Raw genomic sequence first — 57,671 nt, forward strand, 5'->3', positions numbered from 1 at the left:
TCATCCGCGGCGGCGGCCATGAACTGGATGTGCGCGTCACCGTCGCGCCCATCGATGAATTTCCTACAGGGAACGATGCATGAGCTATTTCTTCGACGCGATCAACCGCCAACTGCGCGCCCCGAAACGCCAGCGCGTGCGGCATGCGCGCGCGAAGGCCTTTCAATGCGTATGCGGCCAGCCCATTTTTTTCAGCAACACCGAATGTCTGAATTGCCATCGGCAACTGGGCTTTGACCCCAAGCGCGGCCACGTGCTGGCTCTGGACGAGGGCGCCACGTCCGGCACGTTTCGAGAATCGGGCAGGGCGCGCGGCAAAACCTACAAACGCTGCGCCAACTTCAGCTCGCCAGCCTTGTGCAACTGGCTGCTGCCCGCAAATTCGCCCGATGCGCTATGCCTTGCGTGCAACCTGAACCGCACCATTCCCGACCTGTCCGTGCCCGAGAACGGCCCGCTGTGGTTCAAGGTGGAAGTGGCCAAGCGCCAGATGGTGGCGCAATTGATGACGCTCGGCCTGCCTATCCGGCGTTCCGTCGAACCCGACGACGGCGGCCTGGCCTTCGACCTGCTCGCGCCCACCGCCGACGGCGCACCGCTGTTGACCGGCCACGCGCAGGGCCTCATCACCATCAACATTCTTGAAGCCGACGACGCCTACCGGGTCAAAGTGCGCGAAGACATGCGCGAACCCTACCGCACGCTGGTCGGCCATTTCCGCCACGAAATCGGCCACTACTACTGGGACCAGCTGATCGCAGGCGGCCCCTGGCTGGAATCCTTCCGCCAGGTTTTCGGCGATGAACAAGCCGACTACGCCGAAGCCCTGAAACGCAACTACGAACAAGGCCCGCCCGCCGACTGGGCGCTGCACTTCATCAGCACCTATGCGTCGTGCCACCCCTGGGAAGACTGGGCCGAAACCTGGGCGCACTACCTGCACATGATGGACACCCTGGACACCGCCATCAGCTTCGGCGTCACCCGCACAGCGGTAGAACAAGCCTACGAACCGTTCACCACCGCCGCCCTCTACGACCCGCAAGACCCCGAAGGGCAAGCCTTCCTGGATCTCGTCAACGCCTGGGTGGCGCTGACGGGGGTGCTGAACGAGCTGTCACGCAGCATGGGCCAACGGGACTTTTACCCGTTTGTGCTGCCGGCGGAAGTGGTGGGGAAATTGCAGTTCGTGCATCGGGTGGTGAAGGGGGCGTCGGTGGGGGCTTGAGTGTAGAAAAAAAACCGGCAAAATTACCGGAAATTTGCTTTCTTTAGAAAGTACATTCGTTTCTATTATTTCGTTTATTATCAACGTCTTGAGTTTTAAGATGGCCGGAAAGAAAACCGGCAAATAAACCGGAAACACGTGTACGACTCGCCCCATCAATTTCTTCCTCTTCAGCCCGCAGATTCGTTGCTCGCGCCATTGCGCGAGCGGGCCTCTGCCGTCGTTAACGACGCTGCCGGATTGGCCACGCAGGCCCATCCGGCTACCAAGCTTGCGCTACGCGAATTGCTGCGCAGCATGAACTCGTACTACAGCAATCGGATCGAAGGGCAGAGCACCACGCCCCGGAACATCCAGGCCGCGTTGCATCAGGAATTTTCGGATCGCCCGGAAATCGCCCAGCTTCAACGCATCGCGGTGGCGCATATCGAAGCCGAAAAAGTCGTGTCACGGCAGGCTGACTCCACGTCTGCGCTTAGCGCGGACTTCGCCAAGATGGCGCATGGCGCGTTGTACCGCCATCTTGCGCCCGCCGATCGCATGACAAGCGATGGGTTGGTGGTAGAGCCGTCGGCCTTGCGTGAAATCAACGTTACGGTTGGCCGCCACAATCCTCCTGCGTGGCAGTCGCTGCCGCGCTTCATGGATGCGTTTACCCAGCATTACGACCGCCAGCGTCCGGCCGACCTGCAAATCATTGCCATTGCTTGTGCACATCATCGCCTTGCCTGGATGCACCCCTTCGCCGATGGCAACGGGCGAGCCGCCCGCTTGCAAACCCACGCCGCGATGCTGCCAGTAACGCGCGGGTTGTGGTCAGTGAACCGGGGATTTGCCCGAGGCGTGCAGGATTACTACGGCTATCTGGCCGCGGCCGATGCGCCACGCCAGGGGGATTTGGACGGGCGCGGCAACCTGACCGAGCGCGGCTTGGTTCAATGGGTGGATTATTTCCTGCGGGTGTGCGAGGACCAGGTGAGCTACATGGCGCAGATGCTGATGCTCGACTCCATGAAGGCGAAGATCAATGCTGTCGTGCAGATTGAATCGGCCCACGGGCGTCTGCGGCCAGAAGCCGCGCTTCCCCTCTATCACCTGTTTGCGGCGGGCCCCGTCACGCGCGGTGAGTTCATTCAGATGACGGGACTGGGCGAACGCACGGGGCGATCGTTACTGGCGGCGGCATTGAAAAGTGGATTGGCGGCATCCGATAGCCCGCGCGGCCCTGTGCGCTTTGCATTCCCCCTGGATGCATTGCCTGTGCTGTTGCCGTCGCTGTACGGGGGGGTGGACGATGTGGGCTGATAGAGGGCGAGGTTGACCTCTATTCAAGATGGATCGGCCGGTGCGCTGTGTGCGCCGCTTAGGCAAAGCCAAGGGCGTGCACCTTGTTGTAGCGCGGCCCAGTGCATGTCGGGCAGCGCATTCACCACTTGACGCGGCCAGTGGGGTTGATCGGACGTGGTGTCCATCATGCCGCTCCCGTATGACTTGGAGCGTTGAGCGTAGCGTCGACTATCCGCAGGATGGGGAGGGGCAGGACGTCAGGTGCTGAAGGCATGGCGTGCTCTTGGGGGGACGGCCCTTGGTGGCCGTCCGTGGCATCAATTGGCGATGACCACTTTTAAAAGCAACTGCCAGAGCTAGTAAATGAGAACAGTCTGATAAGCGTGTGAGATAGTTCGCAAACGTCCGTTGCTTACCGTGTGGAGCGCTGTGGGTGGACTTAGTTGCCCACCATCCGCATCCCCCCGCAATACGGCTCCGCCGCCGTCATTTCCCCCAGCACATCCCGCAGCATTCCCTGCACGATCTTCACCGCCTGCGTCGTCGGGCGGCTGGCTGCCGTGGCGAGCATCAGGCGGGTGGACAGGCCGGGGTGCGTGATGCGGCGGATGACGAGCGTGCCGGCTGCGACTTCGCGGGCCACGGCGGGCAGGCCTAGTACGGTGTGGGCCATGCCGGCGGCGACGATGTCTTTCATCAGCTCCAGCGCGTCCATTTCAAATGCGATGTTCAGCGGCATGTCCGACTGCGTGGCGGCGTGTTCCAGCGTGCGGCGCAGGCCGTGGTTGCGGGTGGGCAGCACCAGCGGCAGGTCGCGCAGCTGATCGAAGCCGATGGAAGTCATGGCGCGGGCGGCGGGCGACAGGTTTTGCGGGGGCGACACCAGCGCCAGGTCCAGCTCGGCCAGCGGGTCGACCGCGATGTGTTGCGAGCGCCGCGCGTCGTGCAGCACGGCGATGTCGACGCGGGCGTTCGTCAGCCATTCCAGCACATAGCCGCTGTAACCCGTAATGATGTTGAGCTGGATGCGCGGGTGCTGCTTCCACACTTCCGCCACCAGCCGCGCGCCAACCATGTGCGACAACGTGGGCGTGAGGCCGAGCGTGACCTGGCCGGATGGCGACTTCTGGTCGTTGTGGAATTCGGTGACGACGTGATCCATCTGCCGCAGCAGCGGGCGCAGGCGCTCCAGCAGTTTTTCGCCATCGGGCGTGAGCGACACGCCGCGCCCATTGCGATAGAGCAGCGCGCAGCCGCATTCGTCTTCCAGCTTTCTGACCTGCCGGCCCAGCGCCGATTGGGCGATGCCCAGCACGGAGGCGGCCTTGGAAAAACTGCCCTGATCGGCAACGTGGATCAGGTTTTCGATCTTGCGTAAGTCCATCCCGGGTCCGTGGCGGGCAGGGGCGCCGCTGTCTGTCGTTTGCGTTTCTTGTATATCTGATTGCCAGAGTATGCCTAGTTGGCCCCGCGTTGCCAATCTAGAATTTCCGCTGAGCCCACCCTTATCCGCGATCCCTCCATGACCCTTTCCGCCCAGCCGAACACGTCCGCCCACGCCTTGCTGAAGGTGTTTTGCGCCAACGGCATCGACCGCGTTTTCCTGGTGCCGGGGGAAAGTTATCTGGGCGTGCTGGATGCGTTGTACGACTATCCGCAGATTGATGTCGTGACGTGCCGCCATGAAAGCGGCGCCGCGTTCATGGCGGGCGCCGATGCGCGGCTGACGGGGCGGCCCGGCGTGGTGATGGTGTCGCGCGGGCCAGGGGCGACGAATGCGTCCATTGGCGTGCATGCCGCGCAGCAGGATGCGGTGCCGATGATTCTGTTGATCGGGCAGGTGCCAAAGAAGGACGTGCGCAAAGAGGCCTTTCAGGAGATCGACTACCAGAAGATGTTTGGGTCGATGGCCAAGTGGGTGGTTGAAGTTTCCACGCCCGAGGAACTGGCGGCGGCGGCGTTCAAGGCGATACGCGTGGCCACGTCTGGCACGCCGGGGCCGGTGGTGATGGTGGTGCCGGAAGACGTACAGCAGGCGGCGGTGCCGCAGCCCGGCTGGGTTGCCGCGCCGGAGAGTCCCGCGCAGCCCGCGCCCGCCACATTGGCGCGCGTGCAGGCGCTGCTGGCGCAAGCGCGGCGGCCGCTGATCATTGCGGGCGGCGCGTTCAACCGTCCGGATGGGCGCGACGCGCTGCGGCGCTTGGCCGAACGGCACACCATTCCGGTTGCGGTGTCGTTTCGCCAGCACGACGTCTTTCCGAATACGCACGCCTTGTACGCTGGGGATCTGGACTTGGCCACGTCCACCGCGCAAATCGACGTCTTCAATTCCAGCGACCTGATTTTGGCGCTGGGCACGCGGCTGGGCGACATCACCACGCAGGGCTATGCGTTTCCCGCTTATCCGAAGCCATCGCAGGCGTTGGTGCATTGTTATGACGATCCGCACATCGTGAACCAGCACTTTGCCGCCGATGTCGGTTTGGTGGCGGACCCGGTGGCCACGGCGCATGCGCTGGCGCAGTTGCCGACGACGGCGCACGAACACGGCAGCGCCCGTGACGATTGGGCGGCGTCGCTGCGCAGCATTCAGCAGCGCACGGCCGCGTGGCCGAACCCGCAGGTGGAAGACGGCGTGCCGTTTGTGCAGGTGGTGCGCGCGTTGACGGAGCAGGCGCCCAATGATGTGGCGATCTGCCTGGACGCAGGGACGTTTGCCGCGCCGGTGTACCGGCATTTTCCGTTCGTGTATCCGCAACGGCTGATGGCGTCGCAGTCGGGGGCGATGGGCTACGGCACGCCCGCCGCCATCGCCACGCAGCTGCGCCACCCCGACCGCAAGGTGGTGTGCCTGGTGGGCGACGGGGGCTTCATGATGACGGGTAACGAGATGGCGGCCGCCGCCGAGCGCGGGCTGCCCATTTTGTTCATCGTGTCGAACAACAATTGCTACGGCTCGATCCGGCTGCATCAGGCGCGCACGTACCCGGGCCGCTACGTGGGCACGAACCTGTCCAGCCCGGATTTTGCGATGATGGCGCGCGCGTTCGGCATGGCAACTGAAACCGTGACGCGGACCGATCAGGTCAGCGCGGCCATTGCGCGGGGCTTGGCGGCTGCCGGCCCGTACTTTCTGGAAGTGCGCACCAGCTTGGCGGCGATACTGCCCAAGGGCGTGAGCCATGAGGCTGGCACGGGCTTGGCGCCGCGCGCGGACCCGGCCTAGGTCCGCCGCAAGCGTTATGGCCCAACCGCATCACAGCTTGTAGCCCGGGTCCTTGCGGTCCATCAGCCGCAGCATCGCCGGCCATTCCAGTTCACCGAACGGGCGGCGGGTGGTGGGCTGGTACAGATGCCACGTTTTTTCGATGACGTCCGGCGGGGGCAGGCAGAGTTCGCGGTTGGCGCTTAGCGCGTCGACTTGCGCCTTGCAGGCCATCTCCAGCCAGTACAGCGTATTGAACGCCTGCGCAATGGTCGGCCCCACGGCGAGCAGGCCGTGGTTGCGCAGAATCATCGCTTCGGATGCGCCCAGGTCCGCCACCAGGCGGCCGCGTTCGTCCAGGTCGATGGCCACACTTTCGTAGTCGTGATACGGAATTTTCGCGAAGCGCATGGCCGTTTGCGTCAGCGGCAGCAGGCCGCACTGAAGCGCGGAGACGGCCATGCCCGCGCGCGTATGCGTGTGGATGACGCAGCCCACGTCGTGGCGTGCGCCATGCACCGCGCTATGAATCACATAGCCCGCCGCGTTGATGCCGTAGCCCGTGGGCGACTCACTCAGCAGCTTGCCCGCAAGGTCGATCTTGACCAGATTGGAGGCGGTGATTTCGTCGTACATCATGCCGTAGGGGTTGATCAGCAGGTGATCATCCGTATCTGGGATGCGCGCGGTGATGTGGTTGTAGATCAGGTCGCTCATGCCAAAGTGCGACACCAATCGGTAGCAGGCGGCCAGTTGGACGCGGGTGTCCCATTCTTGCGGGCTCATGTCGGGGCTAGCGTGCATCGTTGCCGGTTCCTGTTCAGTCAGTGGCTTTGACATTGAATTCGCGGACCACGTTGCCCCACGATTCGTATTCGTTTTTCATCATGACGCCGAAGTCGGCGGGCGTGGCCGTGGTGCGCACCTGCGCGCCCAGGTCGGCAAGCTTGTCGCGGACCGCGGCGTCGGCCAGCACCGTATTCATCTCGCGCGACAGCCGCGTCTGGATGGCGGGCGGGATGCCGGCCGGGGCAATCAGGCCCAGCCACGCGCCCATGTCGAAACCGGGGTAGCCCTGTTCGGCCACGGTCGGCACGTCGGGCAGCATGGCGACGCGCTCTGGCGTGCTGACGGCCAGCGCCTTCAGGCGTCCCGACTTCACCATCGCTAGCGACGACACCATCGTGTCGAAGGTGGCGGTGGTGCGCCCGCCCACGATGTCGGTCTGCGCCTGGCTGCTGCCCTTGTACGGCACGTGCACCATCGTGGCGCCCGCTTTGGACAGCAGCACCGACGTCACCAGATGGCTGGTGGTGCCGATGCCCGTGGTGGCGTAGGTGAGCTGATCGGGCTTGGCCTTTGCCGCCGCCAGGAATTCCTTCAGGTTGTGGGCGGGGTTGTCGGGGTTGACGACAAACAGGTACGGCAGCCACGTGATCAGCCCGATGGGCGCAAAGTCCGTGCGCGCGTCGTAGTTCAGGTTGCGGTAGACGTGGGGGTTGATGGCTTGCGGCGCAGACGCGCCGATCATCAGCGTGTAGCCATCGGGCTTGGCGCGCGCGCCCAGACCCGCCGCGATGGAGCCGCCCGCGCCGGGCTTGTTTTCCACGATGAACTGCTGGCCCATGCGCTGCGCCAAGCGCTCGGCCAGCATACGGGCCACGGTGTCGGTTGCGGTGCCGGGCGGAAAGCCCACCAGGATGGTGACGGGCTTGGTGGGGTAGGGCGAGTCCTGGGCCTGCGGTTGCGCTGCGGTTTGAGCTTGCACTGCGCCCGTCAAGGCGGCCGCAAGTGGCGCGGCCAGCAGCAGCGCCAGTATGGGATTGCGCATCGTTTGTCTCCGATCATTGTTCTGATGGCGGGACAGCGCTGGCGCCGGCCCGCATCGGAGCGGGCGCCTCTTGGTGACGTCATGTTGCTTGCTGCGCCGCCTGCCCCGATGCCGTTTACGGTGGCACAAGGGCAGGCGGGCTTCAATGGCCTGGACGGCCAAGCAGATCACGCGAAATGGCAAGGCGGGCCGGAATGCTCCAGGCCCGCCTTGCGTCGCGCCCTGACGCGATTACACGGTCAGGCTGATCCAGGTCGTCTTCAAGTCCGAGTACTTGTCCAGCGCATGCAGCGACTTGTCGCGGCCCGAGCCCGACTGCTTCACGCCGCCAAACGGCACGGTGATATCGCCATCGGCATAGCAATTCACCCACACCAGCCCCGCGCGCAGCCGGCGCGACAGGCGATGCGCGCGCGACAGGTTGGCCGTCCACAGCCCTGCGCCCAGGCCGTACACCGAATCATTGGCCAGTTCGATGGCTTCGTCTTCGGTGGTGAAGCGTTGCGCGGCCAGCACCGGGCCGAAGATTTCTTCGCGCACCAGCGCGGAGTCTTGGCTGGCGCAGTCGAAGATGGTGGGCTCGATGTAATAGCCGCCCGTGGCGCTGCGGGCCTGCTTGCCGCCCAGGCGCAACGTTGCGCCGTCGGCTTGGCCGGCCGCGATGCGGGCCAGCACGCCCTGCATCTGGCGTTCGTCAACCATCGCGCCCATGGCGGTGGCTGGGTCCAGCGGGTCGCCGGGTTGCAGCGTGGCGGCAAAGGTGGCGACCTTGTCCATGAACGCGTCGTAGATGCCGGCCTGCACGTACAGGCGCGAGCCGGCAATGCAGACTTCGCCCTGGTTCGAGAAGATGGCCAAGGCGGCTGCCTGGGCGGCGCGGTCCAGGTCAGGGCAGTCGTCGAACACGATGTGGGGCGACTTGCCGCCGCATTCCAGCCAGACGCGTTTCAGGTTCGATTCGCCGGAATACGTCATGAAGCGCTTGCCCGTGGCGGTGGAGCCGGTGAAGGCGACGCAGTCCACGTCCGGATGCAGGCCCAGGGCCTGGCCGGCAACCGCGCCCAAGCCCGGCACCACGTTGAACACGCCCGCAGGAATGCCGGCTTCGGTGGCCAGTGCGGCCAGTCGGATGGCGGACAGCGACGCTTGTTCGGCCGGCTTCAAGATAACGCTATTGCCCGCGGCCAGCGCGGGCGCCACTTTCCAGGCCGCCATCATCAGCGGGTAGTTCCACGGCACCACGGCGGCCACCACGCCCAACGGTTCGCGGGTGATCGTGGCCAGCGCATCGGGGCCGGTCGGCGCGATTTCGTCGTAGATCTTGTCGATGGCTTCGGCGTACCAGGCGTAGCAACGGGCGGTTTCCGGCACGTCAAAAGCCAGCGCGTCGCGTATGGGCTTGCCCATGTCCAGCGTTTCCAGCAGCGCCAGTTCCTCGGTGTGCTGGTCGATCAGGGCGGCCAGACGCAGCAGCCGCGCCTTGCGTTCGCGCGGGGCCAGTTGGCTCCAGACGCCGGCTTCAAACGCACGGCGGGCGGCGGCCACGGCGCGGTTCACATCGGCCTGCCCGCAAGCGGCCACGTCGGCGAGCTTGCGGCCGTCGATGGGGCTGGACGCGGGGAAGGTGGCGCCATCGGCGGCGTGGCAATAGGCGCCGTCGATATAGGCCTGGCCGTTGAAGGCCAGGGCGGCGGCACGGGCGTGCCAGTAGGCGGAATCGTGTTGGCTCATGCGGAGGCTCCCGAGTGGTTGGCGCGCGCGACCATGGCGTCCAGCAGCACGTTGCAGCCAGCTTCCAGGTCCGCAGGTTTGGCGTCTTCGATTTCGTTGTGGCTCACGCCGTCTTTGCACGGCACGAAGATCATGGCGGTGGGCGTGACGCTGGCCATGTAGACGGCATCGTGGCCGGCTCCTGTGACGATGTCCATCGCGGCAAGTCCGCGGCGGGTGGCGCCGTCGCGCACCTTGCCGACCAGGTCCGTATCAAACGGCGTGGGCGGAAAGTACTGCACCTGCTTCACGTCCACCGTCACGCCGTGGCGTTCGGCCACATCGGTGCAGGCCGCCAGCCAGCGCGCGTCCATCTGCGTGAGCGTGGCCTCGTCTTCATGGCGCAGGTCCACGGTAAAGCGCACCTGGCCCGGGATGACGTTGCGCGAGCCGGGGTGGGCGTGGATTTCGCCCACCGTGCCGCGGCCATGCGGCTGGTTGTCGTTGGCGATGCCTATCACCGATTGCAGCAGAAAGGTGGTGGCGTACAGCGCGTCGCGGCGGATGGGCATGGGCGTGGGGCCGGCATGCATTTCCATGCCGGTGACCACCACGTCATACCAGCGCACGCCCAACGACCCCGTCACCACGCCGACCACTTTGTCTTCGTGCTCAAGAATGGGGCCTTGCTCGATGTGGGCTTCGAAATACGCGCCCACCGGGCGGCCGCCGACCGGGTCCGCGCCGGCGTAGCCAATGGCGGCCAGCTCGTCGGCCACTGATTTGCCATCGTGGTCGCGCGCGTTCAGCGCCACTTCCAGCGGGAACTTGCCGGCGAACACGCCGGAACCCATCATCACCGGCAGAAAGCGCGAGCCTTCCTCGTTCGTCCAGATGGCGACTTCCAGCGGCGCCTCGGTGACGATGCCGTGATCGTTCAGGCTGCGCATGACTTCCAGGCCCGCCAGCACGCCATAGCAGCCGTCGAACTTGCCGCCGGTGGGCTGGGTGTCGATATGGCTGCCCGTCATGACGGGCGGCAGGTCATTGTTGCGGCCGGCGCGGCGGGCGAAGATGTTGCCCACCTGATCGACCCGCAGCGTCATGCCGGCGTCGCGCATCCAGCCGGTGACCAGATCCCGGCCCTGGCCGTCCAGCGCGGTGAGCGCCAGCCGGCAGTTGCCGCCCTTGGGCGTGGCGCCGATTTGCGCCAGATCCATCAGCGACTGCCACAGCCGCTGTCCGTTGATAGAAATCGTCGTTGTCATGGCATGGGGTCCTGTCAGTGGCCGGGTTTGTCATTGCGGGCGATGCGCGCCTGGGCGGCTTCGCGGATGCCCATCAGGGTTTCGCCCGGCGCAATGCCGTTGGCGTCGTAGCGGATTTCCAGCAGCGCGGGCAGGCTCTTTTCCTGCGCATAGGCCAGCGCGCGTTCGAATGCGGGGCCGAAATCCTCGGTGGTTTCCACGGCTTCGCCATAGCCGCCGTAGCCGCGGATGATCTGCGTGAAGTCGGGGTTCTCGAAACCCAGCGCGATCGTGCGCGCGGGGAATTCGCGTTCCTGGTGCGCGCGGATGGTGCCCCAGATGCCGTTGTTGAACACCAGCACCACCACGCCCAGCTTGTACTGCAAGGCCACACCAAGCTCTTGCATGTTCATCTGGAAGCAGCCGTCGCCTGCGTAGCAAACGACGGTGCGGGCGCGGTCTTCCAGCTTGGCGGAAATGGCGGCGGGCAGGCCGTAGCCCATCGAGCCTACCGTGGGCGTCAGGCTCGTGCCGGGGCCGGTGTAGCGGCGGTAGCGGTGCGGGTACAGCGCGTAGTTGCCCGCGCCCACGGTGATGCAGGCGTCCGCAGGCACGTGCGCGTCGACATAGGCGGCGGCCGCGTCCAGGCTCATGGGGCCGGGCGAGGGCAGCGGCGTCAGGCTGTCGGCCAATTCCTGATGGGCGGCGCGAACGGCCGCGGCTCGCGGCGTGGCGTGGCCGGGCGTCAGGTCCGCGACGCTGGCGGCGAAGCTGGCCACGTCGGCCACGATGGCCTGCGTGGGCGAGAACACGCGGCCCAGCTCGGCGGCGTCCGGGTAGACGTGAATCAGCTTCTGGCGCGGCAGCGGGCTTTCAATGACGGTATAGCCTTCGGTCGTGGCTTCGCCCAGACGCGTGCCTACGGCCAGGACGAGATCGGCGTCGCGCAGGCGTTGGCGCAAGGCGGGCGTCATGGCCCAGCCGACGTGGCCCGCGGCGTTGGGATGGCGCTGGTCGAAGCATTCCAGCCGGCGCCAGGCGGTGCCGACGGGCAGCTCGAAGCGTTCAGCAAAACCGGCGATCTGGTCGATGGCGGTTTGATGCCAGCCATTGCCGCCCAGCAGCAGGAAGGGGCGTTCGGCGGCGTTCAGCAACTGCGTCATGCGCGCCAAGTCGGCCGCGCCGGGGTGGCTGTGCACGCGCGGGTAACGCGGCAGGTCCGCCACGCGGGCGGTGCCCCACAGCGTGTCTTCCGGCAGCGCCAGCACCACGGGGCCGGGCCGGCCGCTGGTGGCTACCGCAAAGGCGCGCGAAATGAATTCGGGGATGCGGTCGGTGCGGTCGATCTGCGCTACCCACTTGGCCATCTGGCCGAACATGCGGCGGTAATCGATTTCCTGGAAGGCTTCGCGCTCGATGAAGTCGTTGCCGACCTGGCCCACGAACAGGATCATCGGCGTGGAGTCCTGGTAGGCGGTGTGCACGCCGATGCTGGCGTTGGTGGCGCCGGGGCCACGCGTCACGAAGCAGATGCCGGGTTCCCCCGTCAGCTTGCCATATGCCTCGGCCATATAGGCCGCGCCGCTTTCCTGGCGGCAGACGATGGGTTCGATGGCGTCGGTGTGCTCGTTTAACGCATCGATGCAGGGCAGATAGCTTTCACCGGGAATCATGAACACGCGGCGCGCGCCATGGATGCGCAACTGCTGCATCAGGATCTGACCGCCATTGCGTTCGGGAATTGCGGCTGACGTCATGCGGAGTCTCCTTGTTGCGGGACGGCCTGCGCGCGGCGCTCGGCGGCCCATCGTTCGAATTGGTCGTGGCGCGCCAGCAAGCGGCGCGCGGTGTTGTAAGTGGGGGGATCGATGCGTTCGGCGTCGTGGCGGCCGGCGCGCTGGGCTTCAAAGCGGGCCACGCGGTCGCGCGCGGCGTCGATGTCCGCGGCCGATGGCGTGAACACCGCGTGAATCAGCGGCACCTGCTCGGCCACGGTGGCGCACTTGGATTTCAAGCCCAGGCGGCGCGCCCAGCGCAAGTCCGTTTCCAGCGCGGGCAGGTCACGGTAGTTGAACGGGCAGTCGATGGGCACGCAGCCGGCGGCAGTGCAGTCCACCAGGAAGCGGGCGCGCACGGCGTGCAGTTCGATGCCGTCCTTGCCGCGCTCGGCGCCCAGGCTGGCCGTCAGGTCTTCGGCGGCCAGCAGGCAGGCGGACACGCGCGGGCTGGCGGTCAGGATGTCATAGGCGCGCACCAGCCCCAGCGCCGATTCCAGCGTAGGCACAATTTCGGTGCTGCCGGCGGGCAGGCCAAGCTCGGCTTCAAGCGCGCTGATGGCCGCGTCCAGCGCGACGATTTGCGCGGCGCTTTCGGCGTGCGGCAGGAATACCGCATCCGGCGCGCCGGGCATCACGCCGCGCAGGTCAGCCAGGCCATCGTCTTCCAGCTTGTTGATGCGCACGGCGGCCACCACGCCTTGGGCGCGGCAGGTGGCGAACAGCGCGGCAATGCGCGGGCGGGCGGCCGGCCGTTCGACCGGCGCGGTGAACTCTTCCAGGTCGGCCACCAGCGCGTCCGTGCCGCTGGCCAGGCCCGCGGCCTGCGCGGCCGCGTCCATGCCGGGTACGAACATCCAGCTGCGGCGCAGCGCGGGGGGACGGCGTAGCGTTGAAGTGTGGGTCATTGCACATGCCTCGGCAGGAACAGCACCAGTTCAGGAACAAAGGTCAGCAGCAACATCACGGCGGTCATGGCCAGCATCATCCACGACAGCGGGCGCAGCGTCTGCATCATGTTGATGCCGCCAATCTTGCAAGCGGCCATCAGGTCCACCCCGACCGGCGGCGTGTTGGCGCCGATGGCCATGTTGATGGACAGCAGAATGCCGAAATGCACCGGGTCGATGTTGTAGTGTGCCAGCACCGGCATCACGACGGGGGCCACGATGATGATGACGGGAATCGCTTCCATGAACGTGCCCAGCAGCAGCAACACCACCGTCAGCACCAGCAGCACGGCCGTCTTGCTGTCGGTCCATTCCACCAGCAGCGTGGATAGCGCCTGCGGCACCTGTTCGGCCACTAGCACCCAGGCGAACAGGCCCGACGCGCCAATGATCAGCAGGATGGACGCGCTGCTTTCGCCGGTGGACTTCAGGTTGTCCCACAACGACTTCAGGCTTAGCGTGCGATACCAGAAAAAGCCGATCAGCAAGGCGTAGACGATGGCGCTGGAGGCGGCTTCGGTAGCGGTGAAGATGCCAAAGCGGATACCGCCGATGATCAGCACGGGCACCATCAGCGCGGGCAGCGCGTCGATGGCGGCGGCGCGCAGTTCGCCCCAGGAAAAGGGCTGGCCGCCCGCCCAGTTGTGCTTGCGCGACTGCCAGATGGCCACGCCGATCAAGGACAGGCCCAGCAAAATGCCGGGAATGATGCCGGCCACGAACAGCTTGCCCACCGACGTATCGGTGATGGTGCCGTAGACGATCAGCACGATGCTGGGCGGAATGATGGTGGACGTGGCGCCCGCGCTGCCGACCAGCGCGCACGAAAAGCCCTTGTCGTAACCGCTGCGCGCCATGGCGGGCAACAGCAGGCTGCCGATGGCGACCACGTCCGCCACGCCCGAGCCCGACAGCGCGCCGAACATCAGGCAGGCCAGCACGGCCACCACGGCCAGGCCGCCCTTGATGTCGCCCACGATGGCGGCGCACAGTCGCACGATACGCTGCGTCAGGCCCGCGCCGTTCATCAATTGCGCGGCCAGGATGAAGAGCGGAATGGCCAGCAGCGTGAAGCTGTCCAGCCCCACCACGTACTGCTGCGCCGCCACCATCATTGGCGCGGAGTCATAAACCGCCAGATACGCCAGGCACGCCAGCACCAGGCCAAAGGCGATAGGCATGTCGATCAGCACCGTGACCGTGAACACGCCCATCAGAAAGAGAGCACCCGAAGACATCTTGTTAATCCTTTGCCGCGGCGGGGGCGGGTGAGAACAGCTGCGCCACATGCACGACGATGGTGATCGCGCATGCAAACGGCAGCGCCAGATAGACCGTGCCGGCGGACACGTCCAAGGCGGGCAGCGTCTGGTCCATGGTCAGGTCGGCCAGTTGCCAGCCCGCATAGCCCAATGCCGCCAGGCCGACGATGATCAACGCCTGGTTCACGCGTTCAACCGCGTTCAGCACGCGCGGGCTGCGCACGAAGAAGGGCAAGAGGCCGGCCATCAGGTGAGAGCGGTCTTGGCTGCACGCCACGCCGCCGATGAAGGCCGACCACACCAGCACCAGCCGCGGCAATTCCTCGGCCCAATGCGGCGTGGTGTGCGTGACGAAGCGGGCGAACACCACGTAAGAAATCAGGATCGCCAGCAAGGCCACCGCCACGGCGGCGAAGGCCTTGCTGATGCCCGACAGAATGGCGGACAGTCGGTTAAGCATTACTGAGCCTCGCGGTACTTCTGCACAATCGCCATCAGCTCGGGGCCGTAGGTGACCGAATAGGTCTTCCACACCGGCTGCACGGCGGCGGCAAACGCGGCCTTGTCGACCTCGTTGACCTGCATGCCTTTCTCTTTCAGCTGGGCCACGAATTGCTGGTCGCCATCGGTGATCATCTTGCGCTGGGCGTCGCGCCACTTGTCGGCGGCGGCTTGCACCACCTTCTTGTCGTCGGCCGAAATGCGGTTCCAGACCGGCTTGGAGATGATCAGGTTGGCGGGACCCCAGACGTGGCCGGTAAGCGACAGATACTTCTGCACTTCAAAGAACGACGACGTGTAGATGATGGACAGCGGGTTCTCTTGCGCATCGAACACCTTCTGTTGCAGCGCCGAGTACAGCTCGCCAAAGGCCAGCGGGGCGGGGTTGGCGCCCAGCGCGGTGAAGGTATCCAGGCGCATCTTGTCCGGCGTGACGCGGGTCTTCAGCCCGGCCAGGTCGGCGGGCTTGGCGATGGCGCCCCGGTTGTTGGTCACGTGGCGGAAACCGTTTTCCCACCACGAGATGATGGTCAGGTTCTTCTTGTCGGCCAGTTTGGCCAGGGCTTCGCCCAGCTCGCCGTCATAGGCCTTGTAGGCCTGTGCGGACGACGACCACGTGTACGGCAGTTCCACCACGCCGAACTTGGGTTCAATGGGCTGCAACGAGCCCGAGCCGATGATGGCTGCACCCTGGCTGCCAATCTGCAAGCCTTCGAGCATGGTCTTTTCATTGCCCAGCTGGCCGCTGGGGAACAGCACGAAGTTGACGCGGCCGGCGGTTTTCTCTTTGACCTCGGCGGCGAAGCCTTCGGCGGCCTTGTTCCAGCTATGGCTGGGCGCCAGCACGTGGCCCAGCTTGATGTCCAGGGCATGGGCCGACAGCGGCGCAAGGCCAGCCATCGCAACAAGGGCGCCACCGATCAGGGCGCGGAGGGTTTTAGGAGCGTGGGTCATGGGGTAACTCCAGATGCGAAAAAAGGGAAAGGTGGAAGAGCGGTAATTGGCGGGGTGCGGCCCCGCTCAGTAGGATTGCGCCCGCATGGATGCGGGGTGGCCGGGTAGCGCGATGCGCGTGCCGGTATCGGTCAGGCCGTTGTCTCCCACGGCCAGCACCTGCATGGTTGCGTCCAGGAAATTGCCCACGTACAGATAGCGGCTGTCGGGGCTGAACGCGATGCCTTCGGGCAAGGCGCCTACGTCGATCGCGCCCGCACGCGTCACGCGCTTGCCGTCGATGCGCAGCAGCACAATCTGGCCGTGGGGGTGATGGAACCATTCGGATGACGGGTTGTTCGAGCCTTGCACGATGGCCACCGCGGCGTGGCGGCCGTCGGGGCTGATGGCGATGCCTTCGGGGCCGTCTTCCACCATCACGCGGTCGATCACGCGCGGCGGCGTGGCTTGCAGGTCCACCACGCTGATCGAATCCGCGTGGCCATCGGACGCCGTCGGGCTGCCCATGTCCACCACCAGCGCCAGCGCGCCGTCGGGCGACACCACCAGGTTGAAGGGCACCAGGCCAGTCGTCAGGTCTTCGGCGGGGTCATGCGTGACGCGCGGCGTGGGGCCGCTTTCATCGATGTGCAGCACGGCGAGCCGATGCGTGTCGGTTTTGACGGCAAAGGCGCGGCGGCCATCCGCCGCGAACGAGACGGCGACCAGCGCGGTGCCCAGGTCGACTTCACCGCAGACCTCCACGCGGCCATGGCGGATCGTCAGCACCGACACCGACTTGCCCGCCTTGTTCGCCACCAGCGCCAGCGTGCCGGCACGGTTGATCGACAGGCCCGACGGCTGCAAGCCCACTTGCAGCGTTTGCACGATGGCGGGCGGCGTGGCGGTCAGGTCCACCACGTAGAGATCGCGGCCGGGCGTGGGCTGCCAGCCTGCGCCGTCAGCGCGCGCGGGCCACGCCATGGAATCGGCGACGAGCGCCAGCCGTTGGTCCGGCGTCACCGCCAGATTCACGGGCGGGCCAAACAGCGAGTTGGGCAGCGGGATGGTCGCGACCAAGGCGGGGGCGGCCGGGTTGGCGGCGGCGTCGAACAGGCTGAGCGTGTCGTGGCCGGGCGGCAGAAAACGGATGCGGCCGTCGTCCCAGGTGACTTTCTCGTCGTTGCCGACCAGCAGGTAGTGCGGCGACGCCGTCCCGGCCGTCGTTGTTGCCGTGGTTGCTGTGGTTGCCGGTGGTGTTGTGTTCGGCGTCATGCGGCCAGCTCCTGCGCTTGCGGCACGGCCAGCGTCGCGCCGATCAGTTGCCGGGTGTACGGGTGGACGGGCGAAAAATACACCTGGTCCGCCGTGCCGCGCTCGACGATGCGGCCGCCTTGCAGCACCACGATGTCGTCGGCAATGTGCTGCACCACCGCCAGGTTATGGCTGATGAACAGATAGCCCAGGCCGCGATCGCGTTGCAGTTCCATCAGCAGGTTCAGAATCTGCGCTTGCACGGACACGTCCAGCGCGGAGGTCGGTTCGTCGCAGATCAGCAGTTGCGGTTCCAGCATCAGCGCGCGCGCAATCGCCACGCGCTGGCGCTGCCCGCCCGACAGTTCGCGCGGATAGCGGGTGGCGAAGGCAGGCACCAGACCCACGGCGTCCATCATGCGGCGCACGGCCGCGGCCTGCGACGCGGCGTTGCCCATGCCATGCACGCGCAGCGGCGCGGTCAGGATTTCGTTGATGGTGCGGCGCGGGTTCAGCGACGAGTACGGGTCCTGAAACACCATCTGGATGCGGCGGGCGCGGGCGCGCGCCGGCATGGCGGCAAGCGGCTGGCCGTCCAGCAGCGCTTCGCCTTGCGTGGGCGCGAGCAGCCCAAGCATCAGCTTGGCGATGGTGGATTTGCCGCTGCCGGATTCGCCGACGAGACCAATGGTCTGGCCCGCAGGCACATGCAGGTCGATGTCGTGCAGGATGCGCGGGGCCGCGCGGCGCGAGAACAAACTGGCGCGGCCATATTGAAAAGACAGCGCGTTCAGCCGGATGCTGGCGGATAAGGTCGGGGCGTTCATGCCGGGGCTCCAAGGCGCAGCGCGCCGGGTTTCACGCACAGGCAGCGGTGTTCGCCCTGCACGCGCGCCGGGAACGGCTGCGCGCAGCGGGCTTCGGCCACCGGACAGCGTTCGCGGAACGCGCAGCCGCGGATGGCGGTGTCCAGCGACGGCACGGCCCCGGCGATGGTGGGCAGCTCGGTGCGCGGCGCGGTGCGGCCGGGTTGGGGAATGCAGTTCAGCAGCATGGCGGTGTACGGGTGGCGGGGGTGGGCCAGCACCTCGGCCACGCTGCCGCCTTCGACGATGTCGCCCGCGTACATGACGATGACGTGGTCGGCGATGCGCGCCACCAGCCCCATGTCGTGCGAAATGAACACCATGCCCAGCCCGAACTCCGCCTGAATGTCGCGCAGCAGGTCCAGCAGTTCGGCCTGCACGGTGACGTCCAGGGCGGTGGTGGGTTCGTCGGCAATCAGCAGTTCGGGGCCGCACATCAGCGCCATGGCGATCATCACGCGCTGGCGCAGCCCGCCCGACAATTCGAACGGGTACTGGCGCATGCGTTCGGCAGGGTTCGTGATGCCGACGCGGCGCAGCAGGTATTCGGCGCGCTCGGCGGCGGCGCGGCGGCTTACGCGCTTGTGGCGGCGCATCACGTCGATCAGCTGCGTGCCAATCTGAAAGACGGGGTTCAAGGACGTCATCGGGTCCTGGAAGATCATGGCGATACGGGCGCCGCGCAGCTCGGCCAGTTGGCGCGGGGTCAGCGCGGCCAGGTCCTGCCCGGCGAACTCCAGCCGCGTCATGCGGCGGCGCGCGGCGGCGGGCAGCAGGTCAAGCAGCGCCAGCGCCGTCAGCGACTTTCCGCAACCCGATTCGCCCACGATGCACAGCGTCTTGCCGCGTTCCAGGCTGAAGTCCACCGCGCGCACCACATGCTTGGTGTGCGTGGCGGTGTGGATGTCGATGTGCAGGTTTTCAACGCGCAACAGGGGGTGGGTGATGGCTGTGGTGATGGGAGTCATGGCGTCAGCCCTTTTTCATCTGGATGGCGCGCAGCGTTTCGCCCGCCCGGTTCACACACAGCACCAGCACGAACAGCACGATGCTGGGGATGACGACCAGCGACGGCTGGAACAGCATGTTTTCCTTGCCTTCGGCAATCATCAGGCCCAGTGACGGCATTGGCGCCGGCACGCCCAGGCCCAGGAACGACAGCGAGGCTTCCAGCGTGATGGCCATGGCGGCATCCACTGTGCCGATGATGAGCAGGTTGCCCACCAGGTTCGGCAGAATGTCGCGCCAGATGATTTGCAGATGCGTGCAGCCTTGCAGCCGCGACGCCGTGACGAATTCCGCGTTGCGCAGACCCGCCGCCATGGTGCGCGCGACTAGCGCGTAGCGTTCCCACAGCAGCAGGCCCAGCACCAGCACCACCACCGTCAGCGACGCGCCCACCACCGACACCACGGCCAGCGCCACCAGAATGATCGGCAGCGCCAGACGCGCGGTAATCAAGAACGACACGGCGCGGTCCACAGCGCCGCCAAAGTACCCGGCGATAACGCCCAGCGTGGTGCCGATCAGCCCGCCCATCAGGGCGACCGACAAGCCGATCAGCGCCGAGACGCGTACGCCGTACAGCGCGCGCGCCAGCACGTCGCGGCCCAGCTGGTCGGTGCCAAGCATGTGGTTCCAGTCGCCGCCTTCGGCCCACACGGGTTCTTGCAAGCGCGCGAGCAGGTCTTGCGAATACGGGTCGTGCGGAATCAGGTACGGGCCGATCAGGCCGGCCAGCACCAGCAGCGCCAGCATAATCAAACCAAAGCGGCGGCCGGCGCGCGCCAGACGGTCGCCACGCGGGGCGGCGGGGGAGGGGGAGGAGGCGGCAACGGTGCTCATGTGGCGGCTCGCACGCGGGGGTCCAGCCAACCGTTGATCAGGTCGGCAACCAGGGTGAGGACGATGTAGATCAGCGCAAAGATCAGAATCAGCGCCTGCATCGTGGGAAAGTCGCCGCGCAGGATGGACGTCCAGGCCAGCAGCCCGGCGCCATTGATGGCGAACACGGTTTCGATGACGACGGAGCCGGCCAGCAAGGTGCCCATCTGCGCCGCCGCCAGCGACACCAACGGCCGCAAGGCGTTGCGCAATGCGTACTTCAGCACCACGCTGGCGCCGCCCAGGCCCATGGCGCGGGCGGTGCGGATGTAGTCGGTGGCCAGCACGGTTTCCATTTCGGATTTCATCAGCCGCAGCATCGCGGGCATGGCGAAAAGCCCCAAGGCGACGACCGGCATCACGTAGTGCTTCCAGGTGTCAAAGCCCGAGGCGGGCAGCCACTGGTGGTTCACGCTGAACACGATGATCAAGAGAAACGCCAGACAGAACGGCGGCATGGCTTGCGCGCAGGCCGACAGCAGCATGGTGGCGCGATCCAACAGCGAGCCTTTGCGCAAGCCCGCCAGCACGCCCAGCGGAATGGCCAGCAGCAACGCAAAGGCCATCGCCGCCAGGCCCAGCTTGGCGGTGGCGGGGAAATGCTGGCCCAGCAATTCGGCCACGGGGCGGCTGAAGTACAGGCTGTCGCCAAAGTCGCCACGGACCACGCCCGTCAGCCAGCGGCCGTACTGCACCAGGATCGGGTCGTCAAAGCCGTGCTGCTGCGACAGCCGGGCGGCGTCTGCCGCGCTGCCTTCACCGGCCAGGCGCGCGGCCGGGTTGCCGGATGCGAACACCAGCGAAAAGCTGATCAACGACACGAACACCACCAGCAAGGCGGCGACCAGCAATCGGCGAAACAGGAATGTCATCATGGGTCAACCTTTGTCGGCGTGCACCGGCGCGCGCCATCCCGCCCGGGCGCTTCGCGCGCCCGGACCAGACTGGCACAGCGTCAGGTGCGTGAGCCGCCCGGATCAGTTCCAGGTGGCCTTGTAGAAGCGCGGGAATTCGTCGCCGTCCACCGAGAAGTTCAGGTCCTTGGCCTGCACGGCGTTCAGCGAGTGGTTCCACAGCGGCACCCAGTACGCTTGTTCAGCCACGATCTTCTGCGCGGCGGCGTAGTTCTTCGCGCGCAGCTCGCGGTCCACCGACGTATCGGCCGCTTCCAGCAACTTGATGACTTCGGGGTTGCGCGCCTGATCGTCCGGGCCGCCGCGGAAGAAGTTGCTGGTGGACAGCGCCGCATCCGCAATGCCGTACGAACCCCAGTTGGACGACAGCATGGCGATCTTGCCGTCGCGCCAGTTGGTCATGGCGGTGCCGTATTGCTGTTCAACCAGGTTCACTTTGATGCCGGCCTGCGCCATTTGCGCGGCGGCCGCATCCAGGATGCTGCGCGGCGGCGCCGAGATCACGAGATCCAGCGTAATGCCGTTGGGGTAGCCAGCAGAGGCCAGCAATTGCTTGGCGCGGGCGGGGTCGAACTTGTAGGTCTGCACATCGGCCGAGCAACCAAACTGGGCCGGGTTGCAGGCCGCGTTGATGACCTTGGACGCGCCGCCCACGAGCGCGCGGCGGATGGCTTCGCGGTCGATGGCGTAGTTGATGGCCTGACGCACTTCCTGCTTGGCCAGCGGCGACTTGCCGTCGTCGATGCGCGGGTTCAGCGAGATATAGCTGATGCGCATGATGCTGCTGCTTTTCACCGTGACGGACGACGTCTTCTCCATGCGCTTGGCTACGTCCGGCGGCACGCGCCAGATCCAGTCCAGGCCGCCCGAGAGCAGCTCGGCGTATTGGGTATTGGCGTCGGGCAGCACGCGCACCACCAGCTTTTGTACGGCGGGCTTGGCGCCGAAGTAGCCGTCAAAGCGTTCGTAGACGTAGCGGCTGCCGGGCTGGCTGTCGGTCAGGCGGTAGGGGCCGGTGCCAATGGGCTTGGCGCCCATATCGGACTGATTGGCTTCGTAGTACTTGCGCGGGTAGATCGGCAGGTTCTCCGACAGCATTTCCAGCGCCAGCGGGTACGGCGTCTTCATCTTGATGCGCACGGTGTCGTCGCCGGCTTTTTCCGCCTTGGCGATCCACGCCACCTGATTCTGGAAGCGGGCCTTGAAGGCGTCGGACGACACCAGATTCAAGGTGTAGAGCACGTCGTCAATGGTCAGCAGCGAGCCGTCGTGAAACTTCACATCGCGGCGGATGGGCAGTTCGATGGTGGTGTCGTCCACGAACTTGTAGCCCGTGGCGATGGCCGGGCCGAACTCGCCCGTGTCCTGATTCTTTTGCAGCAGCCCCGAGAAGACCATGCGCGCCAGCGCCAGGCCGGGCCGGTCCGATTCCTTGTAGGCGTCCAGCGTGGCGGGGGCCGCGTCGAAGGCGATGTTGAGGGAGTTGTCGGCCTTGTTGGCCTGGGCGGCATGGGCGCCTAGCGCCAATAGCGCCGCGCTCACTAGTTTCACGGTACGGGTCAGCTGCATGTTTTCACCTTGATATGTTTTAAGTATTTGGACTACGGGTAATTCAACAGACAAGCCGATCCCCTTGCCGCAAGCAGCGCTTTTCGCGCCGGCGGTGCATGCACACGGTCGGTAAGGGGAGGCGGCCCGCCGGGTTAGGGCCTGCCGGATCAGATCCGGCAGGGCTAGGCCCGGGCCTCAGGCCATCGTTGTTAGCGGGTCATCAAATCATCGAATCCCAACGTTGCCGAAGTCTTCGCGCAAGCGCGCCAGGATGCCGACCAGGTGGTCGTGCATGGCGTGGCGGGCGCGGATGGGATCGCGGTCAGCAATGGCCGCGAGGATACGTTCGTGTTCTTTCTGCGCTTCGATCCACACCTTGGTGGTCACGAAGTGTTCTTCCAGCCGGTGGAACACCGGGCTCAGCGTGCTCAGGTGCCAGATGTGCGAAATGGCCGCCGCCAGCGCCGCGTTGCCGCAAGCCGCGCCAATGGCGCTATGGAAAGCGCGGTCGTGCACGCTGGGCGATTCGGTCAGCGACATGGCGTCGTGCGCGGCGCGGATGGCGGCAATCTGTGCGGGCGACGCCTTTTGCGCGGCAAGCGCGGCGCATTCCGGTTCGATCAGCAGCCGCGTTTCCAGCAGGTCGAAGGGGCCGATGTCGGTGGCTTCGACGCTGTCGGCCGCCGCGGGCTGCGCGGCGTCCTGGTACTTGCCGTCTTCACGCGGCGGGCAGACAAAGACGCCGGTGCCTACGCGCACATCCACATAGCCTTCGATTTCCAGCGCAATCAGGGCCTCGCGCACCGACGCCCGGCTCACTTGCAGTTGCTCGGCCAGCTCGCGCTCGGCCGGCAAACGGCCGCCAGCGGGAAAGTCGCCCGCCTTGATGCGCGCGGCGATCTGGTCGGCAATCATGCGGTAAAGGCGGGTCGAGGCTACGGCCTGAAGGGAAGTCATCGTGGGAGGCGTTGAAGGATTCGGGGCCTAGAGGGTAATAGTTCCGGGGCGGGGCTGTCTTCTGCGGCGGGAGCTACGCGGTGAATTTTGTTTGGCTGCCTGATGGTCCAGTGGTCAGGCCACTGGACGAAATGTACCGGACGGAACGGGGCTTGGGAATCAGGAAGTGGCGGTTTTCGGTGGTTTTCAGGGAAAACCACTAGTCATGTTCAGCCAGCACGCGCGCGTGGTGGCGGGGCAGATCGATGCTGACCTGACGCGTTTGGCCATCGTCTTGCAGCGTGATGATGCCGTCTTCCTGTAGCACCCCATCCAGCGTCACGCGCGCCAGGCCATCGCCTTCGCCTTCACCGTCGCCTCGCTGCGCGGTCACGGTGTAGGTCGAACTGCCATGACGGTAGCGCAGCGTGAAGGTGTTCCAGTCGCTGGGCAGGCAAGGCGAGAAGCTGAGCGTGCCCTCGCGCAGCCGCATGCCCAGCACGGATTCGAGGATCAGCCGGTACATCAGCCCGGACGACCCGGTGTACCAGGTCCAGCCCCCCCGGCCCAACTGGCCGGGCGTGGTGTAAATGTCGGCCGCCATGACATAGGGTTCGACCTTGTAGCGGGCGGCAGAGGCCGGCGAGTCGGCATGGTAGACGGGGTTCAGCATGTGCAGCAGCGCCCCGATACGGGCCTCGTCGCGCAAGGTGCAGAAGGCCATCGCCGTCCAGATCGCGGCGTGCGTGTACTGCCCGCCGTTTTCGCGCACGCCCGGCACGTAGCCGCGGATATAGCCGGGGTTCATCGGGGCGGTGTCAAACGCGGGCGTCAGCAGCCGGATCAAGCCCAGCTTGTCATCCACCAGCCGGTTGGCTACCGCCTGCATGGCCGACTGCGCGCGATCGGGGGACGCCACGCCCGACAGCACCGCCCAGCTTTGCGATAGGGAATCGATCTGGCATTCCGGGTTTTGCGCCGATCCCAGCGGCGTGCCGTCGTCGAAATAGGCCCGGCGATACCACTGGCCGTCCCAGCCGGCTTGTTCCAGGTCCAGCGCCAACTGGCGCGCCACGGATTCGCAATAGGCGGCGAAGGGCAGGTCAGCGTGCGCGCGGGCCACGCGGGCAAAGCGGTTCAAGGTGTCATGCAGGAAGAATCCCAGCCAGACGCTGACGCCGCGGCCGGCATCGCCGACCTTGTCCATGCCGTCGTTCCAGTCGCACGACCCGATCAAGGGCAAACCGTGCATGCCGAACTGGCTCAAGGCGTGGTTCAACGCGCGTGTGCAATGGGCGTATAGCGTGGCGGACTCGCGCGCGGGCTTGGGGAGATCGTAGTTGGACGATTCGCCCGGGTTCAGTGCGCGGCCTTCGATAAAGCCGACGTCTTCGGCCAGCACGCTCATATCGCCCGTCACGTCGACATAGTGGCTGACGGCGAACGGCAGCCACAGGTAGTCGTCGGAGCAGCGCGTGCGCACGCCGCGATTGGAGGGCGGATGCCACCAATGCAGCACATCGCCCTGGACGAACTGGCGGGCGGCGCTGCGCAGCAGGTGTTCGCGGGTCAGCTCAGGCCGTGCGGCCGTCAGCGCCATCACGTCTTGCAATTGGTCTCGGAAGCCATACGCGCCACCCGATTGATAATGCCCGCTGCGCGCCCACACGCGGCATGCCAGGGTTTGATAGAGCAGCCAGCCGTTGGCCAGCGTGTTCAAGGCGGCGTCGGGCGTGTGGATGCGCACGACGCCCAGCGTATCGCGCCAGTACTGCCTGACGTCTTGCAGTTCGCTGGCCGCGGCGCCGGTTTCGCGATAGCGGCGCACCAGCTCGCTTGCGTGTTCCTTGCCCTGCGCCGACGCGCCCAGGTGGAACAGCACCTGTTCCTCTTCGCCGTCTTCCAGCGTAACGGGCACCTGGATGGCGGCGCAGGGGTCCAGCCCCGCGCCCGTGCGGCCGGACAAGAGGCTGCGGCGTAGCGCCTGCGGGTGGCGCAGGGTGCCGTTGCGGCCGATGAATTCCTTGCGGTCGCCGGTTACGCTGCGCGCGGTGCTGGGGGTGCCGAAGAACGCCACGTGCCGCGAGAAGTCAGTGTTGAAGCTGTTGCGGGCAAACAGCGCGCCGGTCTGGGCATCCACTTCGGTTGTGACGTGCATGGCGGATTTGGTGCGCAGGTCGCCCAGCACCCATTCCACATATCCCGTGACCGACAGGCGGCGGCGTCGCCCGGACCGGTTGCGCACGGTCAGGGTATAGAACTTCACGGGCGCCTCCAGCGCCACGTGCACGCACAGCCGGGATTCGATACCGTCTTCCACGTGTTCGAACACCGTGTAGCCGAAGCCATGGCGGGTGACATAGGCCGAAGCGCCGCCTGCGGGGTAGGGCGCGGCCGACCAGACGTGGCCGCTGATCTCGTCGCGCAAGTAAAAGGCTTCGCCGCAGGCGTCGGTGACGGCGTCGTTGCGCCACGGGGTCAGCCGGAATTCATGCGCGTTGCCGCTCCAGCTGTAGGCCTGGCCGCTTTCCGACACCACGGTGCCGAATTGGGCATTGGCGATGACATTGACCCAGGGCGCGGGCGTGCGCTGGTCGTCGGATGTGGTGATGACGTATTCCTCGCCATCGGGCGTGAAGCCGCCCAGGCCGTTGGCGTGCAGCAGGCCTTCGGGGGCGGCGGCTGGCGGCACGAAAGCGCTGGGCGGCAAGGGCGGCGACGAAACCACCAACGGCGCCACACGGCTTTCGGGCAATGCCAGGCGGTTCACCTGGTTCGACAAGGACCCTGACGCATCGCTCAGCGCCACCCGCGACACGGCCAGCAGCAGCGTCCGGTCTTCTTCCGAGATCTGGTCTCCCGGCCGTACAAAAATGCCGCCCGGCCGGTCGATGATGTGCGACTCCACGCCGGCGGAAATCAGGCCCATCATGCGGTCTTGCAGGGCTTGGCGGTAGGTGCCGGTGTCTTCGTTCCAGATCACCAGGTCCACCGCCACGCCTTTTTGCCGCCAGTAAGCGTGCGCCTGCACCAGCTGGCGCACCAGTTCAAAGTTGGCCGGGTCTTTGATGCGCAACAGCACGATGGGCAGATCGCCCGAGATCGCGTAGCCCCACAGCCCCGATTGCCCGCGGCGGTTCTTCAGCAGCGTCGCGGCGTCGGCACGCAGCGCGGGGTTTTGATAGACGATGGCGTTGGCAAGGCGGGCATACAACTGCGCATCCGCCTCGGTGGCGTTCAGCTGGCGCACGATCACCTGGGCGTGCGTCCAGGCAAGTTCAAGCGCGCGGTCGGCCAGATGGCGGTCTTGATACTTGCTGATCAAGTGGGTGCAGGCGCTGCGGCTGTCGCCCACGCCTTGCACCAAGTCGACGACGACGCTTTGTTCAGGCAGCAGCGTGATGCTGCACCGGATAGCGGACACCGGTTCCAGCACCGGCCCTTCGCTACCCGACAGCGGGCCGCCGGCGTCCATGGCCTGCGGGTTGACGGCAGAGCGGCCCCGGCCCAGGAACACCGCGCGGTCCGTTTCATAAGATGCCTCGCCCGGCTCTGCGCCATGGATCGCCAGCAGCTGGAACATCCACGGCGGGCTGTCGGCGGGGCTGCGCGCGCGCCGGGTGCTGAGAATGGCGCGCTCGGCTGGCAGGATTTCGGTTTGCACGAACAGGTTGCTGAAGGCGGGGTGCAGTTCGTCGGCCATGGCGGGGGCGATAACGATTTCGCTATAGCTGGTGATTTCGATCGTGCGCGTTTCGCGGCTGCGGTTGGTCAGGTGGCAGCGGCGCAATTCAATATCGTCTTCGGGCGAGACGACGATTTCGGTGTGCGTGTCGATCTGATGGTCGGTGCGTTTGAACTCCGCGCGGCCTTCCGAAAAAATGACTTCGTAATGATCGGGCCGTGTCAGCGTGGGCTGAAATGCCGTGGACCAGAGCTTGCCGCTGGCGGTGTCGCGCACGTAGCAAAAGGTGCCCCAGTTGTCGCAGGTGCTGTCTTCGCGCCAGCGCGTGACGGCCAGGTCTTTCCAGCGGCTGGAGCCCGCGCCGCTGTTGGTGACCATGACGTGATACCGGCCGTTGGACAGCAATTGCACTTCGGGGATGGGCGTGTCGGCGGTGTCCAGTACGCGCACCGACACCTCGTTCTGCCCGGCGGGCGTGCTGCGGATGACGGCAAGTTCCGCGCCTTTGGTGTAGGCGGCCGCCGCACGCGGCACGCGCTCTTGCAGCAGCAGCATCGTGGCCTGAAACGATGGGTCTGCTTCGAACCGCGCCTGCATCGTGCGGCCCAGCAACACGCTGGCCAGTGACAGAAAGCCCATGCCCTGGTGATGCGCCATGTAGGCATGGATGATGGTGCTGCTTTTGCCGGGCGGCTGGCGGCGCGCGGTGTAGTCGACGGCTTCGTACAGGCCATAGCGGCCAAGCAGCTGGTCTTTGGCCAATCGTTGAAGGTTGCGGCAGGCGGCGTCGGGCGCCACCATCAGCGCCAGCATCGACGCATAGGGTGCTACGACGACGTCATCGGCCAAGCCGCGTTTGAGGCCCAGGCCGGGTACGCCGAATGCCCGGTACTGATAATTCATGGCGGCGTCGAACAGGTGGTAGGCGCTTTCGGACATGCCCCACGGAATGCCGAGCTTGTCGCCGTATTCGATCTGCGCACGCACGGCCGACTGGCAGGTCTGGTCCAGCAAGGTGTGCGGGTAAGACGGCATGACAAGCCGGGGCATCAGGTATTCGAACATGGAGCCGCTCCAGGACAGCAGCACGGGGCCGCCCGGAGAATTGTTCAGTTGCCGGCCCAGCGCAAACCAGGTTTCTTGCGGCAGCTGGCCTTGGGCGATGGCGACAAAGCTGCACAGCCGCGCCTCGGAGGCGAGCAGGTCGTACAGGCCTTCGTCGCGCCGGCGTTCGGTCAGGTTGTAGCCGATGGCCAGCAGGCGGCTGCCCTTGTCGTACAGAAAGCCAAAGTCCGCCACCGCCATCTCGGCCACCGTGGCGGCCAGCCGCTCCAGCACCGCGCAACGCTCGGCGGCGCGTTCGCCCGCCATCGCCACGGCCTGTTCCGTTTCCCGCAACCAGATGCGCTCGTCATCGGACGTGTCTTCGGCTTCCAGGCGCGTTCGCAGCGCGGGCAGCAAGGTGGCGCGCTGGTCGGCGACTTGCTGCAAGGTGGGTATCGGCTGCAATGCGGGCAGGCCTTCCCACGTGACCCCGGCGGGCGCGTCCCGCCATGGCGTGAACAGCGCGAGCTCGTCGCGCGCCTCTTCGCATTGGCGCAGCAGCGCCTGACAGTGCCACAGGGCCTCGGCATGCGCCGGGCCGGCGTAACCGTCTAGCAGCGCATAGGCCAGTTCCCGCACATGCGCGATGCCATGTTTGGCTTCGGTCAATGTCTTTGAGCCGTGCAGGCCCTTCAAGACCTGATCCATCCGGTCCAACGGCGCGTGGCCGGTGGCGGCGACATGCTCACGCAGCACACCCAGCGCATCGGCCAGGCCGTCGAAAGTGCGCGGATGCAGAATGGGCGCCTGGGCCAGCGCCAGCAGCCCCGGCCGCAGCGTCAGCAGGTGACCCGACAGGTTGCCGCTGTCTACCGTCGAGATATATAGCGGGTGCAGCGGTTTGAGCGTCAGCGTGTCGTACCAGTTGTAGAAGTGGCCCAGATACCGTTCCAGCGTTCCCATGGTGCCCAGCGTCGCCTGCGTGCGTTCAAGCAGGCGGCTGGCTTGCAGGTAGCCGAAGTCGTAGGCGGACAGGTTGGCCAGCAGCGCCAAGCCCAGGTTGGTGGGCGACGTGCGGTGCGCGGTGGTGGGCGTGGGGCGGTCCTGGATGTTGTCGGGGATCAGCCAGTGGTCTTCCGCGCCGCCGTGGCCGTCAAAGAACGCCCAGGTCTTGCGCGCCAAGCGCCGCAGGAATTGTTCCTGTGCGGGCGCCAACACCACTTTCGCCACCGCAGGCGGGCGGCTCAGGCGCGCGGCGATCAGCGGCAGCAGCGCCCACAGCGCCAGCACTGGCAGCGCGGCAGGCCAGGCGGACGGATTCCAGCGCATGACGCACGCACCGATCGCCAGCGCCAGCAGCGGCGAACCCCAGACGGACAACAGCAGAGGGCCCGCCCGCGTTGTGCCTTCGCGGTTGGTGACGCTGGACGGCTTCCATTCCAGCAGGCGCCGGCCCGACACCGTAAGCCGGTACAGGGTGCGCAAAATGGCGTCCAGGCTGTACAGCGCCTCGTGCGCCAGGCAGGCCAGCGCGAAGGCCGTGCGCGCAAGCTGCTGCAAGATGGAGGGCGCCCACCCGGCCAGATGCTGCGCCAGCACCACGTCTTCTTCTTTACGCACCGCGCCCAGGGCGGACGCGAACAAGCCCGGCAGAAACAGCACCATCAGGCTGGCGGTGGTCCACAACCAGGGGTAAGGCAGCAGCGTCCAGCCCAGCGCCATCAGCAGCACCAGACAAAGCGGGACAAGGCTGCGGCGCAGGTTGTCCAGTATCTTGCAGCGCGCGAGCCACGGCAGCGGCTGGCTGACCGGTGCGCCCGGCGTGCTGGGCGGGCGGCCAAACAGCCAGCCCAGCAGTTGCCAGTCGCCGCGTATCCAGCGGTGGCGGCGGCTGACATCCGACGCGTAGCGCGCCGGGTGGCCTTCAAACAGTTGCACATCACTGAGCAAACCCGAGCGCGCGTAGCAGCCTTCAAGCAGGTCATGGCTTAGCACCCGGTTGTCGGGGAAGCGGTCTTTCAGCGCGGCTTCGAATGCGTCCACTTCATAGATGCCCTTACCGATGAAGGAGCCTTCCTTGAAGATGTCCTGATAGACGTCGGACACCGTGTTCGTGTACGGATCAATCCCGGCGTCGCCGCCATGCAGGCGTGCATACGCGGAGCCGCTCAGGTCGGCCAGGCGCACCGCCACACGCGGTTGCAGGATGCCGTAGCCGCGCGTCACCCGTTGCTGGGCCGCATCGAACCGGGGCTGATTCAGCGGGTGCGCCATCGTGCCCACCAGCTTCCACGCGCTTTCGCGGGGCAGATCGGTATCGGTGTCCAGCGTAATGACGTACCGCACGCTGGGCAGCCAGGCCAGATCGCCCACCAAGCAGGAAAACGCACCTTCGCCCTGACCGCGCAGCAACCCGTTCAAGTCGGCAAGCTTGCCGCGCTTGCGCTCACGGCCCATCCAAACCTGTTCACGCGCATTCCAGCGGCGGGGCCGATGCAGCAGATAGAACGGGCTGCGGCCCAAATGGCGGTACTTGTGGTTCAGCCCCTGGATATGCGCTTTGGCGCGTTCCAGCAGCAACGCATCGGCGGGGAGGTGTTCCGTTTGCGCGTCAGCGAAATCCGTCAGCAGGCAAAAACTGAGATTGTCTCCGGGGTTGGCCAGAAAGCGGATCTCCAGCGCTTCGCTCAGTTGTTCGCCGTCGTCCGGTTCGATCAGCATGGACGGCACCGCAATCAGGCAACGCGCATCGTTCGGGATGCGTTTGGCGTAGTCCATGCGCGGCAGCCGCAGCGGCCGCACCAGCCACGTCAGCGACCAATTGACGATGGCCACGGCCAGATGGCTTGTGGCCACCACCGACAACACGGCAAGCGCCGCCAACACCCACGGGCCGGCCCCCGCCGCGTGGGCAATGCCCACCAAGACGGCGCTGGCGGCAGCGGTAAGCAAGACGATGGCGCCCGCGTAGCCGGCCAGCGCGGTGGACGGAGACAGGCGCGCCAACTGCGCGCTCAGGCTCTGTCTGACGGATGCGCGTTGCACAAGCTCGCTCTGGCCCTGATCAATCAGGTAGAAGCCGACGTGCCCGCGGCGCGGATCGGCGTCGGGGCTGGGGTCACTGGCGGCTGCCGACGCCATCGCAATCGCCATCTCGGCGATGCCGATCTCGGTATGCGGCGAGTTCAGAGACAGGCGCTCGACGCGGTGGCGGTAGCGGTCCCGCGTGGCGAAGTCCATGTCCGCGTAGACGCCGGCGGGGTCCTGGCGCAGCGTGCGCTCGACCAGGCTCACGTCTTCGACAAACTCGTTCCAGTTTGTCGTCGATAGCGCGCGCAGGCTGCCGATGCTGTTGCTGATGGAGACCTGGTCCGCCGCCTGTTGCTGGTTTTCGGCCACCACCATGTGTTCGATGGTCAGGTTCGACTGCGCCAGGCGCTGCTCGAACCACGTCAAGGGCAGCGCCAGCGCCGGGCCGTGTCCCTGCAAGCGCCGGGCCAGTTCGGCCACGAAAGCGCCGTCGATGGGCGGATTCGAGCTCGCCATGTTGGCAATGACCAGGATCAGGCTCGTGGGGTCGTCTTCAACCGCCTTGCGCATGGCGTTGGCCCAGGTATCGGCCAGCCCGCGGTTCATGTTGGCGTAGGCCAGGCGGATAGCCACGCGGCGCAGGTTCTCGATCAGCGCCAGCCGCATCATGATGGGAATGGCCCAGAGTTCGCCCAGCTGCAAGGGCGCCACCGTCTGATACGCACTGACGAATGCGTTGATGCCCGCGGCATCGATGCGCGCATCGCTATGCGAAATCATCTCCAACGCAATGTCGTAGGCGCGCGGCAGGCCTTGCGACGGCCCCGCTGACAGCTTGGGCAGGCTGCGGCTGTAGCCCTTGGGCAGATGGCGCTTGGCCAGCCGGATCTGCTCTTCGATCAGGTAGAAGTTGTCCAGCAACCATTCGTCGGCGGGCGTGATCTGGCGGCTTTGCTGCATGGATTCCATCAGCAGCGCGCAGGCCTCGCCTAATAAGGTGTGGTTTTCGGTCAAGCGCGGCAGCAGCGGGTCATGCGCGCCGGATGCGCCCAGCACGTGAACGTGGGCCAACGCGATGCCGTGCGCTTCCATTTGCGCCGCGTTGAACAGTTCCGCGCGCAACGGCGGCTCGCTCTTGGCCGCGCTAAGCGTGGGCTTGCTGCGGGCGAACAGGTCTATCCATTCGGGGGCGGCCTCTAGCGAGGGCCAATCTATGGGTTTCATCGACGCGTGGCCATGGGTGATCCGTCAGGGCAGGGCGTCGCCCGGGCGGGCGGTGTCCCCCACATAGATTGACCATGCGCGCGCGCAAGCTCTGTGCGCTACCGCACGGACGGCGTGTGCGGCGTGTGACATAACCGAGCCAAACCCCCTGCATGGCGTGGCGCAACGTCGCGACGCTGGCGGGCAGATGGGAGGGGCGATGGGCATGGACAGACAAGCATCGGCGGGCCACGAAGACGCTGCGGCCTTGCCCGCGAGCCCGGCGTGGCAGGCGCTGGCGGCTCATGCCGACGCGATGCGCGCGACGCCATTGCGCAGCTTGTTCCACGAGGACGCGGGCCGCGGCGAACGGCTGACGTTGGAGGCGGCCGGATGGTATCTGGACTACGCCAAGCAGCGCGTCACGCCTGACACCCTGGCCTTGCTGGTGGACCTGGCCCGCGAACGCGGTGTGCAGTCGCGGGTTGACGCCATGTTCAACGGCGAGCCCATCAATATCAGTGAACGGCGGCCCGCGCTGCATACCGCGTTGCGCCTGCCGGCGGGCGCCCCTGTGCGGGTGGATGGCCAAGACGTGACGCCCGCCGTGCTGCGGGTGCGCCACCGCATGGCCGAGTGGGCCAATGCGCTGCGGGCAGGCGCCTGCCTGGGCGGCACGGGTCAACCCATCCGTAACGTTGTCAACGTGGGCATAGGCGGGTCGGCCATTGGCGTCGAGATGGCGTGCGCCGCATTGCAACACTATGCGCAGCCCGGCCTGCGTATCCGCTTCGTGTCCAACATGGACGGCGCGGATTTCCAGCAGGCCACGCACGATCTGGACGCGCGTGAAACCCTGTTCATCGTGTGTTCGAAGTCGTGGCATACCGCGGAAACGCGCTACAACGCGGCCGCCGCGCGCGCCTGGTGCCGCGCAAGCATGGAAGACGATGTCGCCGTGGCGGCCCACTTCCTGGCGGTGACCGGCAACCCGGATGCGGCCATGCAGGATGGGATGGCGCCAGACCGGGTGTTTGAGATCTGGGATTGGGTCAACGGACGCTTTTCCCTGTGCTCGGCGATGGGCCTGACGCTGATGGTGGCGATTGGGCCGGACGGCTTTGACGACATGCTGGCCGGCTGCCATCAGATGGACACCCACTTTCACCGCACGCCGCTTGCGCGGAACCTGCCCGTCATGCACGCACTGCTGAGCGTGTGGAACAACAATTTCCTGCGCGCCAGAACCGTCGCCATCTTGCCTTACGACCACTATCTGCGCCGATTTCCCGCGTACGTGCAGCAATTGATGATGGAGAGCAACGGCAAATCCGTGACCCAGGACGGGGCCGATGCGGCGGGCCATACCAGCCCGGTGTATTGGGGGGCAAGCGGCACGAACGGCCAGCATTCGTTTCACCAGCTGCTGCATCAGGGCAGCCAGTGCGTGCCGTGTGACTTCATCGGATTTCTGACGCCGCTTGAGGCCCCGCCCCGGCAGCATGACGCGTTGCTGGCCAATATGTTTGCGCAGGCGGAAGCCCTGGCTTTCGGCCAGCCGCTGGCCGAAGGCGGCAAACCGACAGCGGCGGTGGCGCACCGCCACGTGGCCGGCAACCGCCCCAGCAATACCTTTCTGGCCAAGCGCCTGACCCCGCACACGCTGGGCGCGCTGGTGGCGCTGTATGAGCACAGCGCCTACACCCAAGGCGTCATCTGGAATATTGATTCGTTCGACCAATGGGGGGTGGAGTTGGGCAAGACGCTGGCCCTGCGCATCGTTCAGGAACTGGAGGCGGGCACCACCGGCATGCAAAACCACGACAGCTCCACTCGCACGCTGATGCGGAAAACCCTGGATGCCCGTCTTGGCTAAAGGAATGGCAAGGGTTGACCGGCCCAGAGTGCGCTACCCTGGGATGACTCCGTTCGGTAGCGCACATAGCGCTTGCCGATTACCCCTGCCGAGCGGGTAAGGCCTATCGGAGCCCCTTCGGATTGCGTTCCCAGCACATCGGGGCGCTGCAATGCGGCTTGTTGCAGGGAGCCATCATGCCTGAAGCCCACCATCCCACCCAGAATCGCCTGCTGGCGGCGTTGCCGCCTGATGAAATGGAACGTCTCTTCCCGCAGCTTGAGCGTGTCGCCATGCCGCTGGGCAAGGCGTTGTACGAACCCGGCGGCCGCATGCGGCATGTCTGCTTTCCCATCGACTGCATCGTGTCGCTGTTGTGCGTGATGGAAGACGGCGCGTCCACCGAAATTGCCGTGGTCGGCAACGAAGGCATCGTCGGCATCTCGTTGTTCATGGGCGGCGAAACCACGCCCAGCCGCGCCATCGTGCAAAGCGCGGGCTCGGCTTACCAATTGAAGGGCCAGGTGCTGAAAGAGGAGTTCTACCGCGGCGGCCCCATGCAGCATCTGCTGTTGCGCTACACGCAGGCGCTGTTGACGCAGATGGCGCAAACCGCGGTGTGCAACCGGCACCACTCGCTGGACCAGCAGCTTTGCCGCTGGCTGCTGCTGAGCCTGGACCGGCTGCGTTCAAACGAAATCATCATGACGCAGGAACTGATCGCCAACATGCTGGGCGTGCGCCGCGAAGGCGTCACCGAAGCCGCCGGGCATTTGCAGGAGGCCGGCTTGATCCGCTACCGGCGAGGCCACATCGCGGTCACCGACCGGCCCGGCCTGGAGGCGCGCGTGTGCGAGTGCTATACGGTGGTCCGCCACGAATACGAACGCCTGCTTGGCCAAGCGCCGGCGTGATGCGCGGCGGGCTGTACTGGAATCCGGAACCTGGAGCCGAACGTGCCGCACCCCCATCCTATGCGCGACGATGTGTCCAACCGGCTGCTCAACGCCTTGCCGGAGGCCGAACGCGCGCCGTTGCTGGACCGCTTCGACCGCGTTGAGCTGGAATTTGGCCAATGCCTGTTGCAGCCCGGCGGACAGATGGCGGATGTGTATTTCCCCGCCGGCAGTTATATCTCGCTGATTCTGCCGCCCAAGCGCGGCGTGGCGTTGGAAGTGGGCCTCATCGGCAACGAGGGCATGTGGAGCGTAGACGTGGCCTTGGGGATCAATGTTTCGCAGCTGCGCGCGGTGGTGCAGGGCGGGGGCGCGGCGTTGCGGATGCCATCGGATCGCTTCCGGCACGAAATGGCCGCCAGCCACGCGTTGCGTGAATTGATCAACCGGTACACCGGGGTGACGTTGCAGCAGCTGGCCCAGGCCGCGGCCTGCATGCATTCCCATCTGGTCGAGGGCCGGCTGGCGCGTTGGCTGCTGATGACGCAAGACCGGGCGCATGCCGACCACTTCCACCTGACGCACGAGTATCTGGCGCACATGCTGGGCGTGCGCCGGGTGGGCGTGACGGTGGCCGCCTCGGCTTTGCAGCAGCGCAAGCTGATCGCCTATCACCGTGGAAACATCGCCATCCTGGACCGGGTGGGGCTGGAAGTGGCGGCGTGCGACTGCTATGCGGCGGACTTGCTCAGCTATGCGCTGCATCTACACTGCGCGGCGTTGCCCCGGTAGCTTCACCTCAAGCACCGACGCAAACAGCCGCTGCGTATACGGGTGTTGCGGCGCGTCGAACACCTGCGCCGTCGTGCCGGCTTCCACCACCTTGCCTTGTTGCAGCACGTACAGCCGGTCAACCATATGGCCGACCACGCCCAGGTTGTGGCTGATCAACAGCAAGGCCAGGCCCAGCTCCTGCCGCAAGTCTTGCAGCAGGTTCAGAATCTGCGCCTGCACCGATACGTCCAGCGCCGATGTGGGTTCATCGCAAATCAGCAGCGGCGGGCGCAGCGCCAGTGCGCGCGCGATGGCCACGCGTTGGCGCTGGCCGCCCGACAGCGCATGCGGATACGCCCCACGGGTGCGGGCAGGCAGGCCCACTTGATCCAGCAGCCGGGTGGTTTCGGTGGCGATGTTCACGGCATCGCCCCGGCCCGCGCGCAAACGCAAGGGCAGGGCGAGCAGGCGTTCGACCGTGTAGCTGGGGTTGAGCGACCCGTACGGGTCCTGAAACACCGGCTGCACAATGCCGGCGATCTGTTGCCGGGACAACCCGGCAATCGGCTTGCCGCCCAATTGCACGGCGCCGGCGCTGGGCGAGTCCAGCCCCAGCAACAGTTTTGCCAGCGTACTTTTTCCCGACCCGGATTCCCCCACAATGCCGACGGCTTCACCGGCATTGATGTGGACGGACACCGCATCCAGCGCGGTGTGCACGTCGGCCGGTTTCCAGAACGCGGTGCGGCGCGTGTAGCGGCGTGTCAGGGCGTCGGCCTGAACCAGAGCAACGGTAGTCATGGGCGCGCCTCAAAGGGAGCATGGCAGCGGCGCAGGCGCTGGCTGCCGTAAGCGGTCAGCAAGGGCGGCGGGCCGGCGCAGATGTCGGCGGCGTGGCGGCAGCGGGGCGCGAACACGCAGGCGTCGGGCGTTTGCGTCAGGGCCGGCACCACACCGGGAATGATGGCCAGGCGTTCGGACGAGACCCGCCGCGTCACTTGCGGAATGCTGCCCAGCAGGCCTTGCGTGTACGGATGCGCGGGGGCCGACAGCACCTGGGCCGTGGGGCCGGCTTCCACGATCTGGCCGGCATACATCACCGACACATCGTCGGTGTAATGCGACACCACGCCCAGGTCGTGCGTAATCAGCAACACGGCCAGGCCCATTTCCTGTTGCAGCGTCTTCAGCAATTCCAGAATCTGCTTCTGGATGGTGACGTCCAGCGCGGTTGTGGGTTCGTCGGCGATGATCAGTTCCGGCTCGCACATCAAGGCCATCGCGATCAGAACGCGTTGGCGCATGCCGCCAGAGAGTTCATGCGGATATTGATTCAGGCGCGCCGGGCCATTCGCAATGCCGACGCGGTCCAGCAGATGCAGCGCACGTGCCCGCGCCGCCGCCGCGCCATCCGCGCGATGGCTGCGGTACACGGTCATCAGCTGTTGGCCGATGGTGAACGTGGGGTTCAGCGCCGTCATGGGTTCCTGGAACACCATGGCGATGCGGTTCCCGCGCAACGCATTCATCTGGCGGTCGCGGGCGGTGAGCAGGTCTACGCCATCGAACGTCATGCGTTGGGCGTCGATGCGCGCGCCGCGCGGCAGCAGCCGCAGCAGGCTCAACGCCGTCAGCGATTTGCCGCAGCCGCTTTCGCCAACCAGGCCCAGCGTGGCGCCGCGCGCAATACGCAGGTCAATGCCGCGTACCGCTTGCAGCAGCCCCGCACGGGTGGGTATCGCAATGCGCAAATCCAGCACATCCAGCACGGGCGTCAGGCCGGAAGCCGCCATCATGATTCCCGCCGCGTGCGCAGGCCGTCGCCCGTCAGGTTGATGCCCAGCACCAGCAGTAATAGCGCCGCGCCCGGCAGCGCGATCAGCCAGGGGCTGAAGAACATGAATGACTTGGCTTCGGACAGCATCAGCCCCCACGATGGATAGGGGGCCGGCACGCCCAGCCCCAGAAAGGACAGCGCGGCTTCCACCAGAATGGCGTGCGCCATTTCAACGGTGGCGATCACCAGCAGCGGCCCGCGGATGTTCGGCAGAATTTCGCGCACCAGGATGTGCCAGTGCGTGCACCCCATGGCGCGCGCGGCCGTCACGTAGTCGGCGTTGCGCAATTGCATGGCGGCGCTGCGCGCCACCACCGCAAAGTGATCCCACAGCAACAGGCCCAGCACCAGAATCACGGTGGTCAGCGAATTGCCCGTCACCGACACGATGGCCAGCGCCGCCAGCACGATGGGCATGCTGATGCGCGTGTTGATGATGAAGCTGATGACGGCATCGGCCACGCCGCCCGCATAGCCTGCGATGAGTCCTAAGCTGATGCCGATGAATCCCGACACCAGCACCACGGCAAACCCAATCGCCAGCGAGATCCGGGCGCCATAGACCAGCCGCGCCAGATAATCACGGCCCAGCTGATCCGTGCCCAACCAGTGCGCGGGCAGGGTCTTGTCGTGCCAGAACGGCTGCGCCAGGCGCTGCCCAAGCGATTGCGTGAACGGATCGTTCGGCAGCAGCATCGGCCCGAACACCGCAATCAGCGCCAGCGCGGCAATGATGCTCAGGCCGCAATAAAACCCCAGGCGGCGGCGCATCATGATGCCGCCCGCTTCAGCCGCGGGTCGAGCAGGGTGTTGAGAACATCAGACAGGAAGGTCAGCACGATATAAGTCAGTGAAATCATCAGGACGACGGCCTGAATGACAGGCATGTCGGCGCGGATCATCGACTGCCACGCCAGATAACCGATGCCGTGGATGGCGAAGATGGACTCAATGACGATGGAGCCGCCCAGCATGAAACCGAACTGCACCGCGCCCAGCGACACGACGGGCAGCAGTGCGTTGCGCAGCGCGCTCTTGAACAGGATGACGCGCGTGGGCAGGCCCATGGCGCGCGCGGTGCGGATGTAGTCGGATTCCAGCGCCTGCACCATGCCGCTGCGGGTCAGGCGCGTTAACGCGGGCAGCGCATACAGGCTGAGCGCAACGGTGGGCATGACGTAATGGGCCAACGTGCCGCTGCCCGAAATCGGCAGCCAGCGCAGCTTCACGCCAAAGAAGATGATCAGCAGCAGCGCCGCCCAGAAGCTGGGCATGGCCTGCACCACGGCGGTCACGAACGACACGATGCGGTCCGTCCAGCCGCCGCGATGGGCGGCGGCCATCACGCCCGCCGGCACCGCCACCGCCAGCGCCACCAGAATGGCGGTCAGCGCCAGTAAGGCGGTGACGCCCACGCGGTCGGCCAACATGCGCGACACGGGTTCGCCCGTTAGTTGCGATGTGCCCAGGTCGCCCGCCAGCAGCCGCCCCAGATACGCGGCGTAGCGTTCGGGCAGCGGCCGGTCCAGCGCATAGCGCACACGCAGCGCTTGCAGGTCAGCTTCGGTGGCGCTGTCGCCCGCCAGCGCGAGCGCGGGGTCCACCGCCACGTTCGACAACACGAAGCACAACAGGGAAACCGTCAGCGCCACCATCAGCCCCAGGCCGGCGCGCCGCAAAAGCAAAGAGAGCATGGCGGTTTACTTGGCGGCCCAGCCCAGCTGATAAAAACGCGGGATGCCGTCGGGCGAGGGCTGGTAGCTCAGACGCTTGTCGGTGGCGTAGCCCACCACGATGGTGTGCATCGGCACAAAGTAGGCGCTTTCGGCGGCCAGCTTGATGGCGTGCGAGTATTCCGCGCGGCGCGTTTTTTCGTCGATGGCGTTGTCGGCGCGTTGAAGAATGTCGCGCAGTTCGGCGTCGTGGAAACCGTCTTGCGGGCTGAAGTTGAAGAAAGCCGACAGCGATGCCGACGTATCGAACATCGACGACGAGCCCCAGTCGCCATACCATAGGTCCAGCTTGCCTTCCCGCCACTTGCTGAAGCTGGCGCGCGATTGCAGCATTTCTAGATTCGCGTCGATACCCACCGCAGCCAGGTAGGCCTTCACGGCTTCGGCGCGCGGACGGTCACGGAATGACGACAGGCTGACCTTGAAGCCCTTGGGGTAGCCGGCCGCAGCCAGCAGCTCGCGCGCACGCGCCGGGTTGTAGTCATAGACCACGGCGGCCGCTTCGTCGCAACCGAATTGCAGTGGATGGCATAGCGTGGCCAGCTGCTTGCCTTCGCCGCCCAGCAGCGTTTCCACAATCTTCTTGCGGTCAATGGCGTGGTTGATGGCCTGGCGCACGCGCAGGTCTTTCAAGGGGCTGTTCTCGCCGCTGGCGCGGCCGCGGGCATCCAGCAGGATGGTGGCGATGGTCAGCGTGGAACCGAATTGCGCCTGGATCGTCGGCACGGCCTGCAAGGCGGGAATCTGGTCAGCGGACAGGTTCCACGTCCAGTCCACGCTGCCGCCGATGACTTCGGCGATGCGCGTGGCTTCATCGGGGATGACGCGCACCGTCACGCGGTCCAGTTTCGCCACGCCCTTGGCGCCGCCGAAATAGGCCTTGTTCTTCTCCAACACATATTCGTTGCCGCGCGCGGTGGCAAGCTTGAAGGGGCCGGTGCCTACCGGCTGCTTGCCAAACGCCTGCTGGCCGACCTTTTCGAAATAGGCCTTGGGGAAAATCGCCAGCGACCCCGATACGAATTCCAACGCCGCGGGAAAGGGCGCTTTGGACGTAATACGCACCTTGTGGTCATCCACCTTTTGCACGCTGGCGATCCAGTCCAGCCAGTTAGCCGAGCGCGCACCCGATTCCGGGCGGGCGTAGTACTGCAAGGTGAAGACCACGTCGTCCGCCGTAAAGGCGTCGCCGTTGTGGAACGTGACGCCTTGGCGCAAGTCGAATTCCCACGTCTTGTCGTCAATGCGGCGCCACGCGGTGGCCAGCGACGGCTCGTACTCGCCCGTGGCCAAATTGCGTTCGATCAGCGTGTCGTATAGCTGGCGCGATGCCACGATGCCTTCGCGCGCCGTGCTTAAGTACGCGTCGAAGCTGGGCATTTCTTCCGTCAGCGCCACGACGGCGGTGTTGTCTTGCGGGCCTGCATATGCAGGATGACCCAGGATGAACGCCGCTGCGAGCGCACCACGAACTGCCGACTTGCCAAACGAGAACATGAGAACCACTGCTTGAGGTTTTACAGGACGAGCGATGCTACAGGAGCCAACACGCGGCGCTTAGCCGCATTGGCTATGTCGATATGTCGAATCGATCGGCCAGCGGGCGGGCCTTTCTTGCCATAATCCGCGTCTTTGTTTTCGCCCGTGGCCGGGCATCGGCGCGGCGCGCGCAGCCCTGGAAGGAATCCGCATGAACGCAGTAGCAGAAGACACCTTGAACGAGGTCGTCGCCGAAGCCGGCGAGTGGCGCCGCAGATTCCACGCCGCGCCCGAGCTGCGTTATGAAGAGCACGGCACCGCCGCCTTCATCGCCGACAAACTGCACGCGTTCGGCTTTGACCGCGTGGAAACGGGCATTGGCAAGACGGGCGTGGTGGGGCTGCTGCGCGGCCGGCGCGCGGGCCCCGGCCGCAACATCGGCTTGCGCGCCGACATGGACGCCTTGCCCATCCACGAAGCCAACGACGTGGCGCACAAGTCGCGCCACGCCGGCATCATGCACGCCTGCGGCCACGACGGCCACAGCGCCACCTTGCTGGCCGCGGCGCGCTACTTGTCGGCAGACCGCGACTTCGCCGGCACGGCCGTCTTCATCTTCCAGCCCGCCGAGGAAGGCGGCGCAGGCGGCAAGGCCATGATCGACGATGGCCTTTTCACCCGCTTTGACGTGGACGAGGTGTATGGCCTGCACAACATGCCGAACCTGGCGCTGGGCAAATTTTCAACAACCGTCGGCCCGATCACCTCCGCGTCTGACCGCTTCACCATCGACATCGAAGGCCGGGGCAGCCACGCGTCGCGCCCGCAGGAAGGCGTGGACACCGTCATCGTCGGCACGCAGATCGTGAACGCCTTGCAGACGATTGTGTCGCGCAATGTGCATCCGCACGAAAGCGCGGTGGTGTCGATCACCATGTTCCATGCCGGGGAAACCGACAACGTCATTCCGCAGAAGGCGCAGCTGCGCGGCACCGTGCGCACCTTCAACCCCGTCATTCAAGACACGGTGCAAACACGCATGAAGGAAGTGATTGCAGGCATCGCCGGCACGTTCGGCGCCACGGCCAAGCTCACGTATCTGCGCGACTACCCGGTGACGTTGAACCATGCGGATCAGACGGCGCATGCGGTGCGCATCGCCCGAGACCTGGTCGGCGCCGACCGCGTGATCGACAATATGAAACCGGTGATGGGCGGCGAGGATTTCTCGTTTATGCTCCAGGAAAAGCCCGGCGCGTTCGTCTTCTTCGGCAACGGCCCGTCGTTCGGCTTGCACACGCCCAACTACGATTTCAATGATCAAGCCATCAGCCATGGTGCGGCGTTCTGGATCAGGCTGGTCCAGGATCGCGGCGCGCTCTGAGCGGGGCGCGCCATGAGCCGCACCCGTCACCCGTCCCTGGCGCACTGGGGCGCCTTCACCGCGCTCGTCGAAAACGAACGTGTGGTGGATTGCGAACCGTTCGGCCCGGACCCATCGCCTTCGCCCATGCTGGGGTCGATTGCGGAAATGCTGCATTCGCCCTTGCGTATTCAGCGGCCTTCCGTGCGCAAAGGCTGGCTGGCCGGCAACCGCGACCGCGAGGGCGATGAATACGTGGAAGTGTCGTGGGACCACGCGCTGGATCTGGTCGCCGGCGAACTGGCGCGCGTGCGCGCGCAGCATGGTCCGGCGGGCATTTTCGGCGGGTCTTATGGCTGGTCATCGGCCGGGCGCGTGCACCATGCGCGCAGCCTGATCCGCCGTTTCCTGTTCCAGGGCGGCGGATGCGTAGACCAGGTGGGCAACTACAGCTGGGGCGCGGCGCAATTCCTGTTGCCGCACGTCATCGGCACCACCAGCCCCGTCAGCGGCGACGTGACCGACTGGGAAAGCGTCTTGGCGCATACGCGCCACATCGTGGCGTTTGGCGGCATCCCGATCAAGAACAGCCAGGTCACCTCGGGCGGCGCAGGCCTGCACAATTTGCCGGGCTGGCTGGCCCGCGCGCAGGCGGTTGGCATTCGGCTCACCGTCATCAGCCCCACGCGCGCCGACATGCCGGAAGGCGTGGCGGCGGATTGGATTCCCATCCGGCCCAATACCGACACCGCGTTGATGTTGGGCATGGCGCATACGCTGCTGGCGCAAGGGCTGCACGACACCGCGTTTCTGGCGCGCTACTGCGTGGGCGTTGAAACGTGGTCCGACTATCTGACGGGCGCGGCGGACGGCCAGGCTAAGGATGCGGCGTGGGCGTCGAGGATTTGCGGCGTGCCGGCGGACACCATCGACGCCTTGGCGCGCAGCATCGCCACCCAGCGCAGCCTGTTGACGGCGGCGTGGTCGTTGCAACGCGCGCAACATGGCGAACAGCCGTACTGGGCGTTGATCGGCCTGGCGGCGCTGGCCGGCCAGATCGGTTTGCCGGGGGGCGGGTTTGCGTTTGGCCATGCGTCGCTGAACAGCATCGGGCAGCCGCGCAGGCAAGTGCCTGGCCCCGAAGTGCCCGTGCCGAAGAACCCGGCCCAACTGGCGATTCCCGTCGCGCGCATTACCGACATGCTGCTGTCGCCGGGCGCGGACTACGAATTCAATGGCGCGCGCCACACGTATCCCGACATCAAGCTGATCTATTGGGCGGGCGGCAACCCGTTCCATCATCACCAGGACCAAAACCGCTTGCGCGCTGCGTGGCGCAAGCCGGAAACGGTGATTGTGCATGAATCCTGGTGGACGCCGCTGGCCCGTCGCGCCGATATCGTGCTGCCGGCCACGACGTCGCTGGAACGTTGCGACGTGGGCGGTTCCGCGCGCGACCCTTATGTGTTCGCCATGCACCGCGCCGTGCCGCCGCAAGGCGAGGCGCGCAACGATTTCGATATCTTCGCCGAACTCGCCCGGCGCGCGGGCTTTCATGACACGTACACGGCCGGGCGCGATGAAATGGGCTGGTGCCGGCACGTCTATGAAGGCATGCGGGGCGGCTGCGCCGAACGGGGCGTGGTGTTGCCGCCATTCGACGAATTCTGGGCGCGCGGCCACGCTGAAATCCCGCCGCCCGACTCGCAGTACGTGTTGTTCGAAACCTTCCGCCGCGACCCGGACGCGCATCGGCTGCGCACGCCCTCGGGCAAGATCGAACTCACCTCGGACGTGGTGGCCGGCTTTGGCTATGCCGATTGCCCCGGGCATCCAGCCTGGCTGGCCCCGTCGGAATGGCTGGGCGCGGACGCGGCCAGGCAGTGGCCGCTGCACTTGCTGACGAACCAGCCGCGCCATCGGCTGCACAGCCAGCTGGACCCGGCCGCCTTGTCGCGCTCGGCCAAGATCCAGGGCTGCGAACCCATCGCCATGCATCCGGACGACGCCGCCGCGCGCGGCATTCAAGACGGCGGCGTGGTCCGGGTATTCAATGCGCGCGGTGCGTGCCTGGCGGGCGTGAAGCTGGACGCGGGTTTGATGCCGGGCGTGGTGGTGATGTCGACGGGAGCATGGTCCGACCCGGATGGCGACCTGGACCGCCACGGCAACCCCAACACGCTGACGGCGGACATCGGCACGTCGCGTCTGGCGCAGGGGCCCAGCGCGCAGACGGCGCTGGTGCAGGTAGAGGCTTACGCGGGGCCGGCCACGCCGCATCGCGCGTGGGAAAGCCCGGCGGTGCAGGCGGCAGCGTAGCGGCCGTTGCGCTCTTATGACTGCTTGCGGTAGTCCACGGCTGCGTCAAGCATTTCCCAGACATATGGATAGAACGGCACGTTCTGATTTCTCGCGGCAAACTCCTGATTCCTTATTTACCGACTGCGACATTGTGCCCCGCTGCGCATGTCCTTTGATCCGGAGTGCGCATGAACCGTACACGCTACCTGGGCTTGAGCCTGGCTCTGTCCGCGTCTGTTTTCACCGCCGCCCACGCGGCCGATATCACGCTGGCGCTAGGCACCGAGCCGTCCACGCTCGACCCGCAAACGGCGCAAGATGGTTCCGAGCGCGCCGTGTCGCGCAACATCTTCGAGACGCTGATCACGCGTACGCCCAAAGGCGAGCTGGTGCCGCAACTGGCCACCGCGCTGCCGCGCCAGACGGGCGCCGACAGCTGGGAAGTGACGCTGCGCCCCAACCTGAAATTCAGTGACGGCCAGGCGCTGGACGCCGCTGCCGTGGCCGCCAGCATCAACCGCATCGTCGACCCCAAGACCGCCTCGCGCCAGCGTCCGTTCTTTCTGGGCATCAAACGCGCCGAAGCCGTCGACGCCGTGACGGTGCGTGTGCTGACCAATGGCGCCGACCCCGCCTTGCCCGCGCGCCTGTCGTGGCTGACCATCGTGTCGCCCACGGCCGCCGCCGACGGCAGCCTGGGCCAGAAGCCCGTGGGCAGCGGCCCTTATGTGTTGACGGAATGGGCCAAGGGCCAGCGCATCGTTCTGTCTAAGAACCCCCATTACTGGAACCCGTCGGCCGTTGGCAATGTAGACCGCGCCACCTACCGCTTCGTGGCCGAACCCGGCACGCGTTTGTCGGGCCTGCGTGCGGGCGACTTCGACTTCATCACCAATGTGTTGCCCGAAGACACCAAGCGGGTCGCCAAGGCCGTGACGCTGCAAGGCACCGACTTGCCCTTCGTGTCGCTGAACGCCTTGAAGGGCCTGACCAAAGACGTGCGCGTGCGCCAGGCGCTGAACTACGCCGTGGACAAGGAAGCCTTGGCCAAGGACTTGTACGGCGGCTACGCGGCTGTATCGCACGGCCAGTTGCTGGCCCCGGGCTGGTTCGGCTATGACGCCAGCATCCAGCCGTATCCGTACGACCCGGCGCGCGCCACCGAATTGCTGAAGGCCGCCGGCGCGTACGGCAAGTCCATTGACTTGTATGCGCCGTCGGGCCGCTGGCTGAAAGACAAGGAATTGGCCGAGACCATCGCCGCCTACTGGGAGGCCGCCGGCCTGAAAGTGAATTTCCGCGTGCTGGCCTGGGCGGAATACCTGGACGCCATCAACAAGAACCGTGTGCCCACCGAAGCGCAAATCAGCAGCAGCCATTCCAACCAGTTGCTGGACGCCGACCGCACGCTTAGCGCCTATTACGCCGATGGCGGCGTGGCGGCCGCCAATGACAACGCCGAACTCAAGGGCCTGATCGATCAGGCGCGCCAGGAAGCGGACCCGGCCAAGCGCCAAGCGCTGTACTCGAAAGCGCTGAAGATCGGCCGCGACGAAGCCTATCTGGTGTTCTTGCTGGAAGGCGGCGAGATCTTCGGCCTGTCCAAACGTATCGACTTCGCGCCGCGCGTCGATGGCCTGATTCCGGTGAAGGACATTCGTGTCGTCGAATAATCATGCCGGGCGCGGCTTGCCGCGCTTCTTGCTGGGCCGCTTGATGCAGGGGCTGCTGGTTGTGCTGGGCGTGACCACCATCGTGTTCATCGTGACGCGGCTGGTGGGCGACCCCGTGCAAGCCATGCTGCCGGTCGACGCCTCCGCCGCCGACCGCGCGGTGCTGGCGCAGGCACTGGGCATGGACGGCCCGATCTGGGCGCAATACCTGCACTATCTGCGCGACATCGCCTTGTTCGACTTCGGCAACTCCATCTGGCAGCAACGTCCCGCCATGGACATCGTGCTGGAACGTTTGCCCAGCACGCTGACGCTGTGCGTGGGCGCGTTGGGCGTGGCCATCGTGGCGGGCGTGCCGCTGGGCATCATCGCGGCGCTGCGGCCAGGGCAATGGGCGGATCGCTTGTCGGTGCTGTTGAGCTTGGGGGGCTTGTCGTTGCCGCAATTCTGGCTGGGCTTGCTGCTGATTCTGTTGTTCGCCGTGACGTTGAATTGGTTGCCATCGTCGGGCTCAGAGGCGCCCGGCAGCGGCGTGCTGCCCATGCTGACCTTGGCGTTGCCCGCGCTGGGCCGCATTGCGATGATGTTGCGATCGGCGTTGATCGATGAACTGAATTCGCTATACGTGCGCACGGCGCGCGCCAAGGGGCTGCGCCCGAGCCGCATCGTGCTGGTGCACGCCTTGCGCAATGCCGCCGTGCCCACGGTGGCGCTGCTGGGCTGGGAGTTCGCCGGCATGCTGGCCGGCCATACCGTCGTCGTGGAAACCGTATTCGCCTGGCCCGGCCTGGGCCAGACGGCCGTGCAGGCCATCGAGCGCCAGGACCTGGTGCTGTTGCAGGCCGTCGTCTTCTTTATTGCGTTCCTGATCGTGATCATCAATTTCTGCCTGGACATCCTGTACCGGCTGCTGGACCGGAGGATCGCGGTATGAGCACCGTTCCGGCATGGATGGGCGCGGCCGACGCTGCGCCCGAAACCGCTGCGCCGCGCGGCTGGCACGCGCTGTCGGACCGGCAGCGGGGTTGGATTCTGGCCGCGTCATTGCTGGCGTTACTGGCCGCCGTTGCGATCGTGCTGCCGTGGCTGGCGCCCTATGACCCCGCCGCCATCAAGCTGTCGGCACGCCTGCGTCCGCCCGTCTGGGAGGCGCGCGGTTCATGGGCCAATCTGCTTGGCACCGACAACCTGGGCCGCGACGTCTTCAGCCGCATCCTGCACGGGGCGCGCCTGTCCATCCTGATTGGCGCGGCCGTTGTCGCGGCGTCGGCAACGTTTGGCGTGCTGGTCGGTTTGATTGCGGGCTTTGCCGGCGGCCGGGTCGATGCGGTGCTGATGCGCTGGGTGGACGTGCACGTGGCGTTTCCGGGCTTGTTGCTGTCGCTGGTGATCCTGGTGATTCTGGGGCCGGGACCCGGCACCGTGATCCTGGCCTTGGCGTTAAACGGCTGGATGGTTTATGCGCGCCAGATACGCAGCGTGGTGCTGTCCGTACGCCAGCTTCCCTATATAGAGAGCGCCGAGATGGCGGGCGCGCGCGCCGGGCGCATCCTGTTCCGCCACATCCTGCCCAACCTGGCCGCACCGCTTATCACCTTGATGGTGCTGGAGTTTGCGCGCGTGGTGTTGGCGGAAGCCGCGTTGTCATTCTTGGGCGTGGGCGTGCAACCGCCTGCCGTGTCGTGGGGGTTGGACGTGGCCAATGGCCGTAACTATCTGACCAGCGCCTGGTGGCTGGCTACGTTTCCGGGCCTGTCGATTGCGTTGACCGTGTTGATCGTGAACGTAGCGGCCAGCCGCCTTCGGCTGGCGCTGGACCCGCGCGAGCGCGAGAAAGATTTCGCCCGCCGCCTGATTGCGAAGGTGCGCCGATGAACTCATCGCCTTTGCTGAGCGTGCGCGACCTGAGCGTCGAGTTCCTGACGCGTCACGGCACCGTCAAAGCCGTCGACGCGGTGTCGTTTGATCTCTATGCCGGTGAAACGCTGGCGCTCGTCGGGGAAAGCGGTTCCGGCAAAAGCGCCTGTGCGCTGGCGCTGATGGGGCTGACCACCTTGCCCGGCCGTGTCGCGGGCGGGCAGGTGCAGTTCGATGGGCAAGACCTGCTGGCGGCACCCCCGCGCGTGCTCGAAGACTTGCGCGGCAACCGCATCGCCATGGTGTTTCAAGACCCGATGAGCGCGCTGAACCCGCTGTTGACCATCGGCACGCAGATGGACGAGGTACTGGTGCGCCACACGCCGTTGACCGCGGCGCAGCGCCGCGCCCGCATCATCGACCTGCTTGCGCAGGTAGGCATACCCAAACCCGCCGAGCGCCTGGACCGTCTGCCGCATGAGTTTTCGGGCGGCCAGCGTCAACGCATTTTGATCGCCATGGCGCTGGCCTGTGATCCGCAAATTCTCATTGCCGATGAACCCACGACGGCGCTGGACGTCACCATCCAGGCGCAGATTCTGGAACTGCTTGCCCAGCTGAAACAGCGGCTGGGGCTGGCGATGCTGCTCGTCACGCACGACCTGGGCGTCGTCGCCAAGGTGGCCGATCGCGTCGCGGTCATGTATGCCGGCCGGCTGGTGGAACTGTCGGACGCCGACGCCTTGTACGCCGCGCCCGCGCATCCCTACACGGCAGGGCTGCTGCGCGCGACGCCGCGCTTGACCGACACGCGCCGCCGCATGATCGCCATCGACGGCGTCCCGCCCGACCTGCGCCACCGCAGCCGCCATTGCGACTTTGCCCCGCGTTGCCCGGGCGCGGACGCGGCCTGCGCCGAGCGCCCGGTGTTGCGAGACGTCGGCCAGGGCAGGGTGGCGGCCTGCGTGCGCCCCTTTACTCCTGTTTGGACCCAAGTGTCATGAGCGACGCGACTCCGTTGTTGCAGGCGCGTGACCTGCGCGTGCATTACCCCGTGCGCTCGGCCGGCTGGTTCGGCAAGCCCGTGCTGGCGCGCGCCGTGGATGGCGTGTCGCTGGAACTGGCGCGCGGCGAGACGCTGGGTCTCGTCGGAGAATCCGGCTCCGGTAAAACCACGCTGGGCCGCGCCGTCTTGCGACGCACGCCGCTTACGTCGGGTTCGCTGCATTTCAAAGGCGAAGACATCACCCATGCGGGCCGCGCGCAACTGCGCGACTTGCGCCGCCACATGCAGCTGGTGTTTCAGGACCCGTCCACCAGCCTGAACCCGCGCCACACCGTCTTTGACGCCATCGCCGAACCGTTGATCGTGCATGGCTGGAGCGACGGCCGCGACGCCTTGCGCCGCCGCGTCGGTGAACTGATCGCCCAGGTCGGCCTGCCGGCGGATTCAGCGGAACGCTATCCGCATGCGTTCTCGGGCGGCCAGCGCCAACGCGTGGGCATCGCACGCGCCTTGGCCATCCGGCCCGATCTGATCGTGGCGGATGAGCCCGTGTCGGCGCTGGACGTCTCGGTGCGCGCGCAGATCATCAACCTGTTCCAGGACTTGCAGCAAGAGCTGGGCCTGTCCTTCCTGCTGATTGCGCATGATCTTGCGGTGGTGCGGCACGTGTCGCACCGCATCGCCATCATGTACGCGGGGCAGGTGGTTGAGACCGGCGCACGCGACGACATCTACGAGCGTCCGCTGCATCCCTACACGCGCGGGCTGCTCGCCGCCGTCCCCGAACCCGAACGCGGCCACACCCGGCCCGCGTACACCGTGGCCACGGGCGAGCCGCCCAGCCCGATGTCGCCGCCTTCTGGCTGCCGTTACCACCCGCGCTGCCCCTTGGCCGCCGAGCGCTGCCGTCTGGCCGCGCCGCCGCTGGAAACCCGCGCGCCCGGCCATGCCGTGGCGTGCTGGTTCGCAGAACCCATTCCTGCTACACCCTAACTCATCCCTTTTTGGAGAAACTCGTCATGTCCGTGCAAGCCTTAGCTCCCGTTGACGCCGCCGACGCCGAAGCCGTGCGCGCCTGGTTCAAGGAATTGTCCGACCACGTGCAAGCGGTGGACTACGCCGCCGCCCGCCATCTGTTCGCCGACGACTTCGTGGCGTTTGGCACCTACACCAACTTCGTCAGCGGCCGCGAACACGCCGAGAAAACGCAGTGGCGCAACGTCTGGTTCACCATCGACGACTTCATCTGGCGCCTGGACGACGTGCAAAGCTTCGTCTCGCCCGACCGCCTGTTCGCAGTCGGCCTGGCAGTGTGGGATTCCACCGGCTACCACCCCGACGGCAAACCCTTCGACCGCGTCGGCCGCGCCACGGTCTCGTTCGCGCGCGAAGCGGTGGGTGAGCCCTGGGTCGCCACGCACACGCACATGTCCCTGTTCCGCGATACGCCGAGCGTGTCGCACGGGAACAAGCCGGCGCGTAGTTGAACGGAGTCAGGGGCGTTGTCCCTTCGTTGTCCCTTCGTTGACGCTTTGTTGTCATACGGCGGGCGTTCAGAAGGTGACTGTTCAGAAGGTGTCCGTTCAGAAGGTGGCTGTTCAGAAGGCGTGTGTTCAGAACGCTTTGATAAGCCGCCACGACACGGCCTGGCCGTTCACGTGGGGCAGTATCTGGCCATGCATGAAGGTCTGTTCTCGCTCTTGGGTTGCGCTGCCGCATTTCCACACGCCGGGCCAGGGGCACGGCGTGCCGGAAGACGCAACCATTCCGCCGGTGGATTCGCCCGCCTGTGACGACGTGCCCGCTGCGCCCGGGCGCAAGCGGATGGATTCGATCATGGCGTCCCAAAGCGCTAACGCATCGGCGTCTGTCGGAAATGCCGGTGGCGGCGGGTTCCCCTGACCGTCGGGGTTGCGTTCCAGCACGCCTAGCTGCGCAGCCAGGTTCGGCTCGGTAATGGAGTCGTCCTTGCCTTGCGATTCCCAGGTAAAGGAATAGAGCCGCTGCCCATCCTGGCTGCCGGCGGTAGCGAATTCTTCGGCCTGGATCGGGCCTATATTGCGCACGCCTTTGCGCAATGTGGTGATGCCGGCGGCCAGTTTGGCAATCCCCATCAGGAAGCCGCCCATTCGTTCCAGCAAACGGTTTTCTTCCGCGCCGGTGCTGGAACGAAAGAGGAATCGCGCGCCGGGGTGGTTGGGGAAGGTCACACCGATTCGGAAGCTCTCCACTTGGAAGGCGCTGCCGGCGATGAAGCCGTCGTTGATGCAGAAGCCGGGTTCAGTGGGGATTTCGAGAGGGCCGCGTGAGCGGAGATGGCTGGTCCAGGCTGCTGCGCGCTGTAACGCACGTTCTTCACGGTCGTAGGAAACGCGCGTTTGAAGTCGGAACACTTTCCCTGCGGGTTGCGCAATAGCGTAATTCTCAAGGCGGTAGATCTTCGTGTTGATATCGGAGTACCAAGAGTACAGACCCGTTGCGTTCGCCCCGAAGACAATACGGCGTACGAACATACTTCCATTGGTCTTCAAATGAGGTTGCGCCTTTAGTTCTCGCTCCCGCGTGTCGAGTGCGCCGCTCAGAGCGGATACCGGCATTTGAAGGGACTCTAATGGGGCTCCCCATAGTCTATGGCTTGGGCTGATGACGGCAGTCGGAGGAAGGTCAATCAAAAAGCGGCCAAAGCAATGCGTGATCCATCCATCTTTGTTCATCGACGAACTCCGGGATTGGGTTGAGAAGGAGCTGCACCCGGAAAGCGCTATGGCTGCCATCGTGCTGATCGCGGTGAGCACTCCGATGAGCGAGGTCATGCTTGCTCCTGTTGGGAGGGGTGCCAAGTCGCCAGCTGTGCAATCTTGATCACGCTGAATAGCGTGGCCCATTGCGCGCGGTCGTCGACATAGCTGTCCGCGTGCTCATAGCCGTTATCCTTGTTGTATTCGCCATAGCCTTTGGTGCCGTGGCGGAAACTGGCTTTGATTCCGCTTCTTCCTGGCATCCGGCCAGAATCGGTTGGAACCGTTCCATCTCCGCCACTGCCATGCGCATCCAGGCTCTCGGCGCTCCAGGCTGACGTCGTTGGAATCAGCTTGGGCCGCTTGGGAGCGAACAGGCTCTGGTAGCTTCCCTTGCCGTCATCCTGAGGCTTTGCACCGAACATCTCCAAGGAGGAAGAATCGCCTTGCCAAATGATCTCGCGCCAACTATGCAGACCATCCTCTGCACCGTAGTGGGCATAGGTTTGAGGGTGATAGCCCGCTTCCGCCAAAGCGCCTTGGAATTCTGTCACGCGGTCTACCAACTTGTAGAAATTCGATCTCGAATCCAAATTGGCGTCTGACCCTGCCGATTTCTCCAACATATTCAAATACTTCGTATTCTGTTCCGGCACCAGCCCATACCAAGCCTTGGTCTTGTAAATTTCCTCGTACGGATCGCCCCGTTGCGGATACGCCCGGGGTCTTCCCTCAGCGTCTCTCAACACGGGTCCTGCAGCGTCCCGCAGAAACAACCACGGCCTGCCGCCACGATGTTCCGCCGTCGGCATCAGTTCCAGTCCGCCCGGAGAGCGCCCAACGACTGCGGTGACTTCTCCCGCGTTTGACCCCAAGATGACCTGGACCATGCCTTCGTAGCCGCAACGCATGTGGTGATAGATGGCAGATGCGCCGGAGGAGGGCTGTACGCCGTGCACCACGCCGAGCACGCGGTCATATCCCAGTAGCTCGGTCAATGCCCGGCTGACGATGCCGCCCATCGAGTGGGTAACCAATATCACTTTCATGGTGTCGGCTTGTTTGGCGCTGATGCCGCCTTCTTTGCGGTAGTGGGCCAATACGGTGTTTTCGATGTAGTCGCGTATGTCTGCTGCGGACTCTGCATTGGATTGCAGCCAGTTGTAGCCACCGCACCAGACATCAAACTGATATTTGCCTGCATGGATCAGCTCGTCTTCGCTTAGCGCCGTAACTTGGCCCCGTTCCTCGCCATATTCTTCCGGCTCACGCAAGCCTTCTTCGTTCCACCACTTCTGAATTTTTCGGCCACGATAGATATTGTCGAGCCGTTGTTCCATGCGGGCCAGGAAGGGGTGGTAGTACATCTTGTGCGCGCTGCCCCAACCGCGTAGCCGTGCGGCTTCTGCGCTCAGGCCGGAGTCACCCAGGCTGATGGGGCCGGAGTCGTCGACTTCGACGGCAGCCGGGTCAAGCAACTTCTGGCGCACCTTCGGCCCCCGGGACCACCACGTAAATATCGCCGCAATCAGCCCGAAAATATCGCTGATTGAAAAGCCGGTGTTAGGCGGCATCCAGACCTCGGCCTTGGTCTCCCTATTGCGCAAATTCGTGCCCATGATCCCGGGCAGGAACACCACGGGTATCGGTGCTGGCAGGGAGCAAAGCAACACCTTTTCTCGTTTATCTGCGGTTGGGGTCAGCCGCGTGGCGTACACGCGCCGGCCTAGCGCGTCCCGGGTGCAGGGAACCAGCACTTCATCATCGGGAAGGGGCGAATTCACGAGCTTGCCTCCGGGTCGGGTTCAGCGGCAGGATCGGACGACATGATGCGCATGTTGACCAGATCCATCAACAGGTCCTGCTGCATGGGCAGGCGGCCTTTTGCGTCGGTGATCAGGCGAACGAGCGCGCCGTCTCCGCGGCGAAGCTCTACCGCCGTATGCGCCAACGGTTCATCGGTTGAGGCGTCTCGAATGATGTAGGCATCATCAAACGGCGTTGCATCCCACGTGTTGAACGCCATCGACGCGCTGTTCGGCCCTGAAAAGTTGTGCTGCGCCGCCTTGACCGTAAAGGTGCCCGGCATGCCCAGTTCAATGTTCCCATCGGCCAGCTTGATGTACGCCCCGCCGCAAAGCAGCGTGATGTGCTTGTCGGCCGCGATCAGCACGTGTTGTTTGCTGGACGTGAGCTCTGCGCTTTGGTCGGCCTGGATACGGATGGCGTTGTGCTGTGCTTGCAGCAGCATTTCGCCTTGGTGCGCGATGTGGCGCAGGGCGCCGGCTTGAGAGAACAGCCCCACGTCGCCGCCAGCGTTGATCACGACTTTCTCGCCCGCGCTGATCTGCTGATGGCGCTGGGCGATGCTGTCCAGGTGTTCGCCTGCGCTTAGCGTCAAGCTGGCGGGCGTGGCGGCGGCGATGCCACCGGGTGCGCTAAGCGCCATCAGCGCGGCATCGCCTTCGCCTGCGCTATTCGGCTGATCATTTGCGCCGTGGCCTAGATCGCGCACGGACTCGGATAGCGATTGCTGCGGGGCGGAGTCATGCTCCACGCCTTCATGCTTGCCGGCGTAGTCGCCTAGCGTGCGGGCTAGTTCCAGCGCCGCTTCCAACACGCCCACCATCTCCGAGCGATCCAGTTGCCCGCCCTTGGCATGCCGTTGCGCCTCGGTCGTCAGCAGCAAGCCTTGCGCCGCACGCAACGCGCCATGCGCGTCCGTGCGCAACTCAAACCCTTCGCCGCGAGGTTTGCCGCCGGCTGGCCTGGGGTGCGTTAAATATCCCAGATGCAACTGCGAATCGCCGTGCTCGCTCATCAACGCCGCGCTGATCTGCGCCGACGTGTCATCCAGCCGCAGTTCATTGGCCCGATTCCCTTTATGTTCCTTGCTCTTGATGGTGTGCAGGATGTTGTGCCGGGGCAGTTCATACGGCGGAAGATGGGTGGCGCGGTATGCCCGCGAGGTGATCAGCGGCTGGTCTGGGTCGCCATTCAGGAATTGCACGACGACTTCTTGGCCGATTCGCGGGATCGCCATCTGCCCCCACAGCGCGCCCGCCCAGTTCTGTGAAACCCGTATCCAGCAGGAGCTATGTTCGTCGTAGTCGCCCAGCCGGTCCCACGGAAACTGCACCTTGACCCGGCCCCACTCGTCGCAATAGATCTCTTCGTTGGGCGGGCCGACGACGGTGGCCATTTGCGGGCCGTCGATGTGGGGTTTAGGGCAGGGCGCGGGCTTCCAGTCGACTTTGTCGGGGACGAGTTCGGCGGTGTAGCCATACTGCGTGCCTTGTTCCGCACCGAAGCCGTCTTCTTCCTGGCTCGTGTGTTGCACGCCATGATGGCGCATGCGGACGGGCCGCCAGCCTTGGTTCCAGTCTTCTCGCGGGTGACCGGTCAGGTCGAAAGCCACACCGGGAATCAGGCGCGCGTCGTCACCTTCGACGATGGCGATACGCGCATCGCGGCGGCGGCCTAGCAGTCTTGACTGGGTGAATGGCTTGCCCGCTTCGTCGCGTTTGTAGCGGCCGGGGTAGTCGTAGCGTTCGTAACTGCGGTCTTGATGCGCCAAGTCCGCGGCGACCGGGGAATGTTCCTGGCTATAGCGCGGATGCTTGTAGGTGTAATCGCGCTGAGTTTGCACTGCGGTGCGCACACGCTCGGCGTAGGTGAAGCGATGCAGCGCGGGCTCGGGCTGATCGCCGCCCGGCTTGGGGTTGTACAGAACTGGCCCGCCCGCGATTTCGCCGTGGATGTAGATGCGGTCGCCGTGAATCAAGCGATGGCTTTTCTCGGTATGGTCGTAGCGGTAGAAATAACCTTCTTCGGCGGCTAGCCGGTTCAGAAATTCCAGATCGGTATCGCCTGCCTGCACGCAATATTCGCGCGGAAGGTGTTCGTTCGTGGTGACCTGTTCATAGTCTGTGATGCCCTGGCGTTTGATGACATCCGCCATGATCTCTGGCACGGACAGGTGCTGGTAAATGCGCCAGTCGGAACAAAGGGCGGCGCGGGCCAGAGACGGTTCAAGCACCGCCCGATAGCGGGTGCGGCGAAAGCCGGTGCCGGCTTGTTCGAACTCGGTGACGATGCCGTGCACATGGCGTACCGCGACGTCACCGCGCCAGATCGTGAACAACGCGGTTTGATCCAGCAGGCCGCCAAAATCCACCGCCGGATCAAAGCTGGAAAGGTCCACGCTTAACCGATAGGTCTCGGACAGCGCCTCGTCCAGCGTGAATTCAACGACATCAAACGCCGCGCCATGGACGGGCGTGAAGCTGAAGCGGTAGCCGCAAGGTCGGGACACCTGACGCTCCTCTTTTCGTTGTGCAAGATCCAACCAGGCATCTTGCACAACGGACGAAGGCGGCGTCCATTAGACGACTACGAAACTACGGCGCGCTTTCCTATGCGGCGAGGTTGCGCTTCAGCGCTTGCACCAGGTCTGTGCGGGCTTCTTGCGCTTGCGGCAGCAGGCGCGTCATGCCGATAAAGCTATGCGGCACGCCGGAGTAGACGATAAAGTTGGGCGCAGCGCCCGTGGCGAACAGTTTGTTGGCCAGGTCGAGCGTGTCGTCCAGCAGCGGGTCCAGCGCCGCGGCTTGCAGGATAAGGGGCGGCAGGCCTGCGACGTCGGCGTGCAGCGGGGCGACGCCGGGGTCCGTCAGCTGTGCGGCATCCGTCACGTATTGCCGCCAGAACCAATCAAGCTTTTCCGTGGACAGACCAAAGCGGCCGTCGCCAAAGGATTCGTGCGAGGAGGTGTCGCGGCGGGCGGACAGCATGCCGTAGATGACCACGCCGGTCTTGATGAAGGCGTCGCCTTCGTCGCGCAGGCGTTGCAGGGCGGCCAGCGTCAGGTTGCCACCGGCCGACTCGCCGCCCACGGCCAGGCGGGATGCGTCCAGGCCCAGCGCCGGCGCCTGGTCACGCAGCCAGCGCAGCGCGCCCAGCACTTGTTCCAGCGCGACGGGGTAGCGGGCTTCGGGCGACAAGGCGTAGGACAGGCCTGCCGTGACGATGCCGGCTTCGGCCGCGATCTCGCGTTTCCAGCGGTCCAGCGTGTCCAGATCGCCATGCGCAAAACCGCCGCCATGCAGATGCAGGTATAGCGGCAGCGGCGCGTCCGAAGCGCCTTCGGGGTAGTACAGGCGCAGCGTGGCGGGTACGGGCAGATGATCCAGGCGGTGTTCCACCACGCGTCCGACGGGCGGGGCGGGCTGGCTCAGCCATTCTTGATACGCGCGGCTTTTTTCGCGGGTTTCGGCGATGGGGGTGGTCAGCACGTTGGGCGTGCCTACGCCGTGCTGCTTGGCCAGCGCTTGGGCGGCCAGCACGTCAGGCGCCAGGGTGGGGGTGTGGGATGCGTCACTCATGGGGGTTCCAGTGCGGGGTCCAATGCAGGCAGCAATGCAAGGGGGCAATGCTCGGAACCCGCCAGTATGACGCGGTTTGCGCTAGACGGAGAAATACGCGTTAGGCATATGCATCCAACCCCGCCAAAAAGCGCCGGATCGCCCCGGTGTAGACGTCGGCGCGGTCTTTACCTTTCCAGTCTTCAACCAGCGTTGCGTGCGGGGCCAGCTGGGCAATTTCCCGAGCGATCTCAACGGGATGCAGGATGTCGTTGCCCGCCAGGATCAGCAACGGTGTCCGGGTTGCGGCGACCGCAGCGCGGGTGACGCTGTAGACGAAGTCGCCATCGAAGAGGTTGGCGCGCAGCGCCTGTAGCGCCGCCTCGTCCACGCCGCCCGCACGCTGGCGCAGGCCGTCGGCCCAGCTGTCGAAGGACTCGGCGCGGTGGGCGGCGTTGGCGGCCGATAGCCCGATGGGCTGCTGAAGAATGGCGGCCGTA

At 65.6% G+C, this 57,671-nt stretch carries 43 protein-coding genes (2 of these 43 running past the window's edge); 15 read left to right on the forward strand and 28 right to left on the reverse strand.

The genetic code is table 11. The features are described from left to right. From ACFZAI_RS27770 to ACFZAI_RS27780, 3 genes are all read left to right on the forward strand, one after another. Positions 1-83: the end of a transglutaminase N-terminal domain-containing protein gene (locus tag ACFZAI_RS27770; protein ID WP_391570034.1), read on the forward strand. 877 nt of this gene lie to the left of the window's left edge; the window shows 83 of its 960 coding nt (coding positions 878-960); the start codon falls outside the window, past its left edge; its stop codon occupies positions 81-83. Beyond that, positions 80-1,228, forward strand: a complete 1,149-nt coding sequence (locus tag ACFZAI_RS27775; protein WP_391570036.1) for a putative zinc-binding metallopeptidase — start codon at positions 80-82, stop codon at positions 1,226-1,228. The genes ACFZAI_RS27770 and ACFZAI_RS27775 overlap by 4 nt, the downstream gene beginning before the upstream one ends. 186 nt (positions 1,229-1,414) lie before the next feature. Further along, positions 1,415-2,533, forward strand: a complete 1,119-nt coding sequence (locus ACFZAI_RS27780) for a Fic family protein (RefSeq protein ID WP_391570037.1) — start codon at positions 1,415-1,417, stop codon at positions 2,531-2,533. Between the two features lie 421 nt (positions 2,534-2,954). Here the strand turns inward: ACFZAI_RS27780 and ACFZAI_RS27785 are convergent, their stop codons facing one another. Next, positions 2,955-3,899 (reverse strand): LysR family transcriptional regulator, encoded by a 945-nt coding sequence (locus ACFZAI_RS27785; protein WP_391570038.1) that lies wholly within the window; start codon positions 3,897-3,899, stop codon positions 2,955-2,957. Between the two features lie 138 nt (positions 3,900-4,037). On the opposite strand from ACFZAI_RS27785, the gene ACFZAI_RS27790 reads away from it, so the two are divergent. Beyond that, entirely contained in the window at positions 4,038-5,741 is a 1,704-nt protein-coding gene (locus ACFZAI_RS27790) for a thiamine pyrophosphate-dependent enzyme (RefSeq protein ID WP_391570039.1), read from the forward strand. A gap of 30 nt (positions 5,742-5,771) precedes the next feature. Here ACFZAI_RS27790 and ACFZAI_RS27795 read toward each other — a convergent pair whose 3' ends face one another. The 17 genes from ACFZAI_RS27795 to ACFZAI_RS27875 form a co-directional block, all read right to left on the reverse strand. Next, complete coding sequence (locus tag ACFZAI_RS27795; protein WP_391570040.1) at positions 5,772-6,524, reverse strand: class II aldolase/adducin family protein; 753 nt, start codon at positions 6,522-6,524, stop codon at positions 5,772-5,774. A 16-nt stretch (positions 6,525-6,540) separates the two neighbouring features. Continuing rightward, positions 6,541-7,551 carry a Bug family tripartite tricarboxylate transporter substrate binding protein gene (locus tag ACFZAI_RS27800; protein WP_391570041.1) on the reverse strand — a complete coding sequence of 337 codons (1,011 nt, stop codon included), beginning with the start codon at positions 7,549-7,551 and terminating at the stop codon, positions 6,541-6,543. 231 nt (positions 7,552-7,782) lie between these two features. Further along, the gene (locus ACFZAI_RS27805; protein ID WP_391570042.1) at positions 7,783-9,282 is read right to left on the reverse strand and encodes an aldehyde dehydrogenase; all 1,500 of its coding nucleotides are present in this window, start codon (positions 9,280-9,282) and stop codon (positions 7,783-7,785) included. After that, positions 9,279-10,529: a Zn-dependent hydrolase gene (locus ACFZAI_RS27810; RefSeq protein ID WP_391570043.1), complete on the reverse strand. Its 1,251-nt coding sequence runs from the start codon at positions 10,527-10,529 to the stop codon at positions 9,279-9,281. Before ACFZAI_RS27810 ends, ACFZAI_RS27805 begins: the two co-directional genes overlap by 4 nt. A 14-nt stretch (positions 10,530-10,543) precedes the next feature. After that, positions 10,544-12,265 (reverse strand): thiamine pyrophosphate-binding protein, encoded by a 1,722-nt coding sequence (locus ACFZAI_RS27815; RefSeq protein WP_391570044.1) that lies wholly within the window; start codon positions 12,263-12,265, stop codon positions 10,544-10,546. Beyond that, positions 12,262-13,191: an HpcH/HpaI aldolase/citrate lyase family protein gene (locus ACFZAI_RS27820; RefSeq protein ID WP_391570046.1), complete on the reverse strand. Its 930-nt coding sequence runs from the start codon at positions 13,189-13,191 to the stop codon at positions 12,262-12,264. The genes ACFZAI_RS27815 and ACFZAI_RS27820 overlap by 4 nt, the downstream gene beginning before the upstream one ends. Continuing rightward, entirely contained in the window at positions 13,188-14,471 is a 1,284-nt protein-coding gene (locus tag ACFZAI_RS27825) for a TRAP transporter large permease (RefSeq protein ID WP_391570048.1), read from the reverse strand. Before ACFZAI_RS27825 ends, ACFZAI_RS27820 begins: the two co-directional genes overlap by 4 nt. A gap of 4 nt (positions 14,472-14,475) precedes the next feature. After that, complete coding sequence (locus ACFZAI_RS27830) at positions 14,476-14,955, reverse strand: TRAP transporter small permease (RefSeq protein WP_391570049.1); 480 nt, start codon at positions 14,953-14,955, stop codon at positions 14,476-14,478. Then, positions 14,955-15,896 (reverse strand): DctP family TRAP transporter solute-binding subunit, encoded by a 942-nt coding sequence (locus ACFZAI_RS27835; protein ID WP_391570285.1) that lies wholly within the window; start codon positions 15,894-15,896, stop codon positions 14,955-14,957. Before ACFZAI_RS27835 ends, ACFZAI_RS27830 begins: the two co-directional genes overlap by 1 nt. 120 nt (positions 15,897-16,016) lie before the next feature. Further along, positions 16,017-17,204 carry a YncE family protein gene (locus tag ACFZAI_RS27840; protein ID WP_391570050.1) on the reverse strand — a complete coding sequence of 396 codons (1,188 nt, stop codon included), beginning with the start codon at positions 17,202-17,204 and terminating at the stop codon, positions 16,017-16,019. Next, the gene (locus ACFZAI_RS27845; protein WP_391570051.1) at positions 17,201-18,010 is read right to left on the reverse strand and encodes an ATP-binding cassette domain-containing protein; all 810 of its coding nucleotides are present in this window, start codon (positions 18,008-18,010) and stop codon (positions 17,201-17,203) included. Before ACFZAI_RS27845 ends, ACFZAI_RS27840 begins: the two co-directional genes overlap by 4 nt. After that, positions 18,007-19,017 carry an ABC transporter ATP-binding protein gene (locus ACFZAI_RS27850; protein WP_391570052.1) on the reverse strand — a complete coding sequence of 337 codons (1,011 nt, stop codon included), beginning with the start codon at positions 19,015-19,017 and terminating at the stop codon, positions 18,007-18,009. Before ACFZAI_RS27850 ends, ACFZAI_RS27845 begins: the two co-directional genes overlap by 4 nt. Before the next feature lie 4 nt (positions 19,018-19,021). Further along, entirely contained in the window at positions 19,022-19,894 is an 873-nt protein-coding gene (locus tag ACFZAI_RS27855; RefSeq protein ID WP_391570054.1) for an ABC transporter permease, read from the reverse strand. Then, a complete protein-coding gene (locus ACFZAI_RS27860) occupies positions 19,891-20,808 on the reverse strand; it encodes an ABC transporter permease (RefSeq protein ID WP_391570055.1) in 918 nt (305 codons plus the stop codon). Before ACFZAI_RS27860 ends, ACFZAI_RS27855 begins: the two co-directional genes overlap by 4 nt. A 102-nt stretch (positions 20,809-20,910) precedes the next feature. Then, positions 20,911-22,416, reverse strand: a complete 1,506-nt coding sequence (locus ACFZAI_RS27865; RefSeq protein ID WP_391570056.1) for an ABC transporter substrate-binding protein — start codon at positions 22,414-22,416, stop codon at positions 20,911-20,913. A 207-nt stretch (positions 22,417-22,623) separates the two neighbouring features. Then, positions 22,624-23,355, reverse strand: coding sequence for a FadR/GntR family transcriptional regulator (locus tag ACFZAI_RS27870; RefSeq protein WP_391570057.1), 732 nt, complete (start codon positions 23,353-23,355; stop codon positions 22,624-22,626). Positions 23,356-23,554: 199 nt separating this feature from the next. Next, entirely contained in the window at positions 23,555-32,317 is an 8,763-nt protein-coding gene (locus ACFZAI_RS27875; RefSeq protein ID WP_391570058.1) for a GH36-type glycosyl hydrolase domain-containing protein, read from the reverse strand. 205 nt (positions 32,318-32,522) lie between these two features. On the opposite strand from ACFZAI_RS27875, the gene pgi reads away from it, so the two are divergent. The 3 genes from pgi to ACFZAI_RS27890 all read left to right on the forward strand — a co-directional run bounded on the left by pgi (position 32,523) and on the right by ACFZAI_RS27890 (position 35,839). After that, positions 32,523-34,172, forward strand: coding sequence for a glucose-6-phosphate isomerase (gene pgi / locus ACFZAI_RS27880; RefSeq protein ID WP_391570060.1), 1,650 nt, complete (start codon positions 32,523-32,525; stop codon positions 34,170-34,172). 176 nt (positions 34,173-34,348) lie between these two features. Then, entirely contained in the window at positions 34,349-35,065 is a 717-nt protein-coding gene (locus ACFZAI_RS27885; protein ID WP_391570061.1) for a Crp/Fnr family transcriptional regulator, read from the forward strand. 42 nt (positions 35,066-35,107) lie between these two features. Continuing rightward, positions 35,108-35,839, forward strand: coding sequence for a Crp/Fnr family transcriptional regulator (locus tag ACFZAI_RS27890; RefSeq protein WP_391570062.1), 732 nt, complete (start codon positions 35,108-35,110; stop codon positions 35,837-35,839). On the opposite strand, the gene ACFZAI_RS27895 is transcribed toward ACFZAI_RS27890, so the two are convergent. Genes ACFZAI_RS27895 through ACFZAI_RS27915 form a run of 5 tightly spaced genes read right to left on the reverse strand, consistent with a single transcriptional unit; the run spans position 35,813 to position 40,888 of the window. Then, the gene (locus ACFZAI_RS27895; RefSeq protein ID WP_391570063.1) at positions 35,813-36,622 is read right to left on the reverse strand and encodes an ABC transporter ATP-binding protein; all 810 of its coding nucleotides are present in this window, start codon (positions 36,620-36,622) and stop codon (positions 35,813-35,815) included. The genes ACFZAI_RS27890 and ACFZAI_RS27895 overlap by 27 nt on opposite strands. After that, positions 36,619-37,617, reverse strand: coding sequence for an ABC transporter ATP-binding protein (locus ACFZAI_RS27900; RefSeq protein ID WP_391570065.1), 999 nt, complete (start codon positions 37,615-37,617; stop codon positions 36,619-36,621). The genes ACFZAI_RS27895 and ACFZAI_RS27900 overlap by 4 nt, the downstream gene beginning before the upstream one ends. Then, positions 37,614-38,432 carry an ABC transporter permease gene (locus ACFZAI_RS27905; RefSeq protein ID WP_391570066.1) on the reverse strand — a complete coding sequence of 273 codons (819 nt, stop codon included), beginning with the start codon at positions 38,430-38,432 and terminating at the stop codon, positions 37,614-37,616. Before ACFZAI_RS27905 ends, ACFZAI_RS27900 begins: the two co-directional genes overlap by 4 nt. Next, the gene (locus ACFZAI_RS27910) at positions 38,429-39,352 is read right to left on the reverse strand and encodes an ABC transporter permease (RefSeq protein WP_391570067.1); all 924 of its coding nucleotides are present in this window, start codon (positions 39,350-39,352) and stop codon (positions 38,429-38,431) included. Before ACFZAI_RS27910 ends, ACFZAI_RS27905 begins: the two co-directional genes overlap by 4 nt. A 6-nt stretch (positions 39,353-39,358) precedes the next feature. Further along, positions 39,359-40,888, reverse strand: coding sequence for an ABC transporter substrate-binding protein (locus ACFZAI_RS27915; protein ID WP_391570068.1), 1,530 nt, complete (start codon positions 40,886-40,888; stop codon positions 39,359-39,361). Between the two features lie 193 nt (positions 40,889-41,081). Here ACFZAI_RS27915 and ACFZAI_RS27920 point away from each other — a divergent pair, with 193 nt between their 5' ends. From ACFZAI_RS27920 to ACFZAI_RS27955, 8 genes are all read left to right on the forward strand, one after another. Continuing rightward, the gene (locus ACFZAI_RS27920; protein ID WP_391570069.1) at positions 41,082-42,254 is read left to right on the forward strand and encodes a M20 aminoacylase family protein; all 1,173 of its coding nucleotides are present in this window, start codon (positions 41,082-41,084) and stop codon (positions 42,252-42,254) included. A gap of 12 nt (positions 42,255-42,266) precedes the next feature. After that, complete coding sequence (locus ACFZAI_RS27925; protein WP_391570070.1) at positions 42,267-44,552, forward strand: molybdopterin-dependent oxidoreductase; 2,286 nt, start codon at positions 42,267-42,269, stop codon at positions 44,550-44,552. A 170-nt stretch (positions 44,553-44,722) separates the two neighbouring features. Further along, entirely contained in the window at positions 44,723-46,207 is a 1,485-nt protein-coding gene (locus ACFZAI_RS27930) for an ABC transporter substrate-binding protein (RefSeq protein WP_391570072.1), read from the forward strand. After that, the gene (locus tag ACFZAI_RS27935; RefSeq protein ID WP_391570074.1) at positions 46,194-47,141 is read left to right on the forward strand and encodes an ABC transporter permease; all 948 of its coding nucleotides are present in this window, start codon (positions 46,194-46,196) and stop codon (positions 47,139-47,141) included. The genes ACFZAI_RS27930 and ACFZAI_RS27935 overlap by 14 nt, the downstream gene beginning before the upstream one ends. Beyond that, positions 47,138-48,082 (forward strand): ABC transporter permease, encoded by a 945-nt coding sequence (locus ACFZAI_RS27940; protein ID WP_391570075.1) that lies wholly within the window; start codon positions 47,138-47,140, stop codon positions 48,080-48,082. Before ACFZAI_RS27935 ends, ACFZAI_RS27940 begins: the two co-directional genes overlap by 4 nt. Then, positions 48,079-49,068, forward strand: coding sequence for an ABC transporter ATP-binding protein (locus ACFZAI_RS27945; protein WP_391570077.1), 990 nt, complete (start codon positions 48,079-48,081; stop codon positions 49,066-49,068). The genes ACFZAI_RS27940 and ACFZAI_RS27945 overlap by 4 nt, the downstream gene beginning before the upstream one ends. After that, the gene (locus tag ACFZAI_RS27950; RefSeq protein WP_391570079.1) at positions 49,065-50,063 is read left to right on the forward strand and encodes an ABC transporter ATP-binding protein; all 999 of its coding nucleotides are present in this window, start codon (positions 49,065-49,067) and stop codon (positions 50,061-50,063) included. Before ACFZAI_RS27945 ends, ACFZAI_RS27950 begins: the two co-directional genes overlap by 4 nt. A 26-nt stretch (positions 50,064-50,089) precedes the next feature. Then, complete coding sequence (locus ACFZAI_RS27955; protein ID WP_391570080.1) at positions 50,090-50,557, forward strand: YybH family protein; 468 nt, start codon at positions 50,090-50,092, stop codon at positions 50,555-50,557. 126 nt (positions 50,558-50,683) lie between these two features. Here ACFZAI_RS27955 and ACFZAI_RS27960 read toward each other — a convergent pair whose 3' ends face one another. The 5 genes from ACFZAI_RS27960 to ACFZAI_RS27980 form a co-directional block, all read right to left on the reverse strand. Further along, on the reverse strand, positions 50,684-51,883 hold the full coding sequence (locus ACFZAI_RS27960) for a T6SS immunity protein Tli4 family protein (protein WP_391570081.1): 1,200 nt from the start codon (positions 51,881-51,883) through the stop codon (positions 50,684-50,686). Beyond that, positions 51,880-53,592 (reverse strand): esterase/lipase family protein, encoded by a 1,713-nt coding sequence (locus ACFZAI_RS27965; RefSeq protein WP_391570082.1) that lies wholly within the window; start codon positions 53,590-53,592, stop codon positions 51,880-51,882. The genes ACFZAI_RS27960 and ACFZAI_RS27965 overlap by 4 nt, the downstream gene beginning before the upstream one ends. Next, on the reverse strand, positions 53,589-56,123 hold the full coding sequence (locus tag ACFZAI_RS27970; protein ID WP_391570083.1) for a type VI secretion system Vgr family protein: 2,535 nt from the start codon (positions 56,121-56,123) through the stop codon (positions 53,589-53,591). Before ACFZAI_RS27970 ends, ACFZAI_RS27965 begins: the two co-directional genes overlap by 4 nt. A 100-nt stretch (positions 56,124-56,223) precedes the next feature. Beyond that, positions 56,224-57,192 carry an alpha/beta hydrolase gene (locus tag ACFZAI_RS27975; RefSeq protein ID WP_391570085.1) on the reverse strand — a complete coding sequence of 323 codons (969 nt, stop codon included), beginning with the start codon at positions 57,190-57,192 and terminating at the stop codon, positions 56,224-56,226. A 100-nt stretch (positions 57,193-57,292) separates the two neighbouring features. Continuing rightward, positions 57,293-57,671, reverse strand: the 3' portion of a protein-coding gene (locus tag ACFZAI_RS27980) for an alpha/beta fold hydrolase (protein ID WP_391570087.1). Its footprint extends 371 nt past the window's final position; the window shows 379 of its 750 coding nt (coding positions 372-750); its start codon lies off the right edge, out of view; its stop codon occupies positions 57,293-57,295.

Source organism: Achromobacter sp. NPDC008082 (assembly GCF_042957345.1).
In the GTDB taxonomy this organism is placed as follows: domain Bacteria; phylum Pseudomonadota; class Gammaproteobacteria; order Burkholderiales; family Burkholderiaceae_B; genus Achromobacter; species Achromobacter kerstersii_A.

Excerpts from the sequence above, each read along its gene's own strand:
- ACFZAI_RS27795 (WP_391570040.1), bottom strand. The coding sequence starts at position 6,524 with ATGCACGCTAGCCCCGACATGAGCCCGCAAGAATGGGACACCCGCGTC.
- ACFZAI_RS27820 (WP_391570046.1), bottom strand. The coding sequence starts at position 13,191 with ATGACCCACACTTCAACGCTACGCCGTCCCCCCGCGCTGCGCCGCAGC.
- ACFZAI_RS27790 (WP_391570039.1), top strand. The coding sequence starts at position 4,038 with ATGACCCTTTCCGCCCAGCCGAACACGTCCGCCCACGCCTTGCTGAAG.
- ACFZAI_RS27930 (WP_391570072.1), top strand. The coding sequence starts at position 44,723 with ATGAACCGTACACGCTACCTGGGCTTGAGCCTGGCTCTGTCCGCGTCT.
- ACFZAI_RS27920 (WP_391570069.1), top strand. The coding sequence starts at position 41,082 with ATGAACGCAGTAGCAGAAGACACCTTGAACGAGGTCGTCGCCGAAGCC.
- ACFZAI_RS27805 (WP_391570042.1), bottom strand. The coding sequence starts at position 9,282 with ATGAGCCAACACGATTCCGCCTACTGGCACGCCCGTGCCGCCGCCCTG.
- ACFZAI_RS27785 (WP_391570038.1), bottom strand. The coding sequence starts at position 3,899 with ATGGACTTACGCAAGATCGAAAACCTGATCCACGTTGCCGATCAGGGC.
- ACFZAI_RS27835 (WP_391570285.1), bottom strand. The coding sequence starts at position 15,896 with ATGGCTGGCCTTGCGCCGCTGTCGGCCCATGCCCTGGACATCAAGCTG.
- ACFZAI_RS27845 (WP_391570051.1), bottom strand. The coding sequence starts at position 18,010 with ATGAACGCCCCGACCTTATCCGCCAGCATCCGGCTGAACGCGCTGTCT.
- ACFZAI_RS27910 (WP_391570067.1), bottom strand. The coding sequence starts at position 39,352 with ATGCTCTCTTTGCTTTTGCGGCGCGCCGGCCTGGGGCTGATGGTGGCG.
- ACFZAI_RS27855 (WP_391570054.1), bottom strand. The coding sequence starts at position 19,894 with ATGAGCACCGTTGCCGCCTCCTCCCCCTCCCCCGCCGCCCCGCGTGGC.
- pgi (WP_391570060.1), top strand. The coding sequence starts at position 32,523 with ATGGACAGACAAGCATCGGCGGGCCACGAAGACGCTGCGGCCTTGCCC.
- ACFZAI_RS27950 (WP_391570079.1), top strand. The coding sequence starts at position 49,065 with ATGAGCGACGCGACTCCGTTGTTGCAGGCGCGTGACCTGCGCGTGCAT.
- ACFZAI_RS27885 (WP_391570061.1), top strand. The coding sequence starts at position 34,349 with ATGCCTGAAGCCCACCATCCCACCCAGAATCGCCTGCTGGCGGCGTTG.
- ACFZAI_RS27815 (WP_391570044.1), bottom strand. The coding sequence starts at position 12,265 with ATGACGTCAGCCGCAATTCCCGAACGCAATGGCGGTCAGATCCTGATG.
- ACFZAI_RS27825 (WP_391570048.1), bottom strand. The coding sequence starts at position 14,471 with ATGTCTTCGGGTGCTCTCTTTCTGATGGGCGTGTTCACGGTCACGGTG.
- ACFZAI_RS27945 (WP_391570077.1), top strand. The coding sequence starts at position 48,079 with ATGAACTCATCGCCTTTGCTGAGCGTGCGCGACCTGAGCGTCGAGTTC.
- ACFZAI_RS27960 (WP_391570081.1), bottom strand. The coding sequence starts at position 51,883 with ATGACCTCGCTCATCGGAGTGCTCACCGCGATCAGCACGATGGCAGCC.
- ACFZAI_RS27915 (WP_391570068.1), bottom strand. The coding sequence starts at position 40,888 with ATGTTCTCGTTTGGCAAGTCGGCAGTTCGTGGTGCGCTCGCAGCGGCG.
- ACFZAI_RS27975 (WP_391570085.1), bottom strand. The coding sequence starts at position 57,192 with ATGAGTGACGCATCCCACACCCCCACCCTGGCGCCTGACGTGCTGGCC.
- ACFZAI_RS27840 (WP_391570050.1), bottom strand. The coding sequence starts at position 17,204 with ATGACGCCGAACACAACACCACCGGCAACCACAGCAACCACGGCAACA.
- ACFZAI_RS27850 (WP_391570052.1), bottom strand. The coding sequence starts at position 19,017 with ATGACTCCCATCACCACAGCCATCACCCACCCCCTGTTGCGCGTTGAA.
- ACFZAI_RS27870 (WP_391570057.1), bottom strand. The coding sequence starts at position 23,355 with ATGACTTCCCTTCAGGCCGTAGCCTCGACCCGCCTTTACCGCATGATT.
- ACFZAI_RS27865 (WP_391570056.1), bottom strand. The coding sequence starts at position 22,416 with ATGCAGCTGACCCGTACCGTGAAACTAGTGAGCGCGGCGCTATTGGCG.
- ACFZAI_RS27925 (WP_391570070.1), top strand. The coding sequence starts at position 42,267 with ATGAGCCGCACCCGTCACCCGTCCCTGGCGCACTGGGGCGCCTTCACC.
- ACFZAI_RS27875 (WP_391570058.1), bottom strand. The coding sequence starts at position 32,317 with ATGAAACCCATAGATTGGCCCTCGCTAGAGGCCGCCCCCGAATGGATA.
- ACFZAI_RS27905 (WP_391570066.1), bottom strand. The coding sequence starts at position 38,432 with ATGATGCGCCGCCGCCTGGGGTTTTATTGCGGCCTGAGCATCATTGCC.
- ACFZAI_RS27775 (WP_391570036.1), top strand. The coding sequence starts at position 80 with ATGAGCTATTTCTTCGACGCGATCAACCGCCAACTGCGCGCCCCGAAA.
- ACFZAI_RS27830 (WP_391570049.1), bottom strand. The coding sequence starts at position 14,955 with ATGCTTAACCGACTGTCCGCCATTCTGTCGGGCATCAGCAAGGCCTTC.
- ACFZAI_RS27900 (WP_391570065.1), bottom strand. The coding sequence starts at position 37,617 with ATGATGGCGGCTTCCGGCCTGACGCCCGTGCTGGATGTGCTGGATTTG.
- ACFZAI_RS27810 (WP_391570043.1), bottom strand. The coding sequence starts at position 10,529 with ATGACAACGACGATTTCTATCAACGGACAGCGGCTGTGGCAGTCGCTG.
- ACFZAI_RS27800 (WP_391570041.1), bottom strand. The coding sequence starts at position 7,551 with ATGCGCAATCCCATACTGGCGCTGCTGCTGGCCGCGCCACTTGCGGCC.
- ACFZAI_RS27955 (WP_391570080.1), top strand. The coding sequence starts at position 50,090 with ATGTCCGTGCAAGCCTTAGCTCCCGTTGACGCCGCCGACGCCGAAGCC.
- ACFZAI_RS27895 (WP_391570063.1), bottom strand. The coding sequence starts at position 36,622 with ATGACTACCGTTGCTCTGGTTCAGGCCGACGCCCTGACACGCCGCTAC.
- ACFZAI_RS27940 (WP_391570075.1), top strand. The coding sequence starts at position 47,138 with ATGAGCACCGTTCCGGCATGGATGGGCGCGGCCGACGCTGCGCCCGAA.
- ACFZAI_RS27860 (WP_391570055.1), bottom strand. The coding sequence starts at position 20,808 with ATGATGACATTCCTGTTTCGCCGATTGCTGGTCGCCGCCTTGCTGGTG.